The following is a 57,671-nucleotide window of genomic DNA, read 5'->3' as shown; positions in this document are numbered from 1 at the left end:
CTTCTTCATTTAGTGGAACAGTTCTAACACCATCCTTAGTTTTATATTTTAAATATCCTATTTCTAAATTCACATCTTTTATTTTCAGATTTATACATTCAGTTGGTTTAATTCCAATAGAATATGATAATTCAAAAATAGCTTTATCTCGATAATCATTTAAAGTACAAGGTTCGATATCTAAAATTCTTGAAATTTCTCCTCGTGTAAAAATAACTAATTCGTCTTTTTCTTTTTATCTATTTTTATATTGATATTTATTCTATCAGAAATAATCTTCTCTTCATACAAATAATCAATAAAACCATGAATAGTCGATATAGTCCTTGATAACGTTGCAGAAGAATATTTGTTATCCTTTAAATAATCAATATATTCTATGACAAATGGTTCATTAAGCCAATTATAATTTTCTAAATCATAACCACCTTCTTCAAGGTATGCCAAAATTTTTTTTATATCTCTATCGTATGATTCAACGGTATTATCAGAAAAGCTTTTACTTCTCAATAAATACTCTTTAAAACCATTTAGTATGTTCTCATTCATAAAAATACCCCCCTAGTACTTCAAAACTATTTTCCCTAAAATTTTATTTCTATACTAAATTATAACATTGCTAAAACTTTATGTAAATATATATCATTATGCTTTTCTCGTAAAATCATTTTGAATAATTTTAACAAAGAAAATATTTACTATAATAACTATTATTGGAGTAAGTATCGCCTTGTGAAAAAAATATTTTGATACTGCCGCTCCAAAAACTACTCCAAATAAAAATACTGAAATAACCAAACTATAAATTAAAAATGGTAATTTACTATTCTTTTGTCTCAAAAATACATATCTATATAAATGTTCACTCATAGAGCGTAAATTGCCCGTACAAAAAACACTGGCAAAAGCAAGATTATTAACTTTTCTAAAACCGTCAAATTGTATTGCACAAATAAACGAAATTACAATCGGTCTAATATCAATACCGAAAATTGTTTGCTTAAGAAAAATAAAAATCAATGCAAAAATTTGAGTAAACAAAAGCATATATATATGTTTAAACATTGATAACTGTTTGTATTTAGATTCAAAACTTTTACTTACCAATACACCGACAATAAACGAAATAATTGGCACGGTATAGTGAATAACTTCTGAAAAATTTCCGTCAACTATCCCTATTCCAACAAAAATTAAATTTCCCGTTTGTGCATTGGCGAATATTCCTCCACAATTAACAAAGGTATATGCATCAAAAAAACCGCCAACTACCGTTAATAGTAAACAGAAAATTAATTGTTCTTGTACCGGAAGATTTTCTTGTATTATATTTTTTCCTAATTTCATACTTTTTCCTTCCTTTTAAACTTTAATCAAATAAAACATCCCAAGTCTCTTGATTATTATAGCAATCAAAACACATTTCTAACTGTTTATAAGTAGTACGTGTTATTGATAAATCAGGCAGATTATCCAAAGAGAAAAACTTAGCATCAGCAGTTTCTGTATTATTTTCAAATTTGTGTTTAATATAATCACATAGAACAAATATTTTTACCATTCCAAATGGAAAATTCACATGATGGTGTTTATTATAATCAAATACGGCAATTAATTTTTTAGGATTAACTATTGCACCTGCTTCCTCACTAGCTTCTTTTATAACATTATCCCTTACAGATCTGTCAACATCTTGATACCCTCCGGGTAATGCCCACTTTCCGTCTAACTGCTCTTTTACCAATAGTATTTTATTGTCTTTTATTATCGCTGCTCTATTTTCAACTTTTGGGGTTTGATAGCCAAGCTCACCGGCAAAATTAATTTTTATTTTTTCCGGCGTAACATTATACTTATAACTTAACATCTCACAAGAAATTTCTCTAATTCTTTCAGCACGTTCTCTATCAAACTTATCCTTACTGTAGGCTAGTGAGCACTGTGCTAAAAATTGTAATTCTTTTGCCCAACTTTGCCATATTCCACTTTCATATACTCTTATCACATCTTCCAAATTTTTTATAAAAATTGAATTTTTTACATCAAGAAAATCATAATCATTTGAAAGTAAAAAAACGTTACTATACTTTGATTTTAAATTATGCTTATTATTTGTCAAAAATAATACGTTATTTTCTAATGTTTCTTTTCCATTAAAAAATTTATAATTTATATTTTTTTCATTAAATAAATTTAATAATTCTTCTGAAATGCTATTCCTCAATTCACCGTCAATTAATAATTTTTCGTACATAACCATCACCTCTATAACTTAATATTATATCACAAAAATTTTCTTTTATGTTACTTTATTAAATTTTTATTTTATAAAATAAAACGGTTTATTTTTGAAAAGTTAAAATTTATTTTATGTACATTTGTAAATGATGTGAGACAAAAAAAGTAAAAAATAAATACCAGATATAATAGAATTACATAGAAGCTAGCTTCTATGTAAACCGTATGAAGCCCCCGACGTAAATTACATTATTTGATTAGATTTGCCAGCTTTAATTCCTTAGAGAACATTTCAGATTTCTAAAACTTATTTGTCAAGGATTTGAAAAAGGCGTAGCCCTTGTCCTTGACAAATAAGTTGTGAAATCTATTATCTAACAAGGAATTATAAAGCCGGCATATTTTTATAGACTCTTTCCGTAGCTCTTTTCTTTTTTCAACAGGAGAAAGCCAATTTAAAGTCTGCATAGGAAGACGGTTAGAGCGATATAGATACTTTTTCATCTGAGATACAAGATCATCATACGAAAAGAAAGATAAATGCCTGTAAAAACGTTCATTATCATTTCTATGACTACGTTCAACCTTACCGTTATGTCTAGGAGTTCTAGGTCTAATAAGTTGATGTTTAATGCCAAGATTATTACACAATACATCAAAAGGGTGTATTCGTTTAGTATCTTTAAAATGCGTAAATTCAAAACCATTATCAGTTTGAATTATCTTAGGTTTATACCCAAAATAATCAATAGCCATTTTAACAAATTGAACAGTAGAATATGATGATTGTTCTTTAAAAGGGAAAATAAATCTTTCCCTAGTAGCTTCATCAATAATAGTATATTGATAAAATTTATCAGGAATTTTTCCTACATAACAACGTTTAGGAACATATTTCACATCAAGTTGCCATTTTTTACCAATTTCAGTAGGTGTGTCATAAGGTTTAGGTTTATAAGGAATTACTTTTTTCTTAGTATCTTTATAAAAGCCTAATTTTCTAAGCACTCTAAATAAAGAACAAGGATGTCTTTTATAACCTTTGTTGAATTTAAGTTTAGCATATAATTCAATCATAGAAATATTAGGATTACGTTTAATAAGATTTTTAATCCAAGACAATTCTTCAACTGTATGGGCGTTAGGGTGAATGGAATGAGGTCTATGAGACTTATCTATAAGAGACTCTTTAGTACCGTCATATTTTTTATTCCAACGCAAAAGAGAGGCTTTTGATATTTTATAGCGCCTACAAACAAAACGAATAGAGTTACCATTTCTATAAGTTTTAACTGCAGCTATTCTTGTTTGTAAAGTATGAGGTATATATCGTTGTGTTTTTTCTATATTTTCTGTTATAATAGTTTTCATAAGAGTAAATTCCTTTTTTTGATTTGTAGGTAACTTCATTATACAGGATTTACTCTTCTTTTTTTTTATTATATGTCTCACATCTATTGTAACACTACATTTTGAAAAGTTAAAATTTATTTTAACATCTTGTAACTTTTTATTATTAGTTGTATAATAGGAGTGTAAACATATTAAAGGAGGGATTAGAATGAGATTTTTAGTTTCACTAATCTGGGCATTTATCTTTTCTTTTGTCGCAATATTTATAATAACATCGATTTTAGGAAGCAACGGTCAAAGTTATTCTGTACAAAATTGTGCTATTTTAGCTGTAATATTTACAGTAGCGGTTGCGTTATTAGAACTTTTAGGATTTGATAGAAAACGTAGTGAATAAGATATAAGTAATAATTTTATCAAAAATTTAGAAGAAAAGAAGTAAAGTTTGTTCTTCTTTTCTTTTTATTTAGAGGGGGATAAATTGGTGAAACGTGTTTTAGCTACCATGTGTTATATAGATGATGGTGAAAATTTTCTTATGCTCAAGAGAACAAAGAAAAAAAATGATATTCATGAAGGATTAACTATTAGTGTCGGCGGAAAATTTGAAGCGGGCGAAAGCCCTGAAGACTGCGTTATTAGAGAAGTAAAAGAAGAAACTAATCTTAATATTACAAAACCACGTCTTAGAGGAATAATTTCATTTCCTTTATTTGATGGCGAGAAAGATTGGTACACTTACGTTTTTACTGCTGATAATTTTAGCGGAACCCTAACAAAAAATTGCAATGAAGGTGATTTAGTTTGGGTGAAAAAATCGGAAATAAACAAAATAAATACATGGGAAGGTGATTATATTTTCTTAGAATGGTTAGTCACTAATAAACCATTTTTTTCAGCAAAATTCAATTATATAAATAAAAAATTTATTAATTATAATGTTGTATTTTATGAATAAAGGAGACTACAATGAATATAGAATTAAATAAACTATTTGAAAAAAATTTTTTAGTAGAAAAACAACACAGTGCTAAAAATATGAAAAGCGGTGATCTGGAAGTTTTAGCTACACCTAGTTTAGTAGCCTTTATGGAAGAGGCTTCAAAAGAGTATCTAAATACTTTTTTAGAAGATGGTTACGGTAGTGTTGGAATTAATATAAATATAAATCATATTGCACCTACTTTAATTGGTAAAACCATTTTAGTCAAGGGATGCATAAAAGAAATAATAAGAGAAAAAATAATTATTTTCTCTTCAATTCTTCCATGCTTGTATTTATTATACAACCTGAAAATTTATATGAAGCACGATTTTTTCATGCTTCATATAATTATACACCTCTTTAGGTTATTACATTTTTTCCAATTCTCTAGCTATTCTATCTATTTCATTGATATTTAAAAAACTATTCGCTATATAAGTTCCTTTTTTTTCTCCTACAGAACGCTCAACAGCATTAGTCATTAAATCCGTAAAAATTTTAACTCTAGTTACTTTATTCTTGATTTCATCTATCTTAGCATAATCCGTAATTTCTGCTGATAAATTTTTAAAATAAGAAATTTCTGAATTTACCTTCTCTTTTATAGTGTTAAATTGTTTTACCCTTTCGCTAATATCACGATTATTATTCAAATCTGTTTCGATAGTCCCTGCCAACTCATCAAATCTAATTAAATTTTTCGAAAAATTCAAAATTTTACCTTTTATAAAAAATTCAGAGTATTTTGTTTTATTAATTGAATAATTTTTATCAGTAACATTTTTAGTGTTAAATGATACCATATTGCCATTTTTTGAAATAATTTCTACGTTAAAATTTTTACCATTAAATTCATTAGCTGATAATTTATCTCCGGAAATTTGTTTTCCTGAAAGTGAATTAAGTTTTAAAGATTTAATAATTGTATTGAAACTCTCGTTATCAATAATTTCTTCATTAGAATAAATTATTAGCTTATTATCATTAACATTAAATTCTGTTTTTTCTAATTCTGATATAGTTACAGAATTTGTAATATTTTCTAATTGTTCTTTTGAAAAGTTTCCCTTATTAGTGCAACCTTGCAATGTAAATGCAACTGCTATTAATATTAATATGTATTTTTTCATAGCTTGTTTTTGAAATTAGAATAATTCCGGCGCTGATATAATATTTAAATTTTCATCAATTTCAAATATCAATGGTGTTCCTGTAGGTAAATTCAAATCTAATATTTTCTCATCTGAAATATTTAATAAATATTTAATTAATGCTCTTAGACTATTACCATGTGCTGAAATAAGAACATTTTTTCCATCTTTAATCTGTTTAGAAATATCACTTTGCCAATATGGTAATACACGATCAATAGTAAGTTTTAAACTTTCTCCTGTTGGGATTTCATCAACCGGAATATCTTTATATCTATCAATATTACCGGGATACATTTCACTAGTTTTATCTACTTGTGGTGGTGCTACATCAAAACTTCTTCTCCAAATATGAACTTGCTCAGCGCCATATTTTTCTGCTGTTTCCGCTTTATTTAACCCTTGCAAGGCACCGTAATGTCTTTCATTTAGACGCCAACTTTTATACACCGGAATCCATAGCAAATCCAATTCTTCTAAAAATATGTTTAACGTTTTAATTGCACGTTTCTGATATGAAGTGTATGCTACATCAAAAGTTAATCCTAATTTCTTTAGTGTTTGACCACCTTTTATAGCCTCTTGTCTACCTTTTTCTGTAATATCTACATCAACCCAGCCCGTAAATTTATTTTCAAGATTCCACTGGCTTTCACCATGTCTTGTTAATACTAATTTCATTAAGAAACCTCCTAGTTATAATTTATATTCACATTATACAACACTTTAAATAATTAGTACATACTTTAAAATGTAAAAAATATATGTAAACGTTATAGCAGGACTTCTAAAAATTTATTTTTAATAAACAAGATATTTAAAAATAATAAATTTACTTTTTTATACATTTATAAAATTAATTCATTTTTCTGTAATTATAAATAAAGTTTTCTTTATAATTTATCTATGTGTATATTTCTTTCTTTTAACTATTTTTAATTTATTTTTTTCAAAAAAAGTAAATACTTTTGCCAACATAACTAATATAATCAACCAATATAAAAACATAATATTACCTCTTTTCTTAAATACGTAAAACTTAATTTTTTCTCTGTATATATATAATATCATACGGAAAACCAAATTTCAACCGTAAAATTCATATTTCTTTATTTTTTAGAAAAATTTCTCTCAATATCCTTGATTTTAGATACGGTTTACTTTATAATTAAGTTAAGTATTATAAAGAATGGATAGATTTTTATGACTACAATATTTAGCAAACGATTTAAACAATGTCTTAAAGAAAAAAATATAAAACAAGCCGCACTTGCACGTGATACACAAATTACTCCTTCTTCTATTAGCGATTGGAAAAAGGGGAAATATATACCTAAGCGTGATAAACTCATAATTATGGCTGATTATCTTAATGTAAATCCCGATTGGTTGATTGGTGATTCTGAAGATATAAAAATTGAAATTGAGAATTTTGATGAAGAATATGAAGATATTATAGATAATACTCTAAAACTACCTATACTTGGTTCTATTTGTGCCGGAAGCGGTATATATGCAGAAGAAGAATATGATGATCATATCTTTATTGATCAAAGTATGCGAGCGGATTTTGCCCTTCGTGTTGAAGGTGACAGTATGATTGAAGCCGGTATTTTAGATGGTGATATAGTTTTTATAAAAAAAACTCCTACCGTAAGAAATGGTAAGATTGCAGCTGTTTTACTAAAAGAATGGAATGAAGCATCGTTAAAAAAAGTATTTATTACATCTGAAAATGTAATTTTACAACCTTGTAATTCTTCATATGAACCTATAGTTACACGTAATGTTGAAATTATCGGTGAATGCGTTGGTGTTTATCGAGAATTATAAATAAATAGGAATTAACTTTATGAATTAGACCTAAAGTTAGTTCCTATTTACTTTTATTTATATAATATCGCTATGCGATCACGTCCATTAATATCTTTTAGTACCTGAATGCGATAATTAGTCTGTTTTGCTAAGTACACTATCTTATCTTTTTGATTATAACCTATTTCAAAAAATATTACCCCTTGATCCGTTAAATAATGGTTTGCCTGCTCAATAATTTTTCTATAAAAATACATTCCGTCTTCTTCTGCAAATAGTGATAAATGCGGATCAAAATTTAATACATCTTTTTTTAGTGTTATTTTATCTGAATATGCTATATATGGTGGATTTGATACAATAATATCAAACTTATCTTCTATTTTTTCAAACAAATCAGAATTAATAAATTTAACATCACTTTTCAAATTTACAGAATTTAACTGTGCAATATTAAGCGCCTTACTACTTATATCACTTCCTACTATACTTATTATGTGTTCGGATATTTCTTTTTGCAAAGTTATTGCTATAATACCACTCCCGGTACAAAGATCTAATATCTTTATATTATATAATTTTTGTTTTTTCACATAGTCTATAATTTTATCCACCAATTCTTCTGTTTCCATTCGTGGTGAAAGGACATCACTAGTAACTTTAAATTTTCTATTATAAAAATATTCAAAACCGGTTAAATGGCTTAGTGGTATATCTTCCGCTATGTGTTTATTAATAAGGTTAAAATATTCTTCTTCAGTTTTTTTATCTAATTCACTTGATATTTCTTTATTAAATGTACTACTATTCTCATCTACTAAATACATTAATAAAAATCGCGCTAAACTTTCTTCTTTGGCATGCTTTCTCAAAAGAAAACAAGCCTTCGTCATAGCTTGTCTTCTTTTCATTACAGTTCTTCACCTTTATTTAATTCTGCCATTTTTTCAGCTTGTTCTGCTATACGAAGTGCTTCTAATATTTCCTCAAGCTTACCTTCCATTATTTGATCAAGTTTTTGAATAGTTAAACCTATTCTATGATCTGTAACTCTGTTTTGTGGATAATTATACGTTCTAATACGTTCCGAACGATCTCCCGTTCCAACTTTGGATTTTCGTTCAGCATCAAATTTTGCTTGCTCTTCTTGTTGATATTTATCGTAAACACGAGCGCGCAAAACTTTCATTGCTTTTTCTTTATTTTTAATCTGTGAACGTTCATCTTGCATTGATACTACGACACCTGTTGGAATATGTGTTAAACGTACGGCTGACATTGTCGTATTAACAGATTGTCCTCCAGCTCCACTCGAAGCAAACGTATCAACACGAATATCATTTTCATTAATTTCTATTTCAACCTCCTCAGCTTCCGGCAATACTACTACTGTAGCAGTTGATGTATGAATACGTCCGCTTGATTCTGTTGTCGGAACACGCTGCACACGATGTGCGCCGCTCTCGAATTTCATCTTAGAGTACACATCTTCACCGGAAATAATAAAAATCACCTCTTTGATGCCGCCAATACCCGTTTCAGAACGTTCTAAAATATCAACTTTCCACCCTTGTGATTCTGCAAAACGTGTATACATACGTAGCAAATCTCCGGCAAATAATTGGGCTTCATCTCCACCTGCTGCACCTCGAACTTCCACAACGACATTTTTACCATCATTTGGATCTTTTGGTAATAGTAATATTTTTAACTCTTCTTCCATCGGTGCAAGCGTCGGTTCCAATTCTTTGATTTCTTCTTGCATCATTTCTTTCATTTCTTCATCTGTTTCAATTTCAAGTAGTTCTTTCGTATCAGCAATTTGTTGAACTATATTTTTATATTCTCTAAATACCGATACTGTTTTTTCAATAGAGCGTTGTTCTTTTGAATATTCCATTAATTTTTTTGTATCACTTACAATATCAGGATCACTTAACAATTCATTAAGTTTTTCATAGCGTTCTTCTACTACCTCTAATTGACTTAATATTTCCATCATTTTCTCCTTATTATTTTTCTATTTCGTGACAATGACGACATCTAGCCTCATATGATTCGCTAGCACCAATTACTACGACCGGATCATCGTAACGTGCCGGTTTTCCGTTTATCAAACGTTGACTTCGACTAGCTTCTTTCCCGCATTTATTACATACAGCATGTAATTTTGTCACCATTTCGCTTATAGCCATAATTTCCGGCATTGGATAAAAAGGTTCTGCTTTAAAGTCCATATCAAGACCGGCTACAATAACCCTAATACCGTCATCAGCCAATTTATTTATTATTTCTACTATTGATTTATCAAAAAATTGTATCTCATCAACACCTATAATATCATATTTTTCATCTTTTATGTAGTCAAAAATTTCTTCTGCTTTATCGATACTGATTGATTTATAGCTATTTCCATTATGAGTAGATACTTTATCTTCTTCATATCTGTTGTCAATGCTAGGTTTAAATAATAAAACTTTCTGCTTAGCTATAACCCCACGTTTTATTCTTCTTAATAATTCTTCAGATTTTCCCGAAAACATACTTCCGCAAATACATTCTATCCAACCAAATTTTCTATTTTCCACCATATTATAATCTCCTACTGCAATATATTTTATTGCACAATATAAAATTAGTTTAACTAATCATATACATAGAATAAAAACAGACAATCCAAAAAGAAATGCCTGTTTTTTAATCTTACTTGATACCGTATTTTTTGTTGAAACGTTCGATACGACCATCTGCTTGAGCAAAACGTTGACGTCCTGTATAAAATGGATGTGTATCTGAACTAATCTCAACTTTTAATAATGGGTACGTATTTCCATCTTCCCACTCTATAGTTTCTTTAGATGGTTTTGTTGAACCGCTTAAAAATTTGAAACCACTAGTAGTGTCCATGAATACAACTTTACGGTAATCCGGATGAATTCCTTCTCTCATTATTATCTTCTCCTTCTGCCCTGAACACTTTAAATATGAACAGAGTTATTTTTAAGTGAGTTAATCACATACCTATTTATTATAAATAATCCTTCTAAAAAAATCAAGTCATTTTACTAAGAAATATAATTTTTTTTGATGAATTTTATTTATAGAATATTTTGAAAAATGAAATTTTCTATTTAAAATATTAAAATATGAAAAATAACGTAAAATAGCATGATTATAGCAAAAATAAAATTAATTTTTCTCGTGAAGAAATCATTATTTTTTAAGTATTAAAGAATTAAAATATTTGTAATCAAACTTTTTAAATTTTATAATTTTTGTACATTTGTAAATGATGTGAGACAAAAAAGTAAAAAATAAATACCGGATATAATAGAATTACATAGAAGCTAGCTTCTATGTAAACCGTATGAAGCCCCCGACGTAAAATACATTATTTGATTAGATTTGTCAGCTTTAATTCCTTAGAGAACATTTCAGATTTCTAAAACTTATTTGTCAAGGATTTGAAAAAGGCGTAGCCCTTGTCCTTGACAAATAAGTTGTGAAATCTATTATCTAACAAGGAATTAAAGCCGGCATATTTTTATAGACTCTTTCCGTAACTCTTTTCTTTTTTCAACAGGAGAAAGCCAATTTAAAGTCTGCATAGGAAGACGGTTAGAGCGATATAGATACTTTTTCATCTGAGATATAAGATCATCATACGAAAAGAAAGATAAACGCCTGTAAAAACGTTCATTATCATTTCTATGACTACGTTCAACCTTACCGTTATGTCTAGGAGTTCTAGGTCTAATAAGTTGATGTTTAATGCCAAGATTATTACACAATACATCAAAAGGGTGTATTCGTTTAGTATCTTTAAAATGTGTAAATTCAAAACCATTATCAGTTTGAATTATCTTGGGTTTATACCCAAAATAATCAATAGCCATTTTAACAAATTGAACAGTAGAATATGATGATTGTTCTTTAAAAGGGAAAATAAATCTTTCCCTAGTAGCTTCATCAATGATAGTATATTGATAAAATTTATCAGGAATTTCTCCTACATAACAACGTTTAGGAACATATTTCACATCAAGTTGCCATTTTTTACCAATTTCAGTAGGTGTATTATAGGGTTTAGGTTTATAAGGAATTACTTTTTTCTTAGTATCTTTATAAAAACCTAATTTTCTAAGCACTCTAAATAAAGAACAAGGATGTCTTTTATAACCTTTGTTGAATTTAAGTTTAGCATATAATTCAATCATAGAAATATTAGGATTACGTTTAATAAGATTTTTAATCCAAGACAATTCTTCAACTGTATGGGCGTTAGGGTGAATGGAATGAGGTCTATGAGACTTATCTATAAGAGACTCTTTAGTACCGTCATATTTTTTATTCCAACGCAAAAGAGAGGCTTTTGATATTTTATAGCGCCTACAAACAAAACGAATAGAGTTACCGTTTTTATAAGTTTTAACTGCAGCTATTCTTGTTTGTAAAGTATGAGGTATATATCGTTGTGTTTTTTCTATATTTTCTGTTATAATAGTTTTCATAAGAGTAAATTCCTTTTTTTGATTTGTAGGTAACTTCATTATACAGGATTTACTCTTCTTTTTTTATTATATGTCTCACATCTATTGTAACACTACACAAACTTTTTAAATTTTATAATTTTACTTTAACGTTTTATTAATAAATATGATATAATAATTATATTAATTTAGGAGGTTTTTTATGTTATTTTTTTCCAAACTGGGTCAAAATTTAATTTTACCTAAAGATGTACTTATTCAATCAAAAGAAACAGTAGCAGTTAAAGGTGCTGTTAATGCTACTGTAGGGATAGCTACTAAAAATAAAAAAGCTATTGGATTAGATAAAATAGATGAAATTATTAATGAAATAAATAAAACTGAATATCTACCATACTCTCCCACACCGGGACTTCCTAGGCTTCGAGAACTTTGGAAGGAAAAAATCTTAAAAGATAACGATGCTTTAGATGAAAAGTATTTGTCACTTCCAATGGTAACAACCGGTATTACTCAAGGTATCGATACCGTGGCCAATCTTTTTAGCGAAAAAGGTGATGCTCTTCTGCTACCAAATCTATTCTGGCAAAACTATGCACAAATATATTCTGTAAAATTAGAAAATAAAATCTATAGATACACTCAATTCAATAATAAAAATAATTTTAATCTGGAAAATTTTGAAAAAACCCTATATTCTATAAAAGAAAATAAAATTTCAATAATTTTAAATTTTCCTAATAATCCAACGGGATACACCCCTTCTGTTAATGAATTATATTCATTGATTAATATTATAGATTCTTTTGCCAAAAAAAAACCTGCTAAGAAACTTATAATTATTTCTGATGATGCTTATTTTGGTTTATTTTTTGAAAAAAATCATAAAAATTCTTCATTAAATTTTACCGCTAAACTTTCTGATAATGAAAATTGTCTTGTTATAAAATTAGACGGAATTACTAAAGAGTTTTACAGTTGGGGGCTACGTATAGGATTTATTACTTATTATACAAAAGATTCCAACCTGAAAAATATTATTTTAGAAAAAACTCAAGGATATTTACGTAGCACAACTTCATCCCCTGCTAATTTATCTCAGCAAATAGCTATTTGTTTATTAACAAGTTCAGCAGCTATAGACCAAAAAATAAAAAACGATAAACTTGTTGAAGAACGCTACAATGTACTAAAAGGTGCAATAAGGGATCAAAAACTAGAAAATGAGGTAACTATTCTACCTTTTAATTCCGGTTATTTTTTCACTATAAAAATGCCAAATAATATTAATGCCCATAAATTTAGATTGAAATTTTTACATGAGTATAAGTACGGAGTTTATTCAATGGATGATAGACATATTCGTATTGCATTTTCTTGTTTAGATAAAGAGATTATTCCCGATTTAATTAAGAAATTTAAAGAGTGTGTTATAAGCTTCAAAAAATAATCAAGAAAATTTTTATTCACTTCACAAAATCGAACCGAATTTTAACTATAAAACCTTTGATTTAATCTAATTTAATTGATTATATAATAAAATTAGATGAACAATAATGACCACCCCTGAAAAGGGGTGGTTTTCTCTTCGGGTATAACCCTTTGTTACTAACACGCACCTCAAGGCGCTGGCTTTCACATTCGTTCAAGCCCTATTGTATTTTTACGCCCGCTACCCGTCAAACGGGTTTATCTATTTTTTCTTATTTCCAAATGGATTTGTATATTCTTTTGTTGTCAGTTTATCTATTGCAATATCATGCGCTTCTTGATCTTTGATGTATTTTCTTATTGTACCTTCATTCAAACCTACAGTACTTACATAGTATCCTTCTGCCCAAAACTTTCTATTCCCATACTTATACTTCAGGTTTGCATGCATATCAAATATCATCAGTGAACTTTTTCCTTTCAAATATCCCATAAAACTTGATACACTATATTTTAGTGGTATTGATAACAGCAAATGTATATGATCTGGCATTATATGTCCTTCTATTATTTCCACTCCTTTATACTTACATAACCTTTTTATTATATCTACTATATCTCGTTTGTATTGATTAAATTCTATTTTTCGTCTATACTTAGGGGTAAATACAATATGGTATTTACATATCCACTTTGTATGCGATAAACTATTATGTTTATTTGCCATAATTAAAATCATCCTTTCTTTATTTTAGTGCTTGAACTACTCTTATTTTATCAAGAAAGGATGATTTTTCAATTGTTTAACTCTTTTCTCGCACCCGCATAGCGGGTGGTTTATTGTTTCGGAGACTTCGCCTCCTCAACTGGCTAAAGCCATTAATGAAAAAATGCTAAACAACGTGATGCTGTTTAGCATTTTTTCATTATTTTTTTCTCGTGCACCGCATTTTAAACAGAGGATATTTTCTTATTTTGTTATCTTAATTCTTTTTTTCTACTTTTACAAAATCCCAAATTTTAGCTATATCATCTACACTCTTACTTACTTTAGAAATATTTTTTTCTGTTTTCCCATTTATATTATAACAATCATACACGTTGTATAAAACTATATCTCCATCCATATTTTCATATACCATTTTAAGGATATGTTTACCATCTTTATTCTTATCACTTGAAATATTATGGTATATTAATTCTTTTATATCTTTAGGATATTGTTGATAAAGTACATCTGTTTCTTTATCATTTCTGGGTTTTTTTCCGTCCCATAAAACACGGGCGATTGTTTTATCTTCTACAAATTTTACAGCACCCGGATCAATATATCCACCTATCTTTAATGATTTACCAATTTTAGTTAATTCATTTCCCATATGATAAACTTCATCGTCTTTTGTAATAATGTAACTTCCTTGAATATCTTTAGCATTATCTATCACTTTTTCAAATTTTTTATCAAATTTCTTATTATAAACTGTACCATCTTTTGTAAGGGCTAAAAACCAATAATTAAATACGCTAGATGAAACCTTAACTACATCTTTTATATCATCAATTTTAGTAAATTCTTTATATGTTTTATCAAAACCGTTGAATTTTTATTTACCAAATGAATATAAATTACCGTCTTTATCCACAGCTACAACACCTAAGTTATATGGAGTTGAACTAACAATATTCCCTCCCAGTTTTTTGGGTTCATTTAAGTGTCCTCCATTTATACTATCAACACCTTCTATGTACAAATCATTGTTTTTGTCAATCCAAGCATGTCCGGAAACAAGATCTTTTATATTTTCTAAAAACTTAGTCGGTTTATCAACATCAACAGTTTCTTTACTAAAGGCTAATCCCCCACCTATGTAATACGCATTTCCTTTGTTGGTAAGTACGGAAATTCTGGAACTATCCACTCTATATGTTTCTACTTGTTCTGTTCCTCCCGATGAGCTCTTTGAATCACTGCCCGATTTTCCACATCCTGTAACGATAAATAAACACATTACCGCTATAGTAAAAGCTACAATACCTTTTTTCATTTTTCTCATTTTAATATCTCCTTTTTTTGTTTTTTTATACTGCATTTCGCCTTTAGAAGTTACCCCTAATAACTTCTATACATTCTGTTTTAAGCTTATAACCACATCGAACTATATGATAATTATAAACTCAGACTTTACTTGCTACAGAATTTCTAAAAAATTCTCTTTAAAAATCTAAGCAAAAAGGCAAAAAATTCAGAATATTTAGCTAAAAATATTATAATATAATTGTAATAAAAAATCGACTTTTTTTATATTCGTATAGTACCAAGTTTTCTTTATTAATTTTCAAAGCAAATTCAAGTTTCACTATAATAGCTAACTTTGTACTCATAGTTTCATAACTTAGATATTAAGCTTTTTTCATTATGAATTTTATTGTTTCATTGAATAAATTTTTTGTTATTTCTTGAATAGTATTAATTGTTTAAACGTCATATTTTTTAATTAAATATATAATGATATTTATTTTTATTTCTATTAATAATTTTATATGGTAATTTTTTTCATTGCCATAATAATGGTTTTTTATCCTATATAATTTTTATAATTTTTTAATATTTTCATACAAAAATATTAAAAATCCTAGAAATGAGTTTTTTACAACTATTTCTTGGATTTTCTTTATTTTTGAATCAACTTTATTATATTCCATATCGCTACAGAACTATTTAATTTGATTAATTCAAAGGTATATATATCTATTTTATATTATCCATATCGTACAATTTACGATATTTTTCATTCGTTCTATACAACTTTTCATGTGTACCATCCATTTCTACACATCCATCTTTAATAAATATTATTCTATCCATATATTCAATAGAATTTAGATGATGCGTAATCCACACTATTGTTTTATCTTTACTTGTTTCAAAAATTGTTTTTAATAATTCATGTTCTGTTTTTGGATCAAGTCCAACAGTCGGTTCATCAAGTAACAGTAATTCATTATTTTGAATAATACTACGTGCAAAAGCTATACGTTGTCTTTCTCCACCCGAAAATCTACTACCCATTTCAAAAACATTTGTATCAATACCTTCCGATAGACTATCAATTAATGATGTTAATTGTGCTTTGTCCAAACTCTCAATTATTTTTTCGTTAATTTCCTTATCACTTAATACAATATCATCATTATCAAGTAATGATAATTTTAAATTTTCTTTAATTGTCATATCAAACAAATAAGGTTTTTGATTTAAAAGCGAAATTTCCGTACCTAATAATTTTTCACTTGGTACTTTATTCAATACTGAAATATTTCCTGTATAATTCGTATATGTTCCTGTCAGCAATTTAATAAGCGTTGATTTCCCTACACCACTTCGCCCTAATATTGCAACTTTTTCTCCTTTTTTTATAGAAAGTGAAATATTATTTAAAATTGTTTTCCCATCTTCATATTCAAAACTTACATTTTCAATATCAATAATATTATTTTCTTTATTATTTTTTGTAACTATTGTATCTAATGTTTTTTCTTCTTGTGCGTAGAACTCTTTAACTCGATTAATCGATACTTCATATCCCGGCATATGTGAGATTGCCTCACCCGTCATAACAGCAACACTCATTACAGATAGTGCCATCATACAAAATGAAGCTATATAAACATTTTCTATTGTATTATTTAATGTCATGTTCCAACAGCTGTAAATCATAAAAAATACAGTAAAACCCGCTAATAAGTTAACAATATTTTCTCTAAAATGAACGAATGCCTTTATCTTTGCTTCACGTTTAAGAAGTCGAGATTCTTTTTCTTGATAATCAATCATAAACTCTTTTATTTTATTTGATGAGATCCAATCACTTATTCCAAATACTGCACTCGTAAAATTACGATATAAATCATATTTTGCTTTTTTCATTATATGGAAATTATTACGTGTAAATATAAGGGATACAAATGGGACAACAAAGATGATAAACAATCCGAATAATGTAGCAATTATAGCATAACTCATATCATAACCAAACATTACTGTCACGAAAATCACATATAATATAAGTGAGATAACACTAGGAAAAATAGTCTTTAAATAAATATTTTGTAAATGTTCTATATCCTCCGATATAATTCCTAATAAATCACCTGATTTATATTCTTTTTTTAATTTCAGTGCTTGTGGTTCTAGTATTTTATACACCCTACTTCTCATTTTTTCAATAATACCCAGCACTAAATTATGACTTAATAGACGTTGCACATAAGCAAATGTAGATTGTGATAATGAAAAGGTTCTTGTTAATACTGTCGGCACTTGTAACATTAGTATATTCCCTAAACGTAATGATGACTTACTGATAAGAAATCCTGATACATACATCAGTGCTGCACCGCTAACTACAGAAAACATACCCAGTAGAACTACGGCACTCATCATTTTTTTGTTGCGTCTGATTTCAGTTCTAATAATAGAATTATTTTTCACCATAGCCACCTCCTACTAAATTTGATTTTAATTTATCATATCTATCACTTACTCTAAAATCAGAGATTTTTTCATAATCTACCACTTTTCCACTATCTAAATGAACGATATAATCTGTATTATTTAACCAATGCAATCTATGCGTTGCTATAATAACCGTGCGTTCTTTAAATAATTCAAGCAATTTTTCTTTTATCTCAAATTCGGTTTCAATATCTAAATGACTTGTCGGTTCATCGAGAATAATAATTTCTCTATCACTAATTAAAGCACGTGCTATTGCTACACGTTGTGCTTGCCCACCGCTTAATTCTTGTCCGGCTTCTCCGATTAAAGTGTCATATTTATCCGGTAGTGTGTTAATAAAACTATCCAATCCTACTATGTTACACACCTGTTCTAAGCGTTTATCACTTATATTTTCATCTGTATAAAAGAGAATATTGTTACGTATCGTATCAGGGAAAATATATGGAAATTGTGAAATATATGAAATTTTTAATGCCCATTGTATATCAGTAAGTTTTATTTCCTCATTATTAATACGAAGTATTCCTGTAGTTTGATTATTAAAACCGGCTAAAATAGAAATAAGAGATGTCTTACCACTACCGCTTTGTCCTACAAGGCACACCCTATCTCCTTTATTAATCGTTAAGGATATATTATTTAGAATAATTTTATTATCTTTTTGTAAACTAATATTTTCCAATGAAATATTTTTGACATTTGAAATATTAACTTTTTCTTCTTTATTTTTTATATTTTTTATTATCATACGATGAATATCTTCATATGCCATTTGACCATCTAATGTTGCATGATAATCTGTAGCAGCTTGTTTCATCGGCAGGAAAAATTCCGGTGCTATCAACAAAACTGTTAACGACGGTAATAACACTGTACTACCATCAAGCAAAAGTATTCCCAATCTTACTGCAAGCAGTGCAATAGCAATAGTGGTTAAAAAATCCAACGCAAAACTATTTAAAAATGCCACGGTTAGTGTTTTCATCGTACTTTGACGATATTCACTATTTTTTTTCTCCATGATAGGTAAATAATTTTTACTAATACCTAAAAATTTTAAAGTTTCTATTCCTCTAACAGTATCTATAAAATTATTTGATAAAGCACGATATTTTTTATATTGTCTATTAGCCATATCTCGAGCATTAATACCGAGCAAAATCATAAAAATTACAATTACCGGTATTACCGATATTATCATAAGTGCAGATACATAATCAGTATAAAATATAAATATTACTATAAGAGCAGGTATAATACCGCCACGTAACTTTTTCGATACATTAAGCTCAAAATATTGTTTTACTTTGCCAATTCCGTCAATAGCTAAAGTAACTAATTTACCGGAACCTTCTCTTGTTGTAAACTCAGGTCCTAAATTAAAATAACTGCTTAATAATTCTTTACGCAGGTTTTTTTCAAATTCAATAGCGTGTTTTTCTGTCACATACTGCTCCAAATGTAAAAACAGCGTTCTAAATATATAACCCATTAAAAAAAGTATACTATCTCTTAATACATTATCAAAATTTTTATCAAACAATCCCACGATAGCCTTAGCTAAAAAAGCAGCCTGTATAATAATACAAACTGCTTCTAATGTTGATAATACTAATAATGTCAATGTAAGACTTTTTTTAACAGGAAGTTTCAACTTTTCTTCCTTTTTCTTCATCAATTAGTACTCCAATTCATCTTCTTTTGTTAGTCGTTTTCTAAAAATAGAATATGACCATACTTGGTATCCAAGGACGAATGGCAATAAGAATAACGCTACTATTGTCATAAGTCTTAGAGTATAAATTCCGCTTGCAGCATCATATATAAATAGTGATTGTGTAACATCATTACTGTTTATGATAGCTCTTGGGAACATTCCAACAAAAACACTCAATGTAAGGAATGCTAACGTACCAGATGTACATAAAAATGCCGATAAATCTTTTCCTTTGAAGTTTAAAATGAACGAAACTACGAAGAACGCCACAGCTATTAATGCCAAGATTAATCCTATATAGTAATTATTTATAAAAATGTCCGTTTTAAACAACGCCCAAACTGCAAATACCAGTGTAACAACTGCAGCAAACGGGAATAATAGTGCGGAAATACCACGTGCGGCATTTCTTAATTCACCTGTTGTTTTAAGTGCTAAAAATTGTGCACCATGAACAAGCATTAGTAATAACATCATAATACCACCTAAAATAGTAAACGGTGATAATAATCCTAAAAATCCATCAATCAGATTTTTCTTATCATCAAGGTTAGCCCCTGTCATAAAATTAGCAACGGCTACTCCCCATAAAATCGGTGGTAAAAAGCTACCAATAAACATTGCGAAGTCACATGCTTTAATCCACTTTCTATTATTACCTAATTTACCTCTAAATTCAAACGAAACGCCTCGTAAAATTAAAGCAACAAGCATCAATACAAACGCAATATAATATCCGCTAAATAATTTACCATACCAGATAGGAAATGCGGCAAACATCGCTCCACCACCGGTAAGCAACCAAACTTCATTAGCATCCCAAAACGGACCGATTGTATTAAAGTACACACGTTTTTCAACATCATTAGTACCCAATATTTGTGCTAATATACCAACACCAAAATCATATCCTTCTAATACGAAAAATCCTGTAAATAACACTGTAATTAGTAAGAACCATATATTTGGTAAAGCTACTGACCAATCCATACTATGCTACCTCCCTTACAGTTGTTTCTTTTTTCTTCATCATATGTCTAAATAATACATATTGTGCTATACCTAATACTGTATATAAAATACAGAAGACCGCTAATGAAAATAGCACTGCTGCTCCGGAGTTAGAAGATACCCCTGATTCTGTAGGCATTACTCCAAAGATTATAAACGGTTGACGCCCCATTTCTGCCATAATCCAACCACAAGCAGTTGCTATCTCAGCTATCAGCAGCATCCATGGCATAATTTTTAAAAACCAACGTTTTTTAATTTCATTTTTTCTAAATGAGAATATTGTTCCCAATAATGCCATTAAGAATAATAATCCACCTGAAGCGCCCATAATTCTGAATGTATAATACATCACATGCACATTAGGAATATAATTTAAATGTTTTCCAATAATCGGATAATATTTTTCATCCATTTCTTTTTGAAGAGTGTGCATTCCTTTTAAACTACCTTCAAATTTATTGTATGCCAAGAAACTTAACATTCCAGGAATTTCAATTATTTCTTCTGTTTTTTGTTGTTTTTGGTCAATTTTTGCTAAAACAGAAAACGCCGCAACATTTCCCGAATCTTCATACATCGCTTCAGCAGCTGCTATTTTCATCGGATATTCTCTTACTAAATATTGTGCTTGAGAGTGACCGGTTACAAGTAATGCTGACGATCCTATTAAAGCACCTACAATAGAAACCTTAAATGCTTTTCTGAAGATTGAAACTTCATGACCTCTAACAATTTTCCATGCTGCAATTCCTGCTATAACAAATCCTCCTACAGTTAGTGATGTAGCAAGAATATGAGGGAATTGATTCCATAGATATGGATTTTTAACAATCGCAAAGAAGTCTATCATCTCTGCTTTTTTACCAATAATTTCGTTATCTACATATTTAACACCGACAGGATGTTGCATAAATGAGTTAGCTGATAAAATCCAAAACGCTGACATAATCGTTCCGATACTAACCAACCAAATACACATAGCATGTAATTTTTTATTAATTTTATCCCAAGAAAAAATCCAAATACCTATAAATGTTGATTCAAGATAAAACGCAAGCAATGCTTCGATCGCCAATGACGGACCAAATACATCTCCAACAAAAGATGAGTATTCAGACCAGTTCATTCCGAATTGAAACTCTTGTAAAATACCTGTTACGACCCCTACCGCGAAGTTAATTAGAAACAGATGCCCGAAAAACTTTGTGATTCTTTTATAATGTTCATCACCAGTTTTAACATAAATACTTTCAAATATCGCGATTAAGAATACCATACCTATTGTAATTGGTACGAAGAAAAAGTGGAACACTGTTGTTGCAGCGAATTGTATCCTTGCAAGTAATAGTGGATCCAACATAAAAATACCTCCTTTATTGTTTTAAATTATATTTAAAGTAAATATTACAATACTATTGTATAACATATTTTTATGATGTCAAAATAAAAATGTTAAAATATTGTATAATATCAACATTTTAACATTTTATGTTCACAATTTAGACAAATTTAGTTTTAATTAATAATGATAATAGCTATCAATAAGGGTTTTATTTAGTTATGTTTAACACCTAGCATTAAACTAATACACAAAATAATTAATACTATAATACAAACTTTTACAAATTTATATTCCTTTTCCGTATAATAAATTACTAATAATCCTAATATTCTTAAAACCGGAGTTAATATTAGAACAAAAATACCGCACATTAAATATGAATAATAATCAAATTTCGGCAAACCTTTTAACATTTTTATAAACGTATAATGTTCTATAACTAATCTACCGTCACTATGAGTAGTAAAAGCCAGAATAATACCTACAACGATAAATAAAGAACTGGTATAGACGCCTAATTTTAATATATTTGAAATAATAACATTAATATCCTTTTTATTATTCATCTACAGCACCCCCAGTCCTTTTAAGAACATATTGACTACAGTAAATAATAATATCGGTAAAAATATATATCGTATATATTTTGCTTCTAAACGTTGCATTACTTTCGCCCCTGTTCTTGAACCAATCAAAGTTCCAATAGCTATCGGTGCTGCTATTGTCGGATTAATTGTTCCATTGAAAAAATAAATTAATGCACTAGCTGTTGCGGTCACCCCCATCATAAAATTACTGGTTGCTGTACTTACTTTAATAGGTAATTTCATATAATTATCCAAGGCAATTACTTTAAAAGCACCACTTCCAATACCTAATAAACCGCTGGCAAATCCCGCACCAAACATAATCAGTGAACCATGAGGTACATTTGTTACGTTATAATTTACCGTTCTTTTTATTGCCTTATCATAATAAGATGAGTTTAATTTAAAAGTATCTGCATACTTATCATTCTCAACAATTTCTTCTACTCTTTTTTTAGTAATAATACCTGCTTTTTTCAACATTCCATAAAATGAGTTTAATAATATAAGTGAAAAGAATATATATAGTAGTTTTGATGAAAAAACTCCTGCCATCAAAGCTCCAACAACTCCACCCGCAGTTGTAAATATTTCAAGAAGCATTCCTACACGCATATTACTCATATGATCTTTTACAAAGGCTATTGCAGACCCGCTGCTTGTGGCTATTACCGCTACTATACTCGCTCCTATGGCATATTTAATATCAATACCGAATATAATAGTTAATGCCGGAGTAATAATAATTCCCCCCCAAGACCGACTAATGATCCTAAAAATCCGGAAAAAACAGCAATTAAAATAAATTGAATTATTTCTGTCATAATATCTCCTAACTAATCTTTTGCATAGATTACCAAACAATTTTTATCAACATCTAATTCTATTTTTTTATTATCAAAAAATTCATTACTGGTTGCATTAGGTCTGGTCAAAGTCAACTCTAAATTCTCCGCTTCGTATTTGGCGTTTTTTATTGTCATAATAGTATGTTCATATAAGGGGACTATTGACAAATATTTGTATTCTTTTTTAGGTAAAAATATATTCTTACCTGCTTTTGCCACCATAATAATGTTATTATCATCAACAATATTCATTATCGTTTTAGAGTATTTTTCACTATTAAGTAATAGTATATTTCCAAAAAAATGATCCAATCTTTTTCCGGTTGCACCATAAATATTTATGATTCTTATATTTTTACATATACTATGTATTTTTCTTAATGCAAAATCTGCATCCGTTTCTATTTCATTATTTTTCTTATAATAATATTTAGAATTATTTTCTATTCTAAGTCGCTCATTATCATTAACAGAATCAAAATCGCCACAACCGATTAATAGCTTAATTCCCCTATTCACTAAATATTTTGCTCCACCATCAACACCACACCAATGACCCGAAGGTATTGAGTTCGGCTTTTCTCCATCAAGCATTATATTTATCTGTTTTATTTGTTCCATTATTTTAGTAATTCTCCCAAGGTTTGTTTTTTATTCTCTGCCGCAAACAAAAATGAACCACATACTAACAAATCGGCTCCACGTTCACGACATAATTTTGATGTTTCAATGTTTATTCCACCATCTACTTGAATTAAATAATTATAATTTTTGTTTATTCTGATATTATTTAATTCCACTATTTTATCAAGCATTTCATTTATAAATTTTTGACCGCCGAATCCCGGATTTACTGTCATTATTAGTACATAATCTACCTTAGGCAATAAATACTTTATACTTTCGACAGAAGTCTGTGGATTAAGAACTATTCCTGCTTTTTTCCCCGAATTCTTAATAACTTGAATTACTCTATCTGCATGATTAGTAGCTTCAATATGAAACGATACCATATCACAGCCAATCTTACAAAAACGCTTCACGTAATTTTCCGGATTAGCTATCATTAAGTGGCAATCAAAAAGTGCTTTTGTTTTTGTTCTTATTGATTCTATAATTGGGAAACCAAATGAAATATTAGGTACAAAATTACCGTCCATTACATCAATATGTAGCATATCAATTCCGACTTGTTCCAATTCTTTTATATCTCTTTCTAAATTTGCAAAATCTGCTGATAAAATTGATGGTAGTATTTTTTTCATTTTCAAACTCCTTTAAATTATTTAATATATTATTTTGACATTTTAAAGTTAGAATTTTATATAATAAAATTACTAATTTCTCTGTAATATTTAACAAAAAAATTTAATATTTTTTTTTCTGTGTTTCTTTTTCTTTGAAAAACATTTTATAATCTTCATAACGACTCTGTAATACTTCTCCCATTTTGACAGCTTCCTTTACACCGCAATTAATTTCTTCCACGTGATTACATGGTTGAAATTTACATGAATAATTACTAAACTCTCTAAATAAATATTGAATATCTTCTTTTTCTATAAATGTTATATCTATCGAAGAAAATCCCGGGGTATCCGCTATATAAAAATCATCAAGTTTATAAAATTCTATATGCCTTGTCGTATGGCGACCACGTCCTAAATGTTTGGAAATTTCTGCTGTTTCTATATTTAGACTACCTGATAATTTGTTAATAAAGGTTGACTTTCCTGCACCGGATTGCCCTGAAATAGCTATGTACTCTCCGGCTAATTGTGATTTTATTTTACTTATATCTCCTTCATCGTTAGTATATACTTTATATCCTATACTTTTATAATACTTCATTACTTTACATATATACTCATGTTCAGTTTTATTTAATAAATCTAATTTGGTAAAAATTAAGATAATATCAACATTACTGTTTTCATTTAAACAAATAATCTTATTAAGTAACTTGCTGGAAAAATCAGGATCTTTTGCTGATATAATAACCAAATTGTGATCAATATTTACTACTTTCGGTCTCAACAATTCATTTTTTCTACCCAGTATTTTTACCACATACCCTGTATTATTATCAGTCATCTGAATAATTACATTATCACCAACCAACGGTACAATTCCATCATTACGAAAATTTCCTCGTGCTCGACAAGTAATCATCTTTTCTCCAACCTGTACGTAATAAAATCCACTTAATGCTTTTAAAATTTTGCCTTTTTTTGTCATAATCATCCTTTACACTTTTTATATTACATATCTTTATTGTTTTTAACAATATTATTTATTATATTTTTTTGTGTTTTCTTAGCTAATTCTAACATTTCCACCGCATGTTCTTCTGATAATTTTGTTAAATTATCTCCTGATAACATTCTGGCTACTTCCATTATTTTTTCTTGGTCATTCAACTCTTTTATTTTTGTTAATGTTCTTTTATCAAATATCACTTTTCTAATCAGCAAATTTGTATCAGCTAATGCCGTTGTTTGTGGTAAATGTGAAATACACAATACTTGCGAATTAACACCTAACTGATACATTTTTTCTGCCATACGTTGCGAAACACGTCCACTAACTCCGGTATCAATTTCGTCAAAAATAATTGACGTTGCCTCAATACTGCGTGAAAAAATAATCTTCAATGCTAACATAACACGCGAAAGTTCTCCACCGGAAGCAACTTTTGACAATGATTTAAGCGGTTCTCCTAAGTTAGCACTGATAAGTATTCGTACATCATCACAACCATCTTGTGCAAAATCTTTTTCTTTGAAATCAACTTTTATTATACTTTTTTCCATATATAAAAACTTAAGTTCTTCTTGTATTAAGCTTTCAAGATGAATTGCTGTTTTTTTTCGTGCTTCTGTAAGTTTTTTAGCTAATTTCTTTATATCTGTTTCTATTACCGCACTTCTTTTTAAATAATTTTCTACATTTTCTTCATAGTTTTCTAATTCTTCTAATTCCTCTACTATTTCTTCTTTTAAAATAATCAGTTCATTTAATTTGCGTGAATATTTTCGCTCCAACATACGTATCTTATCTAATCTGAAATTAAGTTTATTTAATTTTTCTTCATCGTATTCTATGTCATCTGTATAACTGGATATTTCATATCTTAAATCATCTAATATATAATATAAATTTGTTATTTCTTCATATTTTTCATCAAAATTATCATTGTAACTACTTAATTCTCCTAAGTTGGAACGAATTCTTCCTAATTTTGACAAAATTCCACGCTCACCGTCTATATCTTCAGAAATACTATATGCCAAACTATTAACTTTTTCGAAATTTTCTAAGTAATCAATCTCTTTTTCTAGTTCAAAATCTTCATCTTTTTTTAATTTTAACGATTCGAGTTCATTATATTGATATTTTAAAAAATCTATCTTTTGTAAAACATCACTCTCTTGTCGTTTCAAATTGGAAATTTTTTCTTGTATTACTTTATACTCTCTATATTTTTCTTTATATTTTACTAATATCGGTATTATTGTTTCTTTTGAAAAAGTATCTATTAAATTTAAGTGATTTTTTTCAACTAATAATACTTGATTATCGTGCTGTTCGTGAATATCCAATAGATAAGCGGTTACTTTTTTCAATGTTGCCAGATTTACAACAATACCATTAATACGACAAATACTTTTTCCTGTACTGTATATATCACGTCTTATAATAATAACTTCATCATCTTCTACACCGAGGTCTAACTCTTTAAATATTTTTGCTACTTCTTTACTTTTTGGAAAATCAAATACCCCTTCTACACTTGCCTTATCTTCTCCGTATCTTATATAAGAAGTTGATGTCCTTTGCCCTGAAAGTTGGGATATAGCTGCGAGTATCATAGATTTTCCCGCTCCGGTTTCACCGCTGAGTACAGTCAATCCGTTTTTTAATTCAAGCGTCGCTTGTTCAATAATACCAAACTGTTTAATATTTAATTGTATTAACACGTACCTTCCCCCTATTTTATTTGAAGTGATTATGAGCATTATTTACTACATGCTCAATATTTATACTACCGTTATTTATATCTTTTTTAGCATTATAACTAAGTATCATAAGAAATTCAATATTCCCTTCTCCACCGGTAATAGGAGAATATGTTAAGTTTATCATACTAAAACCGACGCTGTTAGCAAGTAATAATACTTTTTCAATTACTTCTGTTTGAATTTTCTTATCTCTCACTATTCCACCCTTACCAACTTTATCACGTCCGGCTTCAAATTGTGGTTTAACTAATGCACACACCATTCCGTTATCATTAATTATAGCAGCAAGATTAGGTAAAATTAATGACAATGAAATAAACGATACATCAATAGATGCTATATCAATCGGATATATATTAAAATCTTCTTTTACACTATATCGAAAGTTGGTTTGTTCCATAACTTTAACATGTTCATTATTCCGAAGTTTCCAAACCAGCTGATTAGTTCCTACATCAAGTGCATAAACAAATTTTGCACCATGTTGTAAAGCGCAATCGGTAAACCCGCCGGTTGATGAACCGATATCAAGCATAACTTTATCTTTTACATCAAAACCTAATTCACTAATTGCTTTTTCCAATTTAAGACCGCCTCGACTTACATATGGCATTTGTTTCCCTTTAATACGAAGTGTAGCAGTAAAATCTACTTTCTCCCCCGCCTTATCTATTCTTATATTATCATTATATACTATACCTGCCATAATGGCTCGTTTAGCTTTCTCTCTTGAATCAAATAATCCTTGACTGACGCAAAGGATATCCGCACGTTCTTTTGTCATAACTACCTCTTTATCCAGTAACATATTCTTTAATATTGATTATAAAAATTATTTTCTAATTTATTATTATTACTTTTAAAATCAAAAAATTATTATTTTCATATACACTTATGTTTAATTTTACCATATTGTATGATTTTTGGCTATGCGTTAACTTGTCCTTTGTTAAATTAATAAAAATAGAGAACGACCTAAAATCGTGATTTCGTTAGAAATCAATTTTATATGATCGCTCCCACACAGTTCATTAAATTTAAGAAAAACTCTTTAAAATATATCTCTAAATCAATTTACCATAACGTATAACTACTAATGAGTAAATTATACTAGAATTTTTAACTTTTAAATCGCTCCTTATATTCTTAATTTTTTATCAACTGACATTTTTATATTCTACTGTAAAAATTTCCTTTTATTCTACATCATATCATTATCATGATAAATAAAATAATGACTTAAATATCTTTCAGTAACTCCATAGTCTCTTTTTCTTTTTTTGAAATAATTTTTAATATATCAGCAGCTTGTAAAACGCAGATACGTTCATCTGTTTCTCCTATTTTTTCAAATAGAGAAATTACCTCTGCCCATTTTTTAGCAATGTCGATAAATTCATTATACGCATGTTTAATAACTTGATTATTTGTTATTTGATATGCTTCGTGCAAAAAATCACGATAAATATTTCTAAATAACGCTCCACCGGTTCCTGATCTCTCCATTAGCATTGCAGAAGTTGAAAACTCGAATTTTCTATTTGTTGATCTATCAAACCATTTTATAATTTCTTTACTTGCTTTCTCAATACCTTTATAATTTAAGTTCTTAATAGGTGGATTCAGATAAGTATGTGCATTATTACGGATTGCGGTTATAATTGCTTCTTTCAATGGTATTATATCATTATCTTTTTCAAGGATATAATATAAATTTTTAGATGACATAGGTCCTTTTTCACTTCGTGCCATGGCTAAACTTTCTAATGATGTTTTCACATCAGAACCTTGTTGAACTGTATCAACTAAATAAGCATTTTTATCATCGTATCCAAGTATCGCAACATAATGACCTGCGAAATGGGGCGGATTTTTAAAATATTCCAAGTGATAGCAATCTAATTTTAAACCAACAGCCTTCCCACTATCAAGTAGTTGTTTTACCTCTTTCCATGCTTTTATTTTTGATGTTGTTTCTTTGACGGTTAATTTGAGATTCAAATTTTGTGCTATATTTTTTGTTAGTAAATCTGTTTTAATACGCCCTCCTATAAAAGGAAAATCCATATTTTTCATATTCCATATAATAAAGCCCAATCCTTGTCCTAAACCGAATAGTAACGGTTCGCTTAATTCAATTCCTAGTTGATTTAATAAAGTTCCTGTTGCTGTACTTTCACAGTGTTGCCCTATAAACGCTTTCGTTGTTATTTTCATTTTCTTAATCTCTCCAATTCATTTTTTATCCAACTTAACTCTGCTTTCAATAATACTTCACTTAAGCTAAATAATTGTCTTGCTGCTTGGACATTGCTACCTTTTTTCATTTTTTCTTGTAGAATTTTTAAATCTGTTAATAATACAGCTTGTCTGTCTTCTAAAGCAGTTATTAGTTCTAATGTATTAATTAAATGACTTGTAGCTAATCCTGTCATAAGATGTGTATTAGCAGGTTTTCTTTCTGAAATTTGATTTTTTGTTTTTTCTTTTAGCACTTCCATTCCCAAGTCCGTTATCTTATATTGTTTTTTCTCCTTTCCCTTAGTTGAAAGACTGGTTGCTAATTGCTTTTTCTCCAGACGTTCAAGTACATAATAGATAGAAGAAAAACCGATTTCTGCCGATTTTCTCATACCTCTTTCAGTGATTAAATTTTCTATATGATAACCATGCTGTGGTTGTTCTGCTAAAAGTCCCAGTATTATTTGTTCTGTTAATGATATTTTCATATTATTATTCTAGCACTAGAATACTTTCGTGTCAAATAAATATTAAATAACTATTTTTCAAAAAATTTAAACTCAATTTATAAAGATTTAATTATAAAATCTTTATAAATTATTTGCTCGGCTACTTTTATTATATTTATAATTTTTCTTTTCGGTATTTTGAAACTATAATGGTTAATATATAAAAATACTAAGCAGTTATCTGTGACCGCTTAGTATTTTATCCTTATTTTTTCTCATATCTTGTATTCTACATAAAGCTTGTTATTTTACTTTTTTTATATTCCAAATATTTTTTGCGTATTCTTCAACCGCTCTATCAGCTGAAAAAATACCGGCATTGGCTGTATTAATTAAACTCATACGTCCCCATTTTTCTTTATCTTGATAAATTTTAGAAACTTTTTCTTGCATTTCTACATAACTGTCAAAATCTGCTAAACACATAAAATTATCTTGTGTTAAGAGATAATCTACGATAAAGCTAAAATTCATTCCACCAACTGTCATCGTACGAATAAAATCTAACGTTTCTTTAATACGTGGAGAACTGCTGTAGTATTCCCACGACTTATACCCACGTAGATTTAAGTCATTAACTTGTGATGTTTCTAAACCAAAGATAAAAATATTATCATGACCAACAGCCTCACAAATTTCGACATTTGCTCCATCTAATGTTCCAAGAGTTATCGCTCCATTTAACATAAGTTTCATATTTCCCGTTCCACTCGCTTCTTTTCCGGCTTGAGAAATTTGTTCGCTTATGTCAGCGGCAGGAATAATTTTTTCTGCTAATATAACTTTATAATCCGGCAAAAATACTACTTTAATATACTCCCTGACTAATTCATCAGATTCAATCATTTGAGAAATCGAATGAATAAATTTAATTATATTTTTTGCCATTTGGTATCCTGATGATGCTTTCGCCGCAAAAATAAATGTCCTTGGTACAGGTCTTAAACCGTTATATTTAATTTCTTTGTATAAATAAACAATATGTAACGCATTTAATAGCTGACGTTTATATTCGTGCAAACGTTTTACCTGAACATCAAAAATAGAATTTGGATTGACTGTTATGCCGGTTGTATTTTGAATGTATTCAGCAAGTTGTTCTTTTTTAATTTTTTTAATTTTCATTAATTGTTCAATAACTTTTTTATCGTTTACATAGTTATTTAATTTGTTAATTTTTGATAAATCTTTAATAAAATCATTACCAATAAGTTTTTCCAAATAGATTGCTAATTCAGGATTTGCTTGACCCAGCCATCTTCTATGAGCAATACCGTTCGTTACATTTCCAAATTTAGTTGGATATAATTCATTAAATGCCTTAAATGTCGACTCTACCAATATATCACTATGTAATTTAGATACCCCATTCACATTATGACTACCAACTATAGATAGGTTCGCCATTCTTATTTGATTATCATAAATAATAGCCGTTTGAGCTAGAGTATATCCTTTACCTTGTTCCAATACCCAAGCACAAAAACGCTTATTAATTTCTTCAATAATTGAGTAAATACGCGGTAATAATGGCTTGAACAAATCTACCGACCATTTTTCTAAGGCTTCTGACATAATAGTATGATTAGTATAAGCAAATGTTTTTGTTGTAATTTCCCACGCTTTTTCCCACGAATATCCGTATTCATCTAATAAAAGACGCATTAACTCCGGTACTCCCATTGCAGGATGGGTATCATTAATATGTAGCGCTACGTGCTCAGATAAATTTTCTAAAGTACCAAATTCATTATAATGATTCTTTATCAATTGCTGAAGTGATGCACTGATAAAAAAGTATTGTTGCTTAATACGCAATTCTTTACCCTCATTTGTACTATCGGCAGGATATAATAATTTAGAAATTGAAGAAGCGATTGCTTCTGCTTCTGATGATTTGGAGTATTCACCTTTTTCAAACAATTTCATATTAAACCCGGTTTTTGCTTTTGCTTCCCATAGTCTTAAAGTATTAACGCTATCTGTTTTGTAACCGGATATTAATAAATCATATGGTTCGGCTTGGATTGCCGTGTAATTCTTGTGTTCAACGGTAAAACCTTTTTCGGTTAATTTTTCCTCAACATATCCATAAAAACGTACTTCAACTTCTTCGTCATTACGATATACTAGACCGTATTTTCCAAGATCCAACCAATAATCCGGAAATTCTTCTTGCCATCCATTATTAATAACTTGTTTAAAAATACCATATTCATATAAAATAGAAAATCCCGTTACCGGATAATCATTACTTGTCAAAGCATCTAAATAACATGAAGCAAGTCTACCAAGTCCGCCGTTACCTAATCCCGGATCCGGTTCAATATTATAAATTTCATCTAATGAAAAATTATTATTCGCTAAATATTCTTTAACCTCTTGTTCTAATCCTAAATTAAATAAATTATTACGTAACGTACGTCCTACTAAAAACTCCATTGACATATAGTATGCACGTTTTTGTTTAGTTTTCTTTAATTCTTGTTCATATGCAAATTTTTTCTCCGATAATTCTTCCCGTACCGTACTCATAACAGCCTCATATATTTGACGTTTACTTGCTGCATCAATTGTTATTCCAAATTGTCTTTTTAAATATTTTTCTATTTTTATTTCAAATTTTTTTGCCCTCATCTATCTCTCCTAAATTATATTTTTCTATACTTATTACATTTTAAATATTATTAAACTATCAACTTATACATATTTATATATTTTACTGCTGATTTTTTCCAACTAACATCTTGTTGCATGGCGTTTTTTATTATTTTATTCCAGTTATAACGTTCTTGATAATAGCAATACGTTGCTCTATAAATCGCATCCAACATATCATAAGCATCAAATGTTTCAAAAGTAAATCCTGTGCCTTGAGATCCGTTAAACGGTTCAACAGTATCTTTCAATCCTCCTACACGATGAACGATCGGAACAGTACCGTAACGCATTGAAATCATTTGTGACAATCCACATGGTTCTGTTTTTGACGGCATAAGAAACATGTCGCATGCTCCATATATCTTTGCCGACATTTCGCCGGAAAACATGATTAAACTGCGCACTTTATCATGACGTCTAAACTCTAAAGAACGTAACGCATCCTCATAATGACTATCACCTATACCGAGAATAATTAGCTGCGCTCCGCATTTTAAAATTTCATCAGCTACATGCAATAATAAGTCAATTCCCTTTTGATGTGTAAGGCGGGTTACCATACCTATCATCGGTATATTTTCATTTATCTCCAACGCCATTTCTTCTTGTAATTTTAATTTATTTTGTACTTTATTTTTAATAGTTTCCAAATCGTAATTCTTATAAAGTTGTTTATCTGTTTTTGGATTAAATTTGTCTATATCTAAACCATTAACAATACCATGTAGTTTCCCTTGTTCAACCCTTAATATACTGTCTAAACCATAAGAAAAATACGGTTCTAAAATTTCATGAGAATATGTTTCACTCACCGTATTAATACAATCCGCCAATTGAATAGCACCTTTTAATAAATTCAAATTACCGTTATTAATTAATGCATCAAAATATTTATTATCTAAACCGAATAAATCTCCCATATCATATGGATTGAATATTCCTTGGAATTCTATGTTATGAATTGAAATGACACTTTTTATTTTATTATAAAAATTTTCACCACGTGATTTCAAATCATCTAAATATATAACTGATAGTGCTGTATGCCAATCGTTAGCATTAAGAACATCCGGTTTATATTCTATATGAGGTAATATTTCCAATGCCGCTTTTGAGAAAAATGCAAAACGCTCTCCATCATCATCTTGTCCATAAATACTCGAACGATTAAAATATTGTTCATTATCAATAAAATAAAATTTTACACCATCAATTTCCGTTTCAAAAATACCGCAGTATGCTTTTCTCCAACCTAAATTAATAAAAATATGTTTTTTATATTGTAAATTAAATTTTTCTCTATCAATTGAAGTATATAACGGTAAAATTACTCTTGCTTCAACATCTTCATCTTGCAATGCTTTTGGTAACGAACCTATTACATCACCTAGTCCGCCAACTTTAACAAAAGGTGCAGCCTCTGCTGCCACAAATAACACTTTCATTATAACATCTCCTTAGTTGTTATTAATCAATACAAAAAGTTTAAAACATCACCATATAGTCTTATTAACTTCATTATACTTCATTTTCTCCCCAAAATCGAAAACCTCATATAACCCGGCGATGCTCTAACCTCGTATATTATACTCTTTTTCCTTTTTCAATAATTATAGGATTGTTTTCTGCACCTTTTAGTTTCATATCTTCTGATATTTCAACTAATTTATCTGAAATAATATAATCAACATATGCATTACGATTAATTATTCCATTTTGCATAATAATTGAATTTTTTACTATTGCTCCTTCTTCCACTACCACGTCTCTAAATAAAATACTATTCTCAACAGTTCCTTTGATTACACAACCATCTCCCAACAATGAATTACTTACTACAGAATGTTCTCCGTAACGTGTAGGTACACTATCTTGAACCCGCGTTAGTATATCCGTCCCTGATAAAAATACTTCATTTAATTTATCACGATTTAATAAATCTCTGTTAAATTCAAAATATGATTTCACCGTATTAATAGTCATACTATACCCTGTTATTTCGTAGGCATAAACATTTAACTGGTGGAAGTTTTTAGCTACATAATCTAACAGTATATCTTCCCAACCTAGTGTTAATCCCTTTTTTACAACCTCTTTAAATAACTCTTTAGTCATATTATAAATTTTAACTTGCGTTGCACATACTTCATTCGAACCGTTAAAATGATATAAGCTGTCATACACGCGATTATTTTCATCAAAAATAATTTGTGATTCACCAATATTAGGTTGTCTATAAGTATACGCAAGTGTTATATCTGCATTAGTAGCTAAATGATATTTTAACATTTCTTTAAAGTCAATATTACCAATAATATTAGAATCCACTAGAATACAATATTCTTCCAATAAACTATCTGCATATACCACTGTATTACTCAATGCTTCTATTTTATTGCGTGCCACACGTGTTGATAAATGATTTGATAAAGGGGTAATGAACTTAAGTCCACGATTTTTACGATTTAAATCCCAATCTTTCCCCCAACCTACATGATCCATTAATGATTTATAGTTTTGATTACTGACGATTGCTATATTCGGCACTTCCGCCTTAACCAATGACGACAACATAAAATCCACCATTCTATATCTCGATGCAACCGGTAACGACGCAAGTGTTCTATCTCTTACCAATCCTTGCAAATCATTGCTTTTTTTATAACTATCTGCGAACAATATACAAAAGGCATTTACCATATCAAATTTCCCCCGCCTTTCTATTTTCATATACAATTTCATCTTTACCTATAATGGTAATCATCTCATGACCTAAAACAATATCTCTATGCCCTACTTCTACATATGCTTTAATAACAGCACCTTCTGCTGCAATAGAATTATAAACTTTTGCTCCCTGTTCAATATGTGCATTTTCCATAATAATACTGCCAACTACTTCTGCTCCTTCTTCTATTGTAACACCTGAAGAAATAATTGAACTGTTAACATTTCCCAAAACAGATGTTCCATCAGAAATCATAGACTCTTTTACCCGTGCCGTGTTACCGATATACTGTGGCATAACCCCTGCGTGACGATAGTAAATACGCCAAAGTTTATCATCAATATTAAAGTTTTCTTTGTTTTTAATTAAGTCCATGTTAGCTTCCCACAAACTTTCAATAGTTCCTACATCTTTCCAATATCCTGCAAATGGGAATGCATATATTTTCTTTCCTTCGTTAAGCATCATTGGTATAATATTTTTCCCAAAATCTTTTTCACTATATTTATTTTCTTCATCACGAATTAAATATTCACGCAATTCTTTCCAACTGAAAATATAAATCCCCATAGATGCCTTTGTTGAAATCGGATGCTCCGGTTTTTCCAAAAATTCTGTTACACGTAATTCTTCATCCGTATTTAAAATACCGAAACGATTCGCCTCTTCTATTGACACATTAATATGCGCAATAGTTAAGTCCGCATCCTTTTGTTTGTGAAAATCAAGCATTTCTTTATAATTCATTTTATAAATATGATCTCCCGACAAGATAAGTACATAATCCGGATTATACTGTTCAATATAATTTATATTTTGATAAATTGCATTTGCAGTTCCTTTATACCATTCTCCCGTTTTACCTGCTGTATATGGCGGTAAAATTGATAAACCGCCATCCATTCTATCTAAATCCCATGGTTGACCATTCCCCATATATGAATTTAACTCCAGTGGCATAAATTGAGTTAACACACCTACTGTCGAAATACCGGAGTTTGCACAATTAGATAATGGAAAATCTATAATTCGATACTTTCCACCAAACGGTACCGCCGGTTTTGCCATATCTTTTGTTAATACTTGTAATCTTGTTCCCTGTCCGCCTGCTAATAACATCGCCACTATTTCTTTTTTTCGCACCATTGTATAATCTCCCATCTATAAGTTTAGTATTTTTTCTCTATATATAATGTTGCATAAGGTGGAATATTTATACTTAAAGTATATTTAAAATTATTTTTTTCTTTTTTAACTGTTTTTAAATTTCTATTTTGTAATCCGCTTCCGTCATATTTTTTTGCATCTGAATTAAGTACCACTTTATAACTTCCCCAAGCATCTACACCAACTTCATAACCTTTTAAAGTTTGACCTGAAAAATTGGATACCACCAACACTTCTTTATCATTATTATCTTTACGTAAAAATGCAAAAACTTCATTTTGTTTATCATCAACAATATGCCACTTAAAACCGCTCCAATCACCATCGTTTTGCCAAAAAGCCGACGTTTGTCTATAGTATTTATTTAACTCTTTTACATAGCGATGTGTAGCTACATGTTTTGGATATAACATAAGCAACCAATCAAGTTCTCTCACTTCATCCCATTCAATAAATTGAGCAATATCAATTCCCATAAATGTCAATTTTTTGCCGGGATGAGCAAACATATAACCTAAAAATGCTCTAAAATTATTAAATTTATCATCATAAGCTACAGGGCTTTTATCTAATAAGGATTTTTTACCATGTACCACCTCATCGTGCGAGATTGGTAGTATAAAATTCTCCGAAAAAGCATAGTACATTGAAAATGTAAATTTATCATGTGAACCGTTTCTAAAAAAGGGATCAATTTCAAGATAATTAAGGCTATCATTCATCCAACCCATATTCCATTTAAAATTAAAACCAAGTCCACCGTGTTCTACCGGTACTGTAATTTTTGGATAACTCGTTGATTCTTCGGCAATCATCATGACGGTTGGATAATATTCTCTTACGTGATTATTCAAAGTCTTTAAAAAATCTATAGCTTCTAAATTTTCAAAGCCTCCATAAATATTTCGAGCAGATTCGTCATCATCACGACAGTAATTTAAAAAAATCATCGAACTAACCGCATCTACCCTAAGTCCGTCTATATGAAATTTATCCAACCAGTAAACAGCGCTTGATATTAAAAAAGATTTAACTTCATTTTTACCATAGTCAAAAACCCTTGTACCCCAACCAGCATGTTCCATTTTTCTAACGTCTGAATATTCATAACATTGCGTACCGTCAAATTCGTATAACCCATGTTCATCTTTTGTAAAATGTCCGGGAACCCAATCCAAAATAACGCCTATGTTATTTTGATGACACTTATCAACAAAATACATAAAATCTTCCGGTATTCCATACCTTGACGTAGGAGCAAAATATCCTGTTACCTGATACCCCCAAGATTTATCGTAAGGATATTCAGTTATTGGCATTAATTCTATATGGGTATAATTCATTTCTTTTACATAGGAAACTAATTCTTCTGCTAAAGCCTGATAACTTAATTCATTTCCAAGTTCATCATGTTTCCATGAACCAAGATGAACTTCGTATATATTCATCGGTTCCGTATAAGGTATCGTTCTTTTTTTCATCCATTTTTCATCATGCCATTGATAAGAAAAATCTTTATAAACCTTTGATGCGGTTTCGGGTCTTGTTTCTGAGTGTCTTGCATAAGGATCTGCTTTCCATAACTCTTTTCCACTCGAGGTTACTATAAAATATTTATAGCTATCATATTGCTTTATATTCGGTAATTTGATTTCATAAATACCCTTATTGCTAATTCGTTTCATCTCATGAATTTTCGGTTTCCAACCACAAAATTCTCCCGTAACATAAACTTTTTTAGCGTTTGGTGCCCATACTCTAAATGTGCATCCATCTTCACTCAGAAAGGAACCTAAAAAATCGTATGAATGATAATTTGTTCCCTCATGAAATAAATATTCCGCCACATTATCCACTATATTACCTCCTATTCCTAATTATAATATTTTCAGGAAACGTTTTCTTCATTTGCTAAAAAAATATAAAACCTATACTTCAAGAATAAAACTTATTTTTTAGCATTAATTATAAAAAAATTTCACTTTTATTTTACATTTTCATTATAGCATAAATCTTATTTTTATCAAAAGAATTTAATGATTTTTTTTATTTTTTATATTTTATTAATTTCAAATATAAAAAATTTTTTAGTAGTTTTTCTATATTTACTTTACTTGTTTTTTGTAATACAATAGATATGATTTTAATACATTTATAAATGGAGAATAAAAATGATTATTTACAATCCTATTCAAAATAAATTTCCTAAGGGAGCCGTTACTAATGATGAAAATATTAAATTTGAAATTTTAATAAAAGATAATTTTTTCTTTCATGATTTGAAAATTATCATAAAAAATGATTTTACAGGACAGATTATTTCTAAAAGTTTAACATTTAAAAACAACGAAAAAAATAATTATAACAAATATTCAGTAGAATTTGAAAAATTGGAAACTGGGTTGTATTTTTATCACTTTGAATTTCAATTTGATAATATTATCGCCTATTTAAAAAATAATCTATTAAATGCCGAATTAGTACATGATGAACATTCTTATACCGATTGGCAATTAACAGTTTATGATAAAAACTATAAAACTCCAAATTGGTATAAAGGATCGATTATGTATCAAATTTTTCCGGATAGATTTAAAAAAAGTGATAATTACGAGGCAACAATAGCAAAAAATGAAGATGACAGAATAAGACATATTGATTGGAATACTGTGCCACATTCCAATATTACTCATAAAAATTATAGTGCAAAAGATTTCTTAATGGGCAATCTGTTAGGCATTGAAGAGGAAAAAAATTATTTTAAACAGTTGAATATAGAAAGCATTTATCTAAATCCTATTATGGAAAGTTCTGAAAATCATCGTTATTCAACGGCAGACTATTTTAAAATTGATCCGTATTTCGGTACTAATGAGCAGTTTAAACAATTTTGTACTAATTTTAAAAATGATAATATACGCATTATCTTAGATGGTGTTTTTAGCCATACCGGTTCAGATAGTATTTACTTCAATCGCTATAATCATTATGACAGTATTGGAGCATTTAATTCGCAAAACTCTCCTTACTATGATTGGTTTTCTTTTTCAAACTTTCCTTATGAATATAATTCTTGGTGGGGTTTTGATAATTTACCAACAGTAATAAAGGAGAATAAAAATTATAGTGATTTCATTAATAATAAAGACACAGGTGTCCTAAATTTTTGGCAAAATTTAGGAATTTCCGGGTGGCGTCTTGATGTTGCAGACGAATTTCCGGATGAATTTTTAGATAGAGTAAGAGAAACGACTAAATATTACGATGAAAATTCTCTTATTATAGGTGAAGTTTGGGAAGATGCTACAAATAAATTCTCATATAATATACGTCGTCGTTACTTTTTAGGTAAACAGTTGGACAGTGTGATGAACTATCCATGGAGAAATGCGATTATTGATTTTGTAAAAAATGGTAATGCAGAAAAATTTGCTTATGAAATATCTCTATTGGTAGAAAATTACCCAAAACCTGCTCTTGATTCCTTAATGAATTTACTATCAAGTCATGATACTGAACGTGTTTTAACTGTGTTGGCTTTTGATGAACCTGAAGATGTTCCCGTTGATGAACGTCCTACTTATAAATTAAATTATGAACAATATAATAAAGCAAAAGAACTATTAAAATTTGCCAGTTTCATTCAATTTACTCTCCCCGGTGTTCCTTGTATTTACTATGGTGATGAAATAGGTATGTATGGTTTTAGAGATCCTTATAATCGTTTAGGTTTTACTCATGACAATAAAGATGAAGATTTATTATCTCATTATAAAAAATTATCTAACTTTAGATATAACCACAAAGAAAAATTTAAATCTAATTTTGAATTGGTTTATACTGAAAATAATTGTATCGCTTATTTAAGAAATAATATACTATGTGTAATAAATTTAGATTATGAGGCTCATTTTATAAAAAAATTTAGTGGAGAAATTCTTTTTGAAAACAACAAATCATACTCCACTCCATTTGGAATAGTAATTTCACCAAGAAGTTTTACTGCTATTAAAATAGTATAAATGAGATTGCCTAAAATATTATACTTTTTATAACAAATAGGTAGTTCATTGATTTGAAAATACACTTTTAAAAATTTTTCCCAAATCTAATGAACTGTGAGGGGAACCTAATAAAATCACGGTTTTTAAGTCCCCTCATTTTTCTATTATATTATTCTTTTCAAAATAATATAATTTTTTTTCTTTCTCACTAATTTTTATATAATTTATATTTTTTATATGAACCAATTAAACAAGATATAAATAATATAATAAAAATCAGCAATGTAACAAGTACAGATACTATTGAAAAATTCAAATAAAACAAACTACTTCCGGGTGCATCAGTAGTAAAAATACTCATATAAAATCCAAATATTGCCCATGGAGATATTAAAAGAAATTCAATTATCAATAAAATAACGATAAATCTTTTCCATGGCATTGTTAATATAACATCTAAATTATTATTTTTTCTACTAAGTATCATACCGATAAATACTATCAATAGTATTATTGACAGTATAATATGCCCATTTAATAAAAATAAAGCTAAAATCTTCTCTGATAATTCCATACTACCTCCCAAATTCTTTATATAAATGTTTTACACAGTTGCTTCTCTTCTGTATTTAAAAAATATTTTAGAATTAAACTTCTTTCACTTATTTTAATTATATATTATAATTGTATAGAAAACTATATTTTTGATATAATTGTAAGGAAATTTTATATAAATAATATTTCTAATAATATTTTATAAAAAACTAATTTATCATTCTATTAAAAATAAATTAATAATAAAGGATTGAGTAATTTGGAAATAAAAAGACAACATGTTAATTTTGACCTTCAGAGTAAATATGAACCTAAAGGCGATCAGGTCAACGCAATTGCTGAATTAACAGCCGGTATTAAAAATAACGAAAAATATCAAACTTTATTAGGTGCTACCGGTACTGGAAAAACATTTACCATAGCAAATATTATTAAAAATATCGGTAAACCTACACTAGTCCTTGCACACAACAAAACCCTTGCAGGACAATTATATAATGAATTAAAAGAATTTTTCCCAAACAATCGTGTTGAATATTTTGTTTCATACTACGATTACTTTCAACCGGAAGCCTATGTACCTTCTACCGATACCTATATAGAAAAAGATTCTTCTGTTAATGATGAAATAGATATGCTTCGTCATGGCGCTACATCATCACTTTTAGAACGAGATGACGTTATTATAGTTTCAAGTGTTAGCTGTATTTATGGTTTAGGTTCTCCCGATGAATATGCATCTCTTGTTTTATCACTCCGTGTTGGTATGGAGATAAGTCGTAATAAAATTCTTGAAAAACTTATTAATATTCAATATATGCGTAATGATGTTGAATTCAGCCGTGGAACATTTCGTGTTCGTGGTGATGTTATTGAAATTTTTCCGGCATCACATGGTGAACACTCTATTCGTATTGAAATGTTTGGAGATGAAATTGATAGAATTCGTGAAATTAATTCATTAACAGGGGAAGTTCTTTATGAGTTAGAACACATTTCCATCTATCCTGCCAGTCACTTTGTAGCCGGTGAAGTAAAAACTAAAGAGGCAATTAAACGTATTCGTAAAGAGTTGGAGGAACGATTAAAAGTTCTAAACATGGAAAATAAATTGCTTGAAGTTCAACGATTAGAACAGAGAACCAACTATGACTTAGAAATGATGGAAGAAATGGGATTTTGCTCAGGTATTGAAAACTACTCATTACATTTAACTTTGCGTGAACCAGGATCTACACCCTATACTCTATTGGATTATTTCCCTAAAGATTGGCTACTGGTAGTTGATGAATCACATGTAACCCTTCCTCAAGTTCGTGGAATGTTTAATGGAGATAGAGCAAGAAAACAGGTTTTGGTTGATTATGGTTTTAGACTTCCTACTGCATTGGACAACAGACCTCTTAATTATAATGAATTTGAAAGCAAACTAAACCAAGCCATTTTTGTTTCAGCAACACCCGGAGATTATGAATTAGAACACAGCAATAAAATTGTAGAACAAATTATCAGGCCTACAGGATTATTGGACCCTATTATTGAAGTTCGTCCCGTTAGTGATCAAGTATTCAATTTGACAAAAGAAGCACAAAAAATTATAGAAAAAGGTGAGAGAATTCTCGTAACTACTCTTACTAAGAAAATGGCAGAAGCACTTACCGATTATCTTAAAGAAAATGGTCTTAAAGTAAAATATCTTCACTCAGATATAAAAACTCTGGAAAGAATAGAAATTATACGTGATCTTCGTCTTGGAAAATTTGATATTCTTGTCGGTATAAACCTGCTTCGTGAAGGTTTAGATATCCCTGAAGTTTCATTAGTTGCCATACTTGATGCTGATAAAGAAGGATTTTTACGTGGTGATAAAGCTCTTCTTCAAACAATCGGGCGTGCTGCACGTAATTCTAACGGTCGTGTAATTATGTATGCTGACAACATTACCCGTAGTATGAAAAAAGCTATTGAAGAAACAAATCGTCGACGTGAAATCCAAACCGCTTATAATGAGCAACACGGTATAGTACCACAAACAATTATTAAAGATGTAAGGGATGCAATTAGTGCTAAGAAAGAATATATTGATGAAGAAATTAAAGAACTTGAAAATAAAACCAGTATTAACGACAATAATATCAAAGAACATCTTACTGAACTGGAACAAGAAATGTTCGCTGCGGCTAAAAAATTTGACTTTGAACGTGCGGCAAAACTTAGAGATACTATCTTTGAACTAAAAGAAAAATACAAACTTTAACATTAGTAAAATGTTTTCATATAACTACTATACTCTATTAATTTATGATATAATAAAAGGAAAGTTTAAATATCCCTTTTTATTTAGACTATAAATATTGTATAAAATAATGTTAGGAGATTAAACATGAAAAAAGAAAATATCGGAATCATTTATGGCGGCAAAAGTGCTGAACACTCTGTATCACTACTAACAGCAAAATCAATTATCAATGCAATTGATAAAGAAAAATACAACATCTTTCCTATTTTTATATCATTGGACGGCGCTTGGGCTAAGGGTAAAAAAATAACAAAACAAATTGAAAATCAAAAGGAGTTAATATTCTCAAATTTTGATAATGATATTAGCGGATTATTGTTCGAAAATGGATGTAAGTTTGATATAGTTTTCCCTGTTCTTCATGGCCCTAATGGAGAAGACGGTACTATTCAAGGGCTTCTTGAAATTATGGATATCTCCTATGTTGGTAACAATGTTCTTTCATCAGCTACCGGAATGGACAAAGTTATTATGAAACAATTATTTGAAGCATATAACTTGCCTCAACTACCATATGTTCACTTTATCGAATACACATGGAAAAATGATAAGGAACAAATCGTTAAAAATATTAATTCTAACCTAAAATATCCTGTATTCGTAAAACCTGCCAACCTTGGTTCATCTGTTGGAATTAGTCGTTGTAGTAACGAACAACAATTAATCGCAGGAATTGAAGAAGCCTTAAAATTTGATAAAAAAATCGTTGTTGAACAAGGTGCTGTTGATGCCAAGGAAATTGAAGTTGCAGTTATGGGATATAATGAAATCAAAACAACAGATCCCGGAGAAATAGTCAATATCTCTACAACTGAATTCTATGATTATGAAACTAAATATACTGACGGTCAATCAAGAATGGACATCCCTGCTCCAATCAATACAGCTTTCTACCCTAAATTTAGAGAAATGGCAGCCACAGCATTTCGTGCTATTAGCGGTTCCGGCTTAGTTCGTGCCGATTTCTTCTTAACAAAAGATGATGAGATATTTATAAATGAAGTAAATACAATGCCGGGCTTCACTCCATTTTCTATGTTTCCATCGCTTTGGGCAAATATGGGAGTAAGCTATCCAGAAATAATTGAAGAATTGTTTGCTTTAGCAAAAGAACGTTATAGCGATCGTCAAAATTTATTAACTGAAGAATAAGGATATACCACTTATGAAATATAATATTACTGAACTGGTAAAAATACTAAATGCTAAAAAAGTAAACTTAATAGATGATAAATACATTACCGGTATAGCTATTGATAGCAGGAAAGTTCAACCCGGAGATTTATTTATTCCTTTTTTAGGAGAAAATGTCGACGGTCATAATTATATTGAAACCGCCTTTAAAAAGGGAGCTGTCGCTTCCCTTTCTTTAAAGGTTAATTTCGAGTTAGATAAAAACATAATCTATGTTGAAAATAGTGAAAAAGCACTACAAACACTGGCACATCACTATTTAAAATCTTTAAATGTTAAAATCGTTGCTATTACCGGAAGTAACGGAAAAACTACAACAAAAGACATTATTAGCTCCATATTATCTACTAAATATAAAGTTCATAAAACAGCTGGAAATTTTAATAATGAACTTGGAGTCCCATTAACTATTCTCTCCGCTCCGGAAGATAGTGACATACTTGTTCTTGAAATGGGCGCTGACAATTTTGGACAACTGGATTATCTTTCAAAATTAGTTGAACCGGATTTCACCGTTATTACCAATATAGGAGAAAGTCATATTGAATTTTTCAAAAATCGTGAAGGAATTGCCAAAGCAAAATTTGAAATTACTAATGGCATGAAAAAAAATGGGGTATTTGTCTATAATGGCGATGAAATACTTATTAAAAACTTAATAAATCAAAGCAATATAACATCTATCTCATGTGGTGAGTTAAAATCTAATGATATAATCTTAGAAAACTATAATATTACCCGTAAATCTATTAATTTTAAATTAAATATTTCAAATACGCCGTTTAGTACATCATTAAAAGGTAAACATAATCTTTATAATATTATGTTTGCAATAGCAATTTCTCACAAATTAGGGCTTAGTTACAGCGAAATAAAAAATGCTATAAGTAATATTAAAGAGATTACTAAAATGCGACTTGAAAGCATACCCTACAAAAAAAATTCATTAATAATTAACGATGCCTACAACGCAAGTCCAACTTCAATGAAAGCAAGTATTGATGTTTTAAACGAATTAACAGATTTTAGTTATAAAACACTGGTTTTAGGAGATATGTTTGAACTTGGAAGTAACGAAATATCATATCATAGTTCAGTTGGAGAACATATTACTGACAATACAAAAAATATAAATCTTGTAATTAGTGTTGGAATTTTATCAAAAAATATTACTGATAATATTAAAAATACTATTTCCACACTTCACTTTAATACAACAGAAGAAGTGACAAATTACTTAAAGCAGAATACTCACCCTAACGAAGTAATACTTTTTAAAGCAAGTCGTTCAATGAAACTTGAGAAAATTATTGAAGAATTAATAAAACACTAACATTTTTTGTTCTGACCCCAAAAAGTTAGATTTTTGTTCTAACTTTTTGGGGTCGGTACATTTTCGTTAGTGTTTTATTTTAATTATATATTGGAAGCTATTTATCGCCCATTAATAAATCTTTCGGATGTTTTCTAAGTAATGTTATAGAAGCAATTAATACTGAAACTATAATAATTATCAATCCGAAACCTACAACTTTAGTCATATCCTCAGGGCTAACATGAACAGATAGATTTGTTAATGTTTTATTAAAACCATCTACTTCTGCACCTCCACCTATATTTGCTCCTTTTCCTTCAAGCGATAGCTTTTTAGTAATATTTTTAGTTACTTGTGAAAGTATACTGTCCCCTACCATTTTACTAACATAATTTCCGGTAAAATATGCTGCAATAAAACTGAATACACTTATTATTATAACTTCTGTTATAAATTGTAAAAGTATTTTAGTTTTACTAATACCTAATGCCAACATAATTCCCATCTCTTTTCTTCTACCATTGATCCATAAGAATAGAACTAAAGTAAGAACTAATGCTCCGAATATAAGCGCTCCTACTAATAGATTATTTGTTGCACCATAAATAGCATTAATTGATGATTGAAGTGCAGGGAAGTTATTGCTACTTTTTATAAGAGTGTATGACTGCCAATCAATATCAGATATTCCTCTTACTCTGTTCATTACTTTGTTTATGTTTTGCCCACCGCTAACAAAGAAAGTGGCATCTTGATAAATTGCAGTATCATCTGTAAAATTATATAATTTTTTGGTAGTTTCTGTATCTGTCACAAAAATGTTTTCATATAATTCTTGCGGGTAGGTTACTGATGTTTTATTTTTACCATCAAAGATTCCAACAACTTTAACCTTGGTTGTTTCATTTGCTTTATTAACATTATCAGCATCATGAACGTTTGATTTTAATGTTATAGTATCGCCAACTTTAATATTATTTTTTTGTGCAAAATCTTTATGAACTAAAGTAACATTTTTATCAGACTCATTAATATGGCGACCTTCAACTAATTTTAATGTTTCGGCAACAAATTTATCATCTTTAGATGAATCATTAATTCCCGTTACCATAACCGCACTTCCGAAATTTTTCTTTCGTTCTTCGCTTTGATTGTCAGAACCACCGGGTACTTCTACAATTTTATGATCTACTAGATCTGCCACTATATTTGTTCTTTTTACATAACCTGTAATACCTTCAGTTCCTTTTATTTTCTCTATATCTTTCCCTTTAAGATTACCGGCACCTCTTGGTGTCCCTTGATTAACCCTACGGTTAATTTGCATAGAAAAACTGCTCGTTATATTTTTTAAAGTTTCTTTTGAAGCCGTATCTGTTGCATTCTTTACAGAAACACTACTCAATATTAGAGTTGACATACATAAAAGAATACAGAAAATAATAAGTGTTTTTATTTTTTTACGCCATACATATGCGATGGCATTTTTTATAATTGACATATTTTTTCTCCTTACGCTTAATACATATATAAAATTAAAATGTTTATTTATTAATTTCTACTAATTTTTGTTTTTTTAACTCTAAAACAATATCTGCTTTGCTTGCTAGTTGATTACTGTGAGTTACTACTATAACACATTTATTTCTCTCTTTTGCTGATTTGATTAAAATTTCGATAATATCCATAGCCGTATTTTCATCCAAGTTTCCTGTAGGTTCATCTGCTAATATAATAGGTGCTTCTGACACCAATGCCCTTGCTATTGCTACACGTTGCTGTTGACCACCTGATAATTTTAAAACATTACGATTAATTTCTTTTTCTTCAAGACCTAACTGTAATAATATATCTTTACCGGCTTCTTTATTAACTAATTTAATATTTTCAAGCGGTGTTAAATAATCAATTAAATTATAATTTTGGAAAACTAATGAAATTTGTTTACTTCTATGATGATTGTATCCACTTTCGGCAATATCCTTATCATTGAATAATATTTCTCCTTTTGTGGGAGTATCTAATCCGGCTAAAAGTGATAATAATGTTGATTTTCCTGCACCGGATTTCCCGATAATTGCATAAAATTTCCCACTTTCAAATTCATAATTAATACGATTTAATACACTTTCTCTGGAATTGTTATAATTATAACTTACATTATTAATTTTTAATATTGTCATGTTTAATATCTCCTTAACTCATATTTGATAAAATATCTTTTGGTTTTTTATGTAAAATAATATATGAAGTGCCTATTACTGATATTAGTATAATAAGAATTAGTATCCCATACGTTGAGATAATAGTTGTAAAATCTAATTTCGGTATAACACTTTCGAATATAGATGTAGATCCATCTTCAAATTGTCCGTTGTTTATAAATTCTTTAAACACATATTTTGCGACAATATTACCGCCGGTGGAAGATAAAATTATACTAAATACTGAAATTATCATTAACTCTATAATAAACTGAGCAATAATTTTAATTTTTGAAATACCTAGCGATAATAAAATTCCAATTTCATAAATTCGTTCTCTTAACCAAAACATTAATATAAGAGATAAAACAACAACACTTCCTATTATAATACCCAATGTTAATACGTCTATAATATTTTTAAAATTTATAACGGATGAAGAAACTGCTTCAAAATCTTTATTATTTTTCACAATATCAACACCATTCCAATCTATTGGAGTTTTTTTAGCGGTATCTACTGCACTATCAATTTCATTAGGATTAGATAAAAAATATACTGCCGTTGTAACTTTGTAATCATTGGCTTTATAACCCCATAATTTTTGGCTGGAATTATAATCTGTAAAAATAGTATTTTCCGTAGCGTCTGAACTCAAGCCGGTATTTTTTTCATTTTTTTGTCCTGAAAAAATTCCCGCTACTTCTAGTTCAACTTCACTACTCTCCTGTGTATTTGTTTCCTTTATAGCAACTCCACGTAATTTTATTTTATCTCCCACTTTTAAATTATTTTTTTGTGCTAATTTCTCATGTATAAGAACCTTTGAGTTGTCTTTTTCGGTAATAGGATTACCTTTTTCTAATTTAAAAACTCCACTTGTAAATTCTTTTTCTAATTTTGTATCCGTTGTCCCAAATATAGATACTAAATTACTTAGTTTAGAATTTGATTCATCTATTGTTACATTTTGTTTAACATCAACAACTTTTTTATCTGTTAGCTTTGCCAAAGTATCATATTTAAAATTGTATTTAGAAATTTTTTTATTTTCTAAAAATTTTTTAGCTGCATCTAATGTGATAGGTTGTTCAACATTTTTGCTAACTACAGTAAACCCTGTATTTGATATTTCATATATTTTTTTTTCAATTTTATTAGTAGCAAACATAATAGAAAAACTACTTAATAATGCAGTGGAAATCAATGTTAATATCAGAAATATAAGTACAGTTTTTACTTTCTTTCTACTGATATAATTCCATGCGCGTTTTGTAATTGACATATATATGTTCCTTTCTTAATAATTTTTATTTATGAAATTTTTATTTGGCTATAATTAATAAAAAATTATATACCATGACTTCAATAAATTAAGACTTAGTAAATTTAGCTATCCTCCTTAAATTAGAATTAAAAACATAGAATTATCTGACTACGTTTCCGGTGAATCGATCCTGTTTTTTATTCTAATAAAAATAACTTAATTTTACTTTAATATTTTACTTTAATTTTTTAATATAGATATTCATCATTTTTTTAACTTAAATCTAATGAACAAAGTTATATACTTAATACTACAAAAGCATAAAAAACAGTATTTTATCGACTATTTTTTTAATAATATTAAAAATATTTTTTAAAATAAATATTTTTTAAAAAATATAGTTATCTAAAAAAAAATACTATTAGAAAATTATAATAAAATATTTATGTTTTATAAAAGAATATTTTAATTATTAAATTATGAGTTGAATAGTTAATTAAGAAAATAATAATAAATATAGTCTTAAATATAATTATCTAATTTATCTATAATACCCATTTTGATAACTAAAATTTTTTTAATTCTATCAACTATATTTAGTATTTTATCCTTATTTTTTCTCATGCCCCATATTTTACATAAAACCTAAAAAAAGTATTTAATATAGATTTTTATACTCTATATTAAATACTTTTCTTATTATTTTATTTAATAGAATTCCTTATGCGTTCATATGCTCCGGGTTCTATCTTATCTAAAGAATTTCTAATTATTTCTAACGTTTTATTATAACGATATTCACGATAGTATTGTTCAGCAACTGTTAGTTGTTGATGCAATTCAACATTATCTTTTCTGTACCTGTTGGCATAACGAATTAATTTTTCAATCAATTCTATGTCAGTTAAGATGGTATTTACTTCAGAACGATAAATCTCCAATGACTCCTCTGCTTCTGCTACGGAACGTTTTAATAAATCTATATTAATAGGTTCTTTTCTTAATTCTTCTAAGGCATACTTGTAACTATCCGTTACATCTTTGTATAAAACAATAAATCTGTCGCTAAAACCGGGAACTCTGGAATTATCAAGTTTACGTTTAATAACCTCTTTCTCCTGATTAATAAATGATAATTTTTCTCTGGCAATACCCTCTTCTTCACGAAGACTGGTTAAATACCTTGAATAATTCGTTTGATCTTCCTCTATCTTCTCAAGTCCTTGACCTAGAAGTTCGACTTTTTCTTTTAAGTCTTTATAGTTAAGTTTCGGTTGATTATTAATATAAACGTCAATATCGTGTTTAATATTCAACAGATTATTTAACTCATCATAATAGTTTGCTACCATTTCTTCATCTTTTTGATAAATTTGGTATCTATTTTTTATTTCTTGAATATTATTATACAATGCTTCATTTAATTGGTCTTGTAAATTTAATTTATTTGTAATTTCACGATAGTTTTCTTCAATGTATTTCTTATACTCAAGTTCTTTTTTCAAATCTTTTGAAATCTCATCAATTACATCGTAAATTCCATCTAAAATATTTTCTATTAAATCAATATCTCCGGACTTCACCTTATCTCTTGCATCATTTAATTGCCACACACTGCTTTCTATTTTACCTGATATGTCTAAATGATTTAATTTAAAACCTTTTTTCTCCATTTCTTCTACTTTAAGACGTAGTGCTTGAATTTGTGCGGGACATGTTTTTTCGATTTCTTTCAACAGATCCGGAAGTATTTCCATTCTTTCTTTCAAATTTAATACAACATCTTTAATATGTACAATTTTTTCTTGTGCTTCTATGTACTTACCTGTTGAAGTTAACAATTTAAAATCATCTAATTGTGGTGCTATTTCTTTAATTTCTAATTCAAATTCTTCAGCAGCAGTGCCATATTGATGACGTTTAGCTAATAATTCACGGTTAAGTTCTTTATACTCTTGAACAATCTCCTCATAAAGTTCTTTATTACTAGGTTCAATTTCAGCTAACTCTTTAATTTCTTTTCTTATACCTGATATTCTATCTTTAATATTAGCGATTAATTCACCACTATTCATAATAATTTCATCAGCTTTTTTAAAGTTAAATTTGTCGATATATCCTTCTGCACTGTAAAGATCTTTATCTAATTCTTCAATATCAATACTTTGAATTTCGTACCATTCACTTTCCCAACTTGCATAAAGTTTTTCTGCCTTACCTGATATATTTATTGCTTTTATCTGCTTCAAATCATCAGATAGCGTTTCTCTTTCTAGCTCATCTTTCATAACTAAAAGAGGGTATAAATCTTGTTTTTTCCTGTTTCTTAAGATAAATAGTGCCACTATACCACCAAGAACAAGGACACACACAAATAAAAATATATATGTCATATATCTTCCCCCTGAAATTTTCATTAATTTATTAAATACAATAAAACCTATCAAAATTATACCATTTTTAAGAAAAAAAACAAAGTATTTATATCCATTTTTTCCTAAAAATTTTACTAGGTATATTAGAAAAATATATATAAATTAATAATAACATATTATCTTGAAAAAATAATAATAAAAATAAATTTATTGATATATATTTAATACTAATCATTTTTATTTTTAAGTAAAAACCCTCACCTTTTATGTGAGAGTTTATAACAATTTTACATTTTAATATTCATTAGAAAAAATTAACTCTAGGAAATAATCCTTTAACACTTTTATATATGTTCCTTTCATTCCTAAGGATTTTGACTCGATAATACCTGCACTTTCTAATTTACGTAGTGCATTAACAATAACTGAGCGCGTAATTCCCACTCTGTCTGCTATTTTGCTGGCAATAAGCAATCCTTCTGTTCCGTTTAATTCTTTAAAAATATGCTCAATCGCTTCTTTTTCTGAATATGAAAGAGAATTTAACGCCATATTAACCATATCTTTATCACGTGCCAGATTTTTTTCTTTATCTTGTTTTTCGTGCATGATTTCTATCCCAACTACAGTTGAAGCATATTCAGCAAGGACTAAATCATCGTCTTTAAAATCACTATCCATTCTACCGATAACCAGTGTACCTAATCGTTCACCACCACCACGAATTGGTAAGATTACCGTATAAGTATTACCTTCAAATCTTTCTTCTTCTTCTTCAGGAAAAATAGAAAGTTCATTTTTAAATGGAATATTTACTTTTGTTGCATAAACCTTCATCGTAGCATCCAGATATGCTTTAGGAACTTTTCTATCTTGGATTATTCTTTCCATTCTTTCATTAGAGTAATCAATAATAGAATCATACCCTAATATATTCCCTTCAACATCTAATATATAAACTACCGAGTCTAATATTGGGCTAAGACGCATTGCCATTGCTTCGAAATCAACGTTGTCATGTCTTCCTTCTTGTAAAATTGTGCTTATTTTTCTTGTTTTTTGTAATAAACTTGCCATTTTTTTCTCCTTACAAAAATACTTCCCTGCTTATTATAACACCTATTTTGCAAAATTGTAAGACTTTTTTTGAAATTTAATTAATTAATTTTGAAATTTTCTAAAATTTCTAATGATCTTTTATCATATCTTGTATATTTTTCTTTTTTATCTTTTATTTTCTCTTCCAGTGGTTTAATTATTCCAAAATTTGCATTCATAGGTTGAAAATTCTTATTTGTATTATCAACAATATAGTTCGCCATCGCTCCAATCATTGTCTCCGTTGGAAAAATTACTTCTTTACCCTCAGTATTATATATAGCATTTAAAGCCGCTACAATCCCTGATGCCGCACTTTCTACATACCCCTCTACTCCTGTCATCTGCCCTGCAAAATAAATATTTTTTTCTTTTTTTAAACGGTATGTTCTTTCTAACAGTTGTGGTGAATTAAGATAAGTATTTCTGTGCATAACGCCGTAGCGAACAATATTCGCATTTTCTAATCCCGGTATTAAATTAATAATACGTTTTTGTTCTCCCCATTTTAAATGCGTTTGAAACCCTACGATATTATAAAGTGTCCCTTCTTTATTATCTTGACGTAACTGCACTACTGCATATGGTCTTTTTTCTGTTTTCGGATCTTCTAAACCTACAGGTTTCAACGGACCGAATAATAGTGTTTTTTCACCACGTTTTGCCATTTCCTCAAATGGCATACATCCCTCAAAATAAATTTCTTTTTCAAATTCTTTTAGCGGTGCTACTTCGGCATTTATCAATTCATTATAAAAAGTATAAAATTCTTCTTTTGTCATAGGACAATTTAGATATGCAGCCTCTCCTTTATCATAACGTGATTTTAGATATACTTTTTCAAAATTTATTGAATCTTTTTCAATAATAGGAGCTGCTGCATCATAAAAGTATAGACCGTCTTGGTTTGTATATTTTCTAATATCTTCACTTAATAAATCTGTAGTTAAAGGTCCTGTAGCCACGATTACCGGAACATCACCTTTAGGTATCGCTGATATTTCTTTTTCTATAATATTGATATTTGGATGATTTTTTATTTTTTCTGTTATCATCTCTGAAAAGCGATCTCTGTCTACTGCCAAAGCACCACCTGCCGGAACTTGAGTTGTATCGGCACATTCTATAATAATAGAATTAAGTCTTCTCATTTCTTCTTTCAACAGTCCGACCGCGTTTGTTATATTGTTAGCTCTTAATGAATTTGAACACACCAACTCCGCAAAATTTTTCGTTTTATGTGCCGGTGTCATTTTTTTAGGACGCATTTCATATAAATCTACCTTAACACCACGTGTTGCTAATTGCCATGCCGCTTCACTTCCGGCTAATCCTGCTCCAATTACGATTACTTTTTTTTCCATCAAATTCTCTCTTTCTTATAATAAATCTGAAAATTCATCTTGTAAATTTTTTTCTATTTCTATATTTTTAGTTGTTACTTTTCCATTTTTATCAAATAAATAAGTTTCTATACTCGCTAAAGTTTTTTTAATTAGTTCTGAATAATCATCACGCATTTCATATTCTACTATTTTCTCTAATTTTGGTTTTGTTTTAGGCGATTTTGGTGTAAAAATAGTACAACAATCTTCAAATGGTAAATTAGAAATTTTCAAAGTGCCTATCTCAGTTGCAATTTTTATTATATCAACTTTATCCATTGTTAATAGCGGACGTAATATCGGCATATTGGTAACAGCATTAATGCAGTTCATTGATTCCAGTGTTTGACTTGCTACCTGACCTAATGATTCCCCGGTTGCTATAGCAAGACAATCTTCTTTTTTCGCAACTTCTTCCGCTATACTCAACATAAAACGGCGTGTTGAAGTCATAGTATAATTAGATGGTATTCTCTTTACTATTTCTGTTTGTAATTCTGTAAAATTTACCACATGTAATTTTACTCTTCCTACTACTTCACTAAGTTTTGTTGTTAAATCAAAAATTTTATTCAAAGCATCTTGGGATGTGAATGGTGGTGATTGAAAGTGAATCATTTCCACTTCAACACCTTTTACCTGCAAAGTATGAGCTGCCACCGGTGAGTCAATACCGCCAGAAAGCAATAATAATGCTTTTGATGATGTATTTACAGGAAAACCTCCAACACCTTTTATAAAATCTGTGAAAATAAAAATCCCTTCACTTCGTACCTCTACATTAATAATAAAATCCGGTTGTTTTACATTTACTTTCAAATTTGGGTAATTTACCAATACGTAACTTCCAAAAATATTATTTAATTCATTAGTATTATAATCAAAATGTTTATTCGATCTTTTAGTTTGGATTTTAAATGTGTAATTTTTATCTAATTTTGTATTCAATAAACTATCTATTATTTTTTTTGCTTTATCTATATTCAAATCAGCACGTAATACCGGTGAAAAATTATGAATTCCGGGTATGTGTTTTAATTTTTCTATGATTTCATCTATATAATCGTTGTTATCAAAATGAATATACATTCTATCTCGTTTAGTTTGAATATGAAATCCTTTTAATCCCTGTAAATTATAACGAATATTTTTTGTTAATTTTTTTAAAAATTCATTTCTGTTACCAGATTTTAGAGTAAGTTCCCCATATCTGATTATAATATGACTATATTCCACTCTCTATTACCTCTTTAAATTTTTTGTATTCTTCTTTAAATATGCTAATAAATGTTTCAATCTCTTCTAAAGTTGTCATATAAGAAAAACTGACTCTAATGCTTCCTTGGATATTTTCTTTTGATAATCCTCGTGCATACAAGGCTTCATTCAAATGAAATGTTTTTGATGAACAAGCACTTGTTGTTGATACCATTATATCATGTTCATTAAGGGCGTTAACTATTGCCTCTCCTTTTATCTTCGGTAAACTTATATTTAATATTGAATTAACATAATTATCATTTAATGGAGAATTTAAAACTACATATTCTAATTGTCCCAATTCGTCAATAATTTTCTTTTTAAAAACTTTATGTTGTTCTTTAGCAATATCTATTTTCTCAAATGATAGTCTTAATGCTTTAGCTAGTGATACTGCACCCGCTACATTAACCGTTCCACTTCGTAACCCGGCTTCCTGCCCCCCTCCGAATGTAATATTATGTACTGTACGACGTGATTTTAAATACAGTAGTCCAACACCTTTTAAACCATGAAACTTATGTGCAGAGATTGAATAGCTGTCAACCTTGGTCAAATTAATTTTCTCTTTTATAACCCCTTGTACACCATCAACATGAAAATGTACTTTCGGATAATTTTCTAATATCTTGATTATCTGTTCTATAGGCTGCACCGCACCAAAAATATTATTAACATGCATAACACTTACTAAAATCGTTTTTTTTGTTAATAAAGATTTTAAATGTTCAAGATTGATAAATCCATGTTTATCAACATCAACATAATCAAGAACAAAACCTCGGTGTTCTAATTCCCTAAACGTTTCTAATACAGATGGATGTTCAATTTTAGAAACAATAATACGATTACCAAAATCTTTTTTATGTTCTACGCTTCCCAATAAAGCAATATTATTACTCTCCGTTGCACACGATGTAAAATATAAAGTATCGCTATCAACACCCAATAAATTTGCTATTTGTTCACGTGCAGCCGTTAATAATTTATTAGCGGTTTTTCCATATTTATTAATACTGGCAGGATTGCCGAAATATGTGCTGTTAACTTCAACGAATGTTTTTAAAACTTCTTCATACGGCTTTGTTGTTGCACAATTATCTAAATATATCATATTATTTCCTTTCAATATATTTCTTTACTTATTCATTAATTACTATAAAAGTATATAACAAATAATACGTTTTATCAATAGTAGTTAATTAAAACAAATATAACTATATAGATATAGGTTTTTTATAAAATTAAATTTTTATTATCAAAAAATATAAATCATAAAATAAAATAGCACTAGGGATAATATTCTATGTGCTATCTTATCTAAACTATTTTCCATTATTTACAACATCTCTTAAAATTTGATCCCATTTAGGAAGGTTTCTATCTATTCTAACAGCTCTTTCTCCATTAATTTTTAAAATGCTATGTGAAGATGAAGCTAGAATAATAACTTCTTCATTTATTAGAAATTCATAAGAAAAAATTGTTTTAACACCGTTATGTTTGTCAATCCATACTTTTATAAAGATATCTTGATTTTCAAATTTAATATTTTTTCTTATTGAATATTTTACTTCAATATCGGCATAATATAAATCATACTCTATAAGACTATCAATATTAATGCCTAAACTACTAAAAAAATGTTTTTTAGCAAGATTAAGCCATTCATAAATATATTTATTATCTAAATATCCCGACTTGTTAAAAAATTTCTTTTGCAATTTGAATTTTATAGTTTTTTCATACATATTATCTCTCCTTAGCAATTAAATTAGAAATAGAGTTCATTAAAATCTCTGTTATTTCATCATGAGTTTTACCAGATTCTTTTAATGCTGTAGCATCTATTTCGTCACCTACAACTATCTTTATTTTAGAAAATAATCTAAAA

General features: G+C 28.9%; 51 protein-coding genes and 2 pseudogenes (2 of these 53 only partly in view). 9 read left to right on the top strand and 44 right to left on the bottom strand.

Features of this window, described 5'->3' with window-relative positions:
- The 5 genes and pseudogenes from AXE85_RS08630 to AXE85_RS08265 all read right to left on the bottom strand — a co-directional run.
- On the bottom strand, positions 1-178 hold the 5' end (the start) of the coding sequence (locus AXE85_RS08630; protein ID WP_231723818.1) for a tyrosine-type recombinase/integrase. It extends 353 nt beyond the left edge of the window; the window shows 178 of its 531 coding nt (coding positions 1-178); the start codon lies at positions 176-178; the stop codon falls past the left edge of the window.
- Positions 179-216: 38 nt separating this feature from the next.
- Entirely contained in the window at positions 217-549 is a 333-nt protein-coding gene (locus tag AXE85_RS08625) for a site-specific integrase (RefSeq protein WP_231723749.1), read from the bottom strand.
- A gap of 96 nt (positions 550-645) precedes the next feature.
- Positions 646-1,347, bottom strand: coding sequence for a YoaK family protein (locus AXE85_RS04435; protein WP_062173386.1), 702 nt, complete (start codon positions 1,345-1,347; stop codon positions 646-648).
- Positions 1,348-1,369: 22 nt separating this feature from the next.
- A complete protein-coding gene (locus tag AXE85_RS04430) occupies positions 1,370-2,254 on the bottom strand; it encodes an NUDIX hydrolase (RefSeq protein ID WP_072520413.1) in 885 nt (294 codons plus the stop codon).
- A gap of 404 nt (positions 2,255-2,658) precedes the next feature.
- A pseudogene (locus AXE85_RS08265) lies at positions 2,659-3,609 on the bottom strand (DDE-type integrase/transposase/recombinase); the annotation flags it as partial.
- 190 nt (positions 3,610-3,799) lie between these two features.
- Here AXE85_RS08265 and AXE85_RS04420 point away from each other — a divergent pair.
- The 3 genes from AXE85_RS04420 to AXE85_RS04410 all read left to right on the top strand — a co-directional run bounded on the left by AXE85_RS04420 (position 3,800) and on the right by AXE85_RS04410 (position 4,995).
- The gene (locus AXE85_RS04420; protein ID WP_021752811.1) at positions 3,800-3,988 is read left to right on the top strand and encodes a DUF2929 family protein; all 189 of its coding nucleotides are present in this window, start codon (positions 3,800-3,802) and stop codon (positions 3,986-3,988) included.
- A gap of 87 nt (positions 3,989-4,075) precedes the next feature.
- Positions 4,076-4,549 carry an NUDIX hydrolase gene (locus AXE85_RS04415; RefSeq protein WP_106388777.1) on the top strand — a complete coding sequence of 158 codons (474 nt, stop codon included), beginning with the start codon at positions 4,076-4,078 and terminating at the stop codon, positions 4,547-4,549.
- Positions 4,550-4,560: 11 nt separating this feature from the next.
- Complete coding sequence (locus tag AXE85_RS04410) at positions 4,561-4,995, top strand: thioesterase family protein (RefSeq protein WP_197415944.1); 435 nt, start codon at positions 4,561-4,563, stop codon at positions 4,993-4,995.
- Here AXE85_RS04410 and AXE85_RS04405 read toward each other — a convergent pair.
- Together AXE85_RS04405 and gpmA are read right to left on the bottom strand one after the other, a co-directional pair.
- On the bottom strand, positions 4,945-5,706 hold the full coding sequence (locus AXE85_RS04405; RefSeq protein ID WP_231723748.1) for a hypothetical protein: 762 nt from the start codon (positions 5,704-5,706) through the stop codon (positions 4,945-4,947). The genes AXE85_RS04410 and AXE85_RS04405 overlap by 51 nt on opposite strands.
- A gap of 15 nt (positions 5,707-5,721) precedes the next feature.
- The gene (gpmA, locus tag AXE85_RS04400; protein WP_062173384.1) at positions 5,722-6,408 is read right to left on the bottom strand and encodes a 2,3-diphosphoglycerate-dependent phosphoglycerate mutase; all 687 of its coding nucleotides are present in this window, start codon (positions 6,406-6,408) and stop codon (positions 5,722-5,724) included.
- 522 nt (positions 6,409-6,930) lie between these two features.
- Here gpmA and AXE85_RS04395 point away from each other — a divergent pair.
- Positions 6,931-7,560 (top strand): helix-turn-helix domain-containing protein, encoded by a 630-nt coding sequence (locus tag AXE85_RS04395; protein ID WP_062173382.1) that lies wholly within the window; start codon positions 6,931-6,933, stop codon positions 7,558-7,560.
- Positions 7,561-7,613: 53 nt separating this feature from the next.
- Here AXE85_RS04395 and prmC read toward each other — a convergent pair whose 3' ends face one another.
- The 5 genes from prmC to AXE85_RS04370 all read right to left on the bottom strand — a co-directional run bounded on the left by prmC (position 7,614) and on the right by AXE85_RS04370 (position 12,053).
- Positions 7,614-8,453 (bottom strand): peptide chain release factor N(5)-glutamine methyltransferase, encoded by an 840-nt coding sequence (prmC, locus tag AXE85_RS04390; RefSeq protein ID WP_062173379.1) that lies wholly within the window; start codon positions 8,451-8,453, stop codon positions 7,614-7,616.
- Positions 8,453-9,541, bottom strand: a complete 1,089-nt coding sequence (gene prfA, locus AXE85_RS04385) for a peptide chain release factor 1 (protein WP_062173377.1) — start codon at positions 9,539-9,541, stop codon at positions 8,453-8,455. Before prfA ends, prmC begins: the two co-directional genes overlap by 1 nt.
- A 13-nt stretch (positions 9,542-9,554) precedes the next feature.
- Complete coding sequence (locus AXE85_RS04380) at positions 9,555-10,133, bottom strand: thymidine kinase (RefSeq protein ID WP_062173375.1); 579 nt, start codon at positions 10,131-10,133, stop codon at positions 9,555-9,557.
- 112 nt (positions 10,134-10,245) lie between these two features.
- On the bottom strand, positions 10,246-10,491 hold the full coding sequence (locus tag AXE85_RS04375) for a type B 50S ribosomal protein L31 (RefSeq protein WP_003145327.1): 246 nt from the start codon (positions 10,489-10,491) through the stop codon (positions 10,246-10,248).
- 578 nt (positions 10,492-11,069) lie between these two features.
- The gene (locus AXE85_RS04370) at positions 11,070-12,053 is read right to left on the bottom strand and encodes a DDE-type integrase/transposase/recombinase (protein ID WP_062174724.1); all 984 of its coding nucleotides are present in this window, start codon (positions 12,051-12,053) and stop codon (positions 11,070-11,072) included.
- 181 nt (positions 12,054-12,234) lie between these two features.
- Between AXE85_RS04370 and AXE85_RS04365 the strand changes: the two genes are divergently transcribed.
- Complete coding sequence (locus AXE85_RS04365; protein ID WP_062173373.1) at positions 12,235-13,482, top strand: aminotransferase class I/II-fold pyridoxal phosphate-dependent enzyme; 1,248 nt, start codon at positions 12,235-12,237, stop codon at positions 13,480-13,482.
- Between the two features lie 243 nt (positions 13,483-13,725).
- Here the strand turns inward: AXE85_RS04365 and tnpA are convergent, their stop codons facing one another.
- From tnpA to glgB, 21 genes and pseudogenes are all read right to left on the bottom strand, one after another.
- Positions 13,726-14,190, bottom strand: coding sequence for an IS200/IS605 family transposase (gene tnpA / locus AXE85_RS04360; RefSeq protein WP_062171958.1), 465 nt, complete (start codon positions 14,188-14,190; stop codon positions 13,726-13,728).
- A gap of 256 nt (positions 14,191-14,446) precedes the next feature.
- Entirely contained in the window at positions 14,447-14,908 is a 462-nt protein-coding gene (locus AXE85_RS04355; protein ID WP_062173370.1) for a hypothetical protein, read from the bottom strand.
- A gap of 159 nt (positions 14,909-15,067) precedes the next feature.
- Positions 15,068-15,517 carry a hypothetical protein gene (locus AXE85_RS04350; RefSeq protein WP_062173368.1) on the bottom strand — a complete coding sequence of 150 codons (450 nt, stop codon included), beginning with the start codon at positions 15,515-15,517 and terminating at the stop codon, positions 15,068-15,070.
- Between the two features lie 695 nt (positions 15,518-16,212).
- A complete protein-coding gene (gene cydC / locus AXE85_RS04345; RefSeq protein ID WP_072520416.1) occupies positions 16,213-17,958 on the bottom strand; it encodes a thiol reductant ABC exporter subunit CydC in 1,746 nt (581 codons plus the stop codon).
- Positions 17,945-19,660: a thiol reductant ABC exporter subunit CydD gene (cydD, locus tag AXE85_RS04340; RefSeq protein WP_062173366.1), complete on the bottom strand. Its 1,716-nt coding sequence runs from the start codon at positions 19,658-19,660 to the stop codon at positions 17,945-17,947. The genes cydC and cydD overlap by 14 nt, the downstream gene beginning before the upstream one ends.
- Positions 19,661-19,663: 3 nt before the next feature.
- Entirely contained in the window at positions 19,664-20,692 is a 1,029-nt protein-coding gene (gene cydB / locus AXE85_RS04335; protein WP_062173364.1) for a cytochrome d ubiquinol oxidase subunit II, read from the bottom strand.
- 1 nt (position 20,693) lies between these two features.
- A complete protein-coding gene (locus AXE85_RS04330; RefSeq protein ID WP_062173362.1) occupies positions 20,694-22,076 on the bottom strand; it encodes a cytochrome ubiquinol oxidase subunit I in 1,383 nt (460 codons plus the stop codon).
- Between the two features lie 194 nt (positions 22,077-22,270).
- Complete coding sequence (locus AXE85_RS04325) at positions 22,271-22,624, bottom strand: DUF1634 domain-containing protein (protein WP_062173361.1); 354 nt, start codon at positions 22,622-22,624, stop codon at positions 22,271-22,273.
- Positions 22,625-23,469: pseudogene (locus AXE85_RS04320) on the bottom strand (sulfite exporter TauE/SafE family protein).
- 12 nt (positions 23,470-23,481) lie between these two features.
- Positions 23,482-24,114, bottom strand: a complete 633-nt coding sequence (locus AXE85_RS04315; RefSeq protein WP_062173359.1) for a thiamine diphosphokinase — start codon at positions 24,112-24,114, stop codon at positions 23,482-23,484.
- Entirely contained in the window at positions 24,114-24,758 is a 645-nt protein-coding gene (gene rpe, locus AXE85_RS04310; protein WP_062173357.1) for a ribulose-phosphate 3-epimerase, read from the bottom strand. Before rpe ends, AXE85_RS04315 begins: the two co-directional genes overlap by 1 nt.
- Before the next feature lie 103 nt (positions 24,759-24,861).
- On the bottom strand, positions 24,862-25,731 hold the full coding sequence (gene rsgA / locus AXE85_RS04305) for a ribosome small subunit-dependent GTPase A (protein WP_062173355.1): 870 nt from the start codon (positions 25,729-25,731) through the stop codon (positions 24,862-24,864).
- A 23-nt stretch (positions 25,732-25,754) separates the two neighbouring features.
- Positions 25,755-27,473: a DNA repair protein RecN gene (gene recN, locus AXE85_RS04300; RefSeq protein ID WP_062173353.1), complete on the bottom strand. Its 1,719-nt coding sequence runs from the start codon at positions 27,471-27,473 to the stop codon at positions 25,755-25,757.
- A gap of 16 nt (positions 27,474-27,489) precedes the next feature.
- Entirely contained in the window at positions 27,490-28,299 is an 810-nt protein-coding gene (locus tag AXE85_RS04295; protein ID WP_062173351.1) for a TlyA family RNA methyltransferase, read from the bottom strand.
- Between the two features lie 455 nt (positions 28,300-28,754).
- Positions 28,755-29,732: a BtrH N-terminal domain-containing protein gene (locus AXE85_RS04290; protein WP_062173349.1), complete on the bottom strand. Its 978-nt coding sequence runs from the start codon at positions 29,730-29,732 to the stop codon at positions 28,755-28,757.
- Positions 29,729-30,244 carry a PadR family transcriptional regulator gene (locus AXE85_RS04285; protein ID WP_062173347.1) on the bottom strand — a complete coding sequence of 172 codons (516 nt, stop codon included), beginning with the start codon at positions 30,242-30,244 and terminating at the stop codon, positions 29,729-29,731. Before AXE85_RS04285 ends, AXE85_RS04290 begins: the two co-directional genes overlap by 4 nt.
- Positions 30,245-30,508: 264 nt before the next feature.
- Positions 30,509-32,902: a glycogen/starch/alpha-glucan phosphorylase gene (locus AXE85_RS04280; RefSeq protein WP_062173345.1), complete on the bottom strand. Its 2,394-nt coding sequence runs from the start codon at positions 32,900-32,902 to the stop codon at positions 30,509-30,511.
- Positions 32,903-32,952: 50 nt separating this feature from the next.
- Positions 32,953-34,371 (bottom strand): glycogen synthase GlgA, encoded by a 1,419-nt coding sequence (gene glgA / locus AXE85_RS04275; protein ID WP_062173343.1) that lies wholly within the window; start codon positions 34,369-34,371, stop codon positions 32,953-32,955.
- 139 nt (positions 34,372-34,510) lie between these two features.
- On the bottom strand, positions 34,511-35,626 hold the full coding sequence (gene glgD, locus AXE85_RS04270; protein ID WP_062173341.1) for a glucose-1-phosphate adenylyltransferase subunit GlgD: 1,116 nt from the start codon (positions 35,624-35,626) through the stop codon (positions 34,511-34,513).
- Between the two features lies 1 nt (position 35,627).
- On the bottom strand, positions 35,628-36,800 hold the full coding sequence (locus tag AXE85_RS04265) for a glucose-1-phosphate adenylyltransferase (protein WP_062173339.1): 1,173 nt from the start codon (positions 36,798-36,800) through the stop codon (positions 35,628-35,630).
- A 23-nt stretch (positions 36,801-36,823) separates the two neighbouring features.
- On the bottom strand, positions 36,824-38,677 hold the full coding sequence (gene glgB / locus AXE85_RS04260; protein WP_062173337.1) for a 1,4-alpha-glucan branching protein GlgB: 1,854 nt from the start codon (positions 38,675-38,677) through the stop codon (positions 36,824-36,826).
- A gap of 315 nt (positions 38,678-38,992) precedes the next feature.
- Between glgB and AXE85_RS04255 the strand changes: the two genes are divergently transcribed.
- Positions 38,993-40,843 carry a glycoside hydrolase family 13 protein gene (locus AXE85_RS04255; RefSeq protein ID WP_062173335.1) on the top strand — a complete coding sequence of 617 codons (1,851 nt, stop codon included), beginning with the start codon at positions 38,993-38,995 and terminating at the stop codon, positions 40,841-40,843.
- Positions 40,844-41,033: 190 nt separating this feature from the next.
- Here AXE85_RS04255 and AXE85_RS04250 read toward each other — a convergent pair whose 3' ends face one another.
- Complete coding sequence (locus tag AXE85_RS04250) at positions 41,034-41,399, bottom strand: hypothetical protein (protein WP_062173333.1); 366 nt, start codon at positions 41,397-41,399, stop codon at positions 41,034-41,036.
- 240 nt (positions 41,400-41,639) lie between these two features.
- On the opposite strand from AXE85_RS04250, the gene uvrB reads away from it, so the two are divergent.
- The 3 genes from uvrB to AXE85_RS04235 all read left to right on the top strand — a co-directional run bounded on the left by uvrB (position 41,640) and on the right by AXE85_RS04235 (position 46,206).
- Entirely contained in the window at positions 41,640-43,637 is a 1,998-nt protein-coding gene (gene uvrB / locus AXE85_RS04245; RefSeq protein WP_062173331.1) for an excinuclease ABC subunit UvrB, read from the top strand.
- Positions 43,638-43,763: 126 nt separating this feature from the next.
- The gene (locus tag AXE85_RS04240; protein ID WP_062173329.1) at positions 43,764-44,831 is read left to right on the top strand and encodes a D-alanine--D-alanine ligase; all 1,068 of its coding nucleotides are present in this window, start codon (positions 43,764-43,766) and stop codon (positions 44,829-44,831) included.
- A gap of 13 nt (positions 44,832-44,844) precedes the next feature.
- On the top strand, positions 44,845-46,206 hold the full coding sequence (locus AXE85_RS04235) for a UDP-N-acetylmuramoyl-tripeptide--D-alanyl-D-alanine ligase (RefSeq protein WP_062173328.1): 1,362 nt from the start codon (positions 44,845-44,847) through the stop codon (positions 46,204-46,206).
- A gap of 97 nt (positions 46,207-46,303) precedes the next feature.
- Here the strand turns inward: AXE85_RS04235 and AXE85_RS04230 are convergent, their stop codons facing one another.
- The 10 genes from AXE85_RS04230 to AXE85_RS04185 all read right to left on the bottom strand — a co-directional run.
- A complete protein-coding gene (locus AXE85_RS04230) occupies positions 46,304-47,689 on the bottom strand; it encodes an ABC transporter permease (RefSeq protein WP_062173326.1) in 1,386 nt (461 codons plus the stop codon).
- 43 nt (positions 47,690-47,732) lie between these two features.
- Complete coding sequence (locus AXE85_RS04225; protein WP_062173324.1) at positions 47,733-48,371, bottom strand: ABC transporter ATP-binding protein; 639 nt, start codon at positions 48,369-48,371, stop codon at positions 47,733-47,735.
- A 13-nt stretch (positions 48,372-48,384) separates the two neighbouring features.
- Positions 48,385-49,677, bottom strand: coding sequence for an ABC transporter permease (locus AXE85_RS04220; RefSeq protein WP_062173322.1), 1,293 nt, complete (start codon positions 49,675-49,677; stop codon positions 48,385-48,387).
- Positions 49,678-50,363: 686 nt separating this feature from the next.
- Complete coding sequence (locus AXE85_RS04215) at positions 50,364-52,052, bottom strand: septation ring formation regulator EzrA (RefSeq protein WP_062173321.1); 1,689 nt, start codon at positions 52,050-52,052, stop codon at positions 50,364-50,366.
- A 276-nt stretch (positions 52,053-52,328) separates the two neighbouring features.
- Positions 52,329-53,111, bottom strand: a complete 783-nt coding sequence (gene codY / locus AXE85_RS04210) for a GTP-sensing pleiotropic transcriptional regulator CodY (RefSeq protein ID WP_021752568.1) — start codon at positions 53,109-53,111, stop codon at positions 52,329-52,331.
- Between the two features lie 80 nt (positions 53,112-53,191).
- Positions 53,192-54,496: an FADH(2)-oxidizing methylenetetrahydrofolate--tRNA-(uracil(54)-C(5))-methyltransferase TrmFO gene (gene trmFO, locus AXE85_RS04205; protein ID WP_062173320.1), complete on the bottom strand. Its 1,305-nt coding sequence runs from the start codon at positions 54,494-54,496 to the stop codon at positions 53,192-53,194.
- A gap of 15 nt (positions 54,497-54,511) precedes the next feature.
- Complete coding sequence (gene thiI / locus AXE85_RS04200; RefSeq protein ID WP_062173319.1) at positions 54,512-55,753, bottom strand: tRNA uracil 4-sulfurtransferase ThiI; 1,242 nt, start codon at positions 55,751-55,753, stop codon at positions 54,512-54,514.
- Positions 55,743-56,891: a cysteine desulfurase family protein gene (locus AXE85_RS04195; RefSeq protein WP_062173318.1), complete on the bottom strand. Its 1,149-nt coding sequence runs from the start codon at positions 56,889-56,891 to the stop codon at positions 55,743-55,745. The genes thiI and AXE85_RS04195 overlap by 11 nt, the downstream gene beginning before the upstream one ends.
- A 211-nt stretch (positions 56,892-57,102) precedes the next feature.
- Complete coding sequence (locus AXE85_RS04190) at positions 57,103-57,528, bottom strand: acyl-CoA thioesterase family protein (RefSeq protein ID WP_062173317.1); 426 nt, start codon at positions 57,526-57,528, stop codon at positions 57,103-57,105.
- A gap of 1 nt (position 57,529) precedes the next feature.
- A protein-coding gene (locus AXE85_RS04185; protein WP_062173316.1) for a lysophospholipid acyltransferase family protein crosses the window boundary here: on the bottom strand, positions 57,530-57,671 show its 3' portion. 446 nt of this gene lie beyond the right edge of the window; the window shows 142 of its 588 coding nt (coding positions 447-588); its start codon lies beyond the right edge, outside the window; the stop codon is at positions 57,530-57,532.

The organism is Gemella sp. oral taxon 928 (assembly GCF_001553915.1).
Classification (GTDB): Bacteria; Bacillota; Bacilli; order Staphylococcales; family Gemellaceae; genus Gemella; species Gemella massiliensis.
The sequence above is the reverse complement of the archived record's forward strand: the minus strand, read 5'-3'. Positions and strand labels throughout refer to the sequence as shown.

Coding starts and splice junctions, on each gene's coding strand:
- AXE85_RS08625 (WP_231723749.1), bottom strand. CDS start 549: ATGAATGAGAACATACTAAATGGTTTTAAAGAGTATTTATTGAGAAGT.
- AXE85_RS04435 (WP_062173386.1), bottom strand. CDS start 1,347: ATGAAATTAGGAAAAAATATAATACAAGAAAATCTTCCGGTACAAGAA.
- AXE85_RS04430 (WP_072520413.1), bottom strand. CDS start 2,254: ATGTACGAAAAATTATTAATTGACGGTGAATTGAGGAATAGCATTTCA.
- AXE85_RS04420 (WP_021752811.1), top strand. CDS start 3,800: ATGAGATTTTTAGTTTCACTAATCTGGGCATTTATCTTTTCTTTTGTC.
- AXE85_RS04410 (WP_197415944.1), top strand. CDS start 4,561: ATGAATATAGAATTAAATAAACTATTTGAAAAAAATTTTTTAGTAGAA.
- AXE85_RS04405 (WP_231723748.1), bottom strand. CDS start 5,706: ATGAAAAAATACATATTAATATTAATAGCAGTTGCATTTACATTGCAA.
- gpmA (WP_062173384.1), bottom strand. CDS start 6,408: ATGAAATTAGTATTAACAAGACATGGTGAAAGCCAGTGGAATCTTGAA.
- AXE85_RS04395 (WP_062173382.1), top strand. CDS start 6,931: ATGACTACAATATTTAGCAAACGATTTAAACAATGTCTTAAAGAAAAA.
- prmC (WP_062173379.1), bottom strand. CDS start 8,453: ATGAAAAGAAGACAAGCTATGACGAAGGCTTGTTTTCTTTTGAGAAAG.
- prfA (WP_062173377.1), bottom strand. CDS start 9,541: ATGGAAATATTAAGTCAATTAGAGGTAGTAGAAGAACGCTATGAAAAA.
- AXE85_RS04380 (WP_062173375.1), bottom strand. CDS start 10,133: ATGGTGGAAAATAGAAAATTTGGTTGGATAGAATGTATTTGCGGAAGT.
- AXE85_RS04375 (WP_003145327.1), bottom strand. CDS start 10,491: ATGAGAGAAGGAATTCATCCGGATTACCGTAAAGTTGTATTCATGGAC.
- AXE85_RS04370 (WP_062174724.1), bottom strand. CDS start 12,053: ATGAAAACTATTATAACAGAAAATATAGAAAAAACACAACGATATATA.
- AXE85_RS04365 (WP_062173373.1), top strand. CDS start 12,235: ATGTTATTTTTTTCCAAACTGGGTCAAAATTTAATTTTACCTAAAGAT.
- tnpA (WP_062171958.1), bottom strand. CDS start 14,190: ATGGCAAATAAACATAATAGTTTATCGCATACAAAGTGGATATGTAAA.
- AXE85_RS04350 (WP_062173368.1), bottom strand. CDS start 15,517: ATGAGAAAAATGAAAAAAGGTATTGTAGCTTTTACTATAGCGGTAATG.
- cydC (WP_072520416.1), bottom strand. CDS start 17,958: ATGGTGAAAAATAATTCTATTATTAGAACTGAAATCAGACGCAACAAA.
- cydD (WP_062173366.1), bottom strand. CDS start 19,660: ATGAAGAAAAAGGAAGAAAAGTTGAAACTTCCTGTTAAAAAAAGTCTT.
- cydB (WP_062173364.1), bottom strand. CDS start 20,692: ATGGATTGGTCAGTAGCTTTACCAAATATATGGTTCTTACTAATTACA.
- AXE85_RS04330 (WP_062173362.1), bottom strand. CDS start 22,076: ATGTTGGATCCACTATTACTTGCAAGGATACAATTCGCTGCAACAACA.
- AXE85_RS04325 (WP_062173361.1), bottom strand. CDS start 22,624: ATGAATAATAAAAAGGATATTAATGTTATTATTTCAAATATATTAAAA.
- AXE85_RS04315 (WP_062173359.1), bottom strand. CDS start 24,114: ATGGAACAAATAAAACAGATAAATATAATGCTTGATGGAGAAAAGCCG.
- rpe (WP_062173357.1), bottom strand. CDS start 24,758: ATGAAAAAAATACTACCATCAATTTTATCAGCAGATTTTGCAAATTTA.
- rsgA (WP_062173355.1), bottom strand. CDS start 25,731: ATGACAAAAAAAGGCAAAATTTTAAAAGCATTAAGTGGATTTTATTAC.
- AXE85_RS04295 (WP_062173351.1), bottom strand. CDS start 28,299: ATGACAAAAGAACGTGCGGATATCCTTTGCGTCAGTCAAGGATTATTT.
- AXE85_RS04290 (WP_062173349.1), bottom strand. CDS start 29,732: ATGAAAATAACAACGAAAGCGTTTATAGGGCAACACTGTGAAAGTACA.
- AXE85_RS04285 (WP_062173347.1), bottom strand. CDS start 30,244: ATGAAAATATCATTAACAGAACAAATAATACTGGGACTTTTAGCAGAA.
- AXE85_RS04280 (WP_062173345.1), bottom strand. CDS start 32,902: ATGAGGGCAAAAAAATTTGAAATAAAAATAGAAAAATATTTAAAAAGA.
- glgA (WP_062173343.1), bottom strand. CDS start 34,371: ATGAAAGTGTTATTTGTGGCAGCAGAGGCTGCACCTTTTGTTAAAGTT.
- glgD (WP_062173341.1), bottom strand. CDS start 35,626: ATGGTAAATGCCTTTTGTATATTGTTCGCAGATAGTTATAAAAAAAGC.
- AXE85_RS04265 (WP_062173339.1), bottom strand. CDS start 36,800: ATGGTGCGAAAAAAAGAAATAGTGGCGATGTTATTAGCAGGCGGACAG.
- AXE85_RS04255 (WP_062173335.1), top strand. CDS start 38,993: ATGATTATTTACAATCCTATTCAAAATAAATTTCCTAAGGGAGCCGTT.
- AXE85_RS04250 (WP_062173333.1), bottom strand. CDS start 41,399: ATGGAATTATCAGAGAAGATTTTAGCTTTATTTTTATTAAATGGGCAT.
- AXE85_RS04240 (WP_062173329.1), top strand. CDS start 43,764: ATGAAAAAAGAAAATATCGGAATCATTTATGGCGGCAAAAGTGCTGAA.
- AXE85_RS04235 (WP_062173328.1), top strand. CDS start 44,845: ATGAAATATAATATTACTGAACTGGTAAAAATACTAAATGCTAAAAAA.
- AXE85_RS04230 (WP_062173326.1), bottom strand. CDS start 47,689: ATGTCAATTATAAAAAATGCCATCGCATATGTATGGCGTAAAAAAATA.
- AXE85_RS04225 (WP_062173324.1), bottom strand. CDS start 48,371: ATGACAATATTAAAAATTAATAATGTAAGTTATAATTATAACAATTCC.
- AXE85_RS04220 (WP_062173322.1), bottom strand. CDS start 49,677: ATGTCAATTACAAAACGCGCATGGAATTATATCAGTAGAAAGAAAGTA.
- AXE85_RS04215 (WP_062173321.1), bottom strand. CDS start 52,052: ATGACATATATATTTTTATTTGTGTGTGTCCTTGTTCTTGGTGGTATA.
- codY (WP_021752568.1), bottom strand. CDS start 53,111: ATGGCAAGTTTATTACAAAAAACAAGAAAAATAAGCACAATTTTACAA.
- trmFO (WP_062173320.1), bottom strand. CDS start 54,496: ATGGAAAAAAAAGTAATCGTAATTGGAGCAGGATTAGCCGGAAGTGAA.
- AXE85_RS04195 (WP_062173318.1), bottom strand. CDS start 56,891: ATGATATATTTAGATAATTGTGCAACAACAAAGCCGTATGAAGAAGTT.
- AXE85_RS04190 (WP_062173317.1), bottom strand. CDS start 57,528: ATGTATGAAAAAACTATAAAATTCAAATTGCAAAAGAAATTTTTTAAC.